Source organism: Bifidobacterium cebidarum (assembly GCF_009193305.1).
Classification (GTDB): Bacteria; Actinomycetota; Actinomycetes; order Actinomycetales; family Bifidobacteriaceae; genus Bifidobacterium; species Bifidobacterium cebidarum.
Genome location: NZ_WBVS01000010.1, coordinates 1 through 57,671, shown reverse-complemented (window position 1 = coordinate 57,671; position 57,671 = coordinate 1). Strand labels below are relative to the sequence as shown.

Annotated in this window: 39 protein-coding genes, 1 tRNA gene and 1 rRNA gene; 13 read left to right on the top strand and 28 right to left on the bottom strand. The window is 58.1% G+C overall.

What is annotated here, in order from left to right; translation table 11 throughout:
* Positions 1-36: 36 nt before the first annotated feature.
* From F7D08_RS08675 to F7D08_RS09905, 6 genes are all read right to left on the bottom strand, one after another.
* Positions 37-2,523: a KUP/HAK/KT family potassium transporter gene (locus F7D08_RS08675; protein WP_193316271.1), complete on the bottom strand. Its 2,487-nt coding sequence runs from the start codon at positions 2,521-2,523 to the stop codon at positions 37-39.
* Positions 2,524-2,701: 178 nt separating this feature from the next.
* Positions 2,702-3,658: a TatD family hydrolase gene (locus tag F7D08_RS08670; protein WP_152210241.1), complete on the bottom strand. Its 957-nt coding sequence runs from the start codon at positions 3,656-3,658 to the stop codon at positions 2,702-2,704.
* A 112-nt stretch (positions 3,659-3,770) separates the two neighbouring features.
* Complete coding sequence (locus F7D08_RS08660) at positions 3,771-5,387, bottom strand: MFS transporter (RefSeq protein WP_226803454.1); 1,617 nt, start codon at positions 5,385-5,387, stop codon at positions 3,771-3,773.
* A complete protein-coding gene (locus F7D08_RS09755) occupies positions 5,384-6,580 on the bottom strand; it encodes a LacI family DNA-binding transcriptional regulator (protein WP_193316269.1) in 1,197 nt (398 codons plus the stop codon). Before F7D08_RS09755 ends, F7D08_RS08660 begins: the two co-directional genes overlap by 4 nt.
* 76 nt (positions 6,581-6,656) lie before the next feature.
* Positions 6,657-8,063, bottom strand: coding sequence for an MFS transporter (locus F7D08_RS08650; RefSeq protein ID WP_152210239.1), 1,407 nt, complete (start codon positions 8,061-8,063; stop codon positions 6,657-6,659).
* A 126-nt stretch (positions 8,064-8,189) separates the two neighbouring features.
* Positions 8,190-12,254: a fibronectin type III domain-containing protein gene (locus F7D08_RS09905; protein ID WP_193316268.1), complete on the bottom strand. Its 4,065-nt coding sequence runs from the start codon at positions 12,252-12,254 to the stop codon at positions 8,190-8,192.
* Between the two features lie 345 nt (positions 12,255-12,599).
* On the opposite strand from F7D08_RS09905, the gene F7D08_RS08640 reads away from it, so the two are divergent.
* Positions 12,600-13,943 (top strand): ABC transporter substrate-binding protein, encoded by a 1,344-nt coding sequence (locus F7D08_RS08640; RefSeq protein WP_152210237.1) that lies wholly within the window; start codon positions 12,600-12,602, stop codon positions 13,941-13,943.
* A gap of 94 nt (positions 13,944-14,037) precedes the next feature.
* Here F7D08_RS08640 and F7D08_RS09750 read toward each other — a convergent pair whose 3' ends face one another.
* Both F7D08_RS09750 and metG read right to left on the bottom strand, forming a co-directional pair.
* On the bottom strand, positions 14,038-14,208 hold the full coding sequence (locus tag F7D08_RS09750) for a hypothetical protein (protein WP_193316267.1): 171 nt from the start codon (positions 14,206-14,208) through the stop codon (positions 14,038-14,040).
* Positions 14,209-15,099: 891 nt separating this feature from the next.
* Positions 15,100-16,974, bottom strand: coding sequence for a methionine--tRNA ligase (metG, locus tag F7D08_RS08635; RefSeq protein WP_152210236.1), 1,875 nt, complete (start codon positions 16,972-16,974; stop codon positions 15,100-15,102).
* A 189-nt stretch (positions 16,975-17,163) separates the two neighbouring features.
* Here metG and F7D08_RS08630 point away from each other — a divergent pair, with 189 nt between their 5' ends.
* Complete coding sequence (locus F7D08_RS08630) at positions 17,164-17,799, top strand: hypothetical protein (protein ID WP_152210235.1); 636 nt, start codon at positions 17,164-17,166, stop codon at positions 17,797-17,799.
* The gene (locus F7D08_RS08625) at positions 17,792-18,160 is read left to right on the top strand and encodes a variant leucine-rich repeat-containing protein (RefSeq protein WP_193316266.1); all 369 of its coding nucleotides are present in this window, start codon (positions 17,792-17,794) and stop codon (positions 18,158-18,160) included. The genes F7D08_RS08630 and F7D08_RS08625 overlap by 8 nt, the downstream gene beginning before the upstream one ends.
* Here the strand turns inward: F7D08_RS08625 and rsmI are convergent.
* The 3 genes from rsmI to F7D08_RS08610 form a co-directional block, all read right to left on the bottom strand.
* On the bottom strand, positions 18,157-19,113 hold the full coding sequence (rsmI, locus tag F7D08_RS08620; protein ID WP_404979669.1) for a 16S rRNA (cytidine(1402)-2'-O)-methyltransferase: 957 nt from the start codon (positions 19,111-19,113) through the stop codon (positions 18,157-18,159). The two genes, F7D08_RS08625 and rsmI, sit on opposite strands and share 4 nt — an antisense overlap.
* A gap of 134 nt (positions 19,114-19,247) precedes the next feature.
* Positions 19,248-19,320 (bottom strand) — tRNA-Ala (locus tag F7D08_RS08615).
* A gap of 118 nt (positions 19,321-19,438) precedes the next feature.
* On the bottom strand, positions 19,439-20,884 hold the full coding sequence (locus tag F7D08_RS08610) for an MFS transporter (RefSeq protein WP_226803453.1): 1,446 nt from the start codon (positions 20,882-20,884) through the stop codon (positions 19,439-19,441).
* Between the two features lie 222 nt (positions 20,885-21,106).
* Between F7D08_RS08610 and F7D08_RS08605 the strand changes: the two genes are divergently transcribed.
* Complete coding sequence (locus F7D08_RS08605; protein WP_152210233.1) at positions 21,107-22,150, top strand: FAD:protein FMN transferase; 1,044 nt, start codon at positions 21,107-21,109, stop codon at positions 22,148-22,150.
* 201 nt (positions 22,151-22,351) lie between these two features.
* On the opposite strand, the gene F7D08_RS08600 is transcribed toward F7D08_RS08605, so the two are convergent.
* The 3 genes from F7D08_RS08600 to F7D08_RS08590 all read right to left on the bottom strand — a co-directional run bounded on the left by F7D08_RS08600 (position 22,352) and on the right by F7D08_RS08590 (position 26,724).
* Positions 22,352-24,193, bottom strand: a complete 1,842-nt coding sequence (locus F7D08_RS08600; protein WP_152210232.1) for an ABC transporter ATP-binding protein — start codon at positions 24,191-24,193, stop codon at positions 22,352-22,354.
* Between the two features lie 28 nt (positions 24,194-24,221).
* Entirely contained in the window at positions 24,222-26,093 is a 1,872-nt protein-coding gene (locus tag F7D08_RS08595; protein WP_152210231.1) for an ABC transporter ATP-binding protein, read from the bottom strand.
* Between the two features lie 157 nt (positions 26,094-26,250).
* Positions 26,251-26,724, bottom strand: coding sequence for a MarR family winged helix-turn-helix transcriptional regulator (locus F7D08_RS08590; protein WP_152210230.1), 474 nt, complete (start codon positions 26,722-26,724; stop codon positions 26,251-26,253).
* Between the two features lie 418 nt (positions 26,725-27,142).
* Between F7D08_RS08590 and dinD the strand changes: the two genes are divergently transcribed.
* Positions 27,143-27,985, top strand: coding sequence for a DNA damage-inducible protein D (dinD, locus tag F7D08_RS08585; protein WP_152210229.1), 843 nt, complete (start codon positions 27,143-27,145; stop codon positions 27,983-27,985).
* Positions 27,986-28,124: 139 nt separating this feature from the next.
* Here dinD and F7D08_RS08580 read toward each other — a convergent pair whose 3' ends face one another.
* The 5 genes from F7D08_RS08580 to F7D08_RS08560 all read right to left on the bottom strand — a co-directional run bounded on the left by F7D08_RS08580 (position 28,125) and on the right by F7D08_RS08560 (position 36,490).
* Complete coding sequence (locus tag F7D08_RS08580) at positions 28,125-30,872, bottom strand: immunoglobulin-like domain-containing protein (RefSeq protein WP_193316265.1); 2,748 nt, start codon at positions 30,870-30,872, stop codon at positions 28,125-28,127.
* Between the two features lie 217 nt (positions 30,873-31,089).
* Positions 31,090-33,111, bottom strand: a complete 2,022-nt coding sequence (locus tag F7D08_RS08575) for a glycoside hydrolase family 127 protein (RefSeq protein WP_152210227.1) — start codon at positions 33,109-33,111, stop codon at positions 31,090-31,092.
* Between the two features lie 34 nt (positions 33,112-33,145).
* Positions 33,146-33,988 carry a carbohydrate ABC transporter permease gene (locus F7D08_RS08570; RefSeq protein ID WP_152210226.1) on the bottom strand — a complete coding sequence of 281 codons (843 nt, stop codon included), beginning with the start codon at positions 33,986-33,988 and terminating at the stop codon, positions 33,146-33,148.
* Positions 33,989-34,020: 32 nt separating this feature from the next.
* Complete coding sequence (locus F7D08_RS08565) at positions 34,021-34,938, bottom strand: carbohydrate ABC transporter permease (protein ID WP_226803452.1); 918 nt, start codon at positions 34,936-34,938, stop codon at positions 34,021-34,023.
* Between the two features lie 289 nt (positions 34,939-35,227).
* The gene (locus tag F7D08_RS08560) at positions 35,228-36,490 is read right to left on the bottom strand and encodes an ABC transporter substrate-binding protein (RefSeq protein WP_152210225.1); all 1,263 of its coding nucleotides are present in this window, start codon (positions 36,488-36,490) and stop codon (positions 35,228-35,230) included.
* A 150-nt stretch (positions 36,491-36,640) separates the two neighbouring features.
* Between F7D08_RS08560 and F7D08_RS08555 the strand changes: the two genes are divergently transcribed.
* A complete protein-coding gene (locus F7D08_RS08555; RefSeq protein ID WP_152210224.1) occupies positions 36,641-37,654 on the top strand; it encodes a LacI family DNA-binding transcriptional regulator in 1,014 nt (337 codons plus the stop codon).
* A gap of 9 nt (positions 37,655-37,663) precedes the next feature.
* Here the strand turns inward: F7D08_RS08555 and F7D08_RS08550 are convergent, their stop codons facing one another.
* The gene (locus tag F7D08_RS08550) at positions 37,664-39,784 is read right to left on the bottom strand and encodes an alpha-galactosidase (protein ID WP_152210223.1); all 2,121 of its coding nucleotides are present in this window, start codon (positions 39,782-39,784) and stop codon (positions 37,664-37,666) included.
* A 288-nt stretch (positions 39,785-40,072) separates the two neighbouring features.
* Here F7D08_RS08550 and F7D08_RS09745 point away from each other — a divergent pair, with 288 nt between their 5' ends.
* Entirely contained in the window at positions 40,073-40,228 is a 156-nt protein-coding gene (locus tag F7D08_RS09745; RefSeq protein WP_193316275.1) for a hypothetical protein, read from the top strand.
* Between the two features lie 102 nt (positions 40,229-40,330).
* On the opposite strand, the gene F7D08_RS08545 is transcribed toward F7D08_RS09745, so the two are convergent.
* Complete coding sequence (locus tag F7D08_RS08545; protein ID WP_152210222.1) at positions 40,331-41,875, bottom strand: amino acid permease; 1,545 nt, start codon at positions 41,873-41,875, stop codon at positions 40,331-40,333.
* 320 nt (positions 41,876-42,195) lie between these two features.
* Here F7D08_RS08545 and F7D08_RS08540 point away from each other — a divergent pair, with 320 nt between their 5' ends.
* Complete coding sequence (locus F7D08_RS08540; RefSeq protein ID WP_152210221.1) at positions 42,196-43,674, top strand: amino acid permease; 1,479 nt, start codon at positions 42,196-42,198, stop codon at positions 43,672-43,674.
* Between the two features lie 122 nt (positions 43,675-43,796).
* On the opposite strand, the gene F7D08_RS08535 is transcribed toward F7D08_RS08540, so the two are convergent.
* From F7D08_RS08535 to F7D08_RS08525, 3 genes are all read right to left on the bottom strand, one after another.
* Entirely contained in the window at positions 43,797-44,399 is a 603-nt protein-coding gene (locus F7D08_RS08535; protein WP_152210220.1) for a DUF624 domain-containing protein, read from the bottom strand.
* Positions 44,400-44,836: 437 nt separating this feature from the next.
* Positions 44,837-45,679 (bottom strand): carbohydrate ABC transporter permease, encoded by an 843-nt coding sequence (locus tag F7D08_RS08530; RefSeq protein ID WP_152210219.1) that lies wholly within the window; start codon positions 45,677-45,679, stop codon positions 44,837-44,839.
* On the bottom strand, positions 45,679-46,533 hold the full coding sequence (locus F7D08_RS08525) for a carbohydrate ABC transporter permease (RefSeq protein ID WP_152210218.1): 855 nt from the start codon (positions 46,531-46,533) through the stop codon (positions 45,679-45,681). Before F7D08_RS08525 ends, F7D08_RS08530 begins: the two co-directional genes overlap by 1 nt.
* 369 nt (positions 46,534-46,902) lie before the next feature.
* Between F7D08_RS08525 and F7D08_RS08520 the strand changes: the two genes are divergently transcribed.
* On the top strand, positions 46,903-47,919 hold the full coding sequence (locus tag F7D08_RS08520; RefSeq protein WP_152210217.1) for a LacI family DNA-binding transcriptional regulator: 1,017 nt from the start codon (positions 46,903-46,905) through the stop codon (positions 47,917-47,919).
* A gap of 384 nt (positions 47,920-48,303) precedes the next feature.
* On the opposite strand, the gene F7D08_RS08515 is transcribed toward F7D08_RS08520, so the two are convergent.
* Together F7D08_RS08515 and F7D08_RS08510 are read right to left on the bottom strand one after the other, a co-directional pair.
* Positions 48,304-49,650 (bottom strand): ABC transporter substrate-binding protein, encoded by a 1,347-nt coding sequence (locus F7D08_RS08515; protein ID WP_152210216.1) that lies wholly within the window; start codon positions 49,648-49,650, stop codon positions 48,304-48,306.
* A gap of 506 nt (positions 49,651-50,156) precedes the next feature.
* Positions 50,157-50,870, bottom strand: coding sequence for a histidine phosphatase family protein (locus tag F7D08_RS08510; protein ID WP_152210215.1), 714 nt, complete (start codon positions 50,868-50,870; stop codon positions 50,157-50,159).
* An 81-nt stretch (positions 50,871-50,951) separates the two neighbouring features.
* Here F7D08_RS08510 and F7D08_RS08505 point away from each other — a divergent pair, with 81 nt between their 5' ends.
* The 4 genes from F7D08_RS08505 to F7D08_RS08490 all read left to right on the top strand — a co-directional run bounded on the left by F7D08_RS08505 (position 50,952) and on the right by F7D08_RS08490 (position 57,201).
* Positions 50,952-51,335, top strand: coding sequence for a DUF4235 domain-containing protein (locus F7D08_RS08505; protein WP_152210214.1), 384 nt, complete (start codon positions 50,952-50,954; stop codon positions 51,333-51,335).
* A gap of 80 nt (positions 51,336-51,415) precedes the next feature.
* Positions 51,416-52,189, top strand: coding sequence for a nitroreductase family protein (locus F7D08_RS08500; protein ID WP_152210213.1), 774 nt, complete (start codon positions 51,416-51,418; stop codon positions 52,187-52,189).
* A 15-nt stretch (positions 52,190-52,204) separates the two neighbouring features.
* On the top strand, positions 52,205-54,880 hold the full coding sequence (locus F7D08_RS08495) for a YhgE/Pip domain-containing protein (RefSeq protein WP_152210212.1): 2,676 nt from the start codon (positions 52,205-52,207) through the stop codon (positions 54,878-54,880).
* The gene (locus F7D08_RS08490; RefSeq protein ID WP_152210211.1) at positions 54,877-57,201 is read left to right on the top strand and encodes a YhgE/Pip domain-containing protein; all 2,325 of its coding nucleotides are present in this window, start codon (positions 54,877-54,879) and stop codon (positions 57,199-57,201) included. Before F7D08_RS08495 ends, F7D08_RS08490 begins: the two co-directional genes overlap by 4 nt.
* Before the next feature lie 8 nt (positions 57,202-57,209).
* Here the strand turns inward: F7D08_RS08490 and F7D08_RS08485 are convergent, their stop codons facing one another.
* Positions 57,210-57,461, bottom strand: coding sequence for a hypothetical protein (locus tag F7D08_RS08485; protein ID WP_152210210.1), 252 nt, complete (start codon positions 57,459-57,461; stop codon positions 57,210-57,212).
* Between the two features lie 83 nt (positions 57,462-57,544).
* Positions 57,545-57,661: ribosomal RNA gene (rrf, locus tag F7D08_RS08480) — 5S ribosomal RNA — on the bottom strand.
* Between the last annotated feature and the right edge of the window lie 10 nt (positions 57,662-57,671).

Below are 57,671 nucleotides of genomic sequence, written 5' to 3'. Positions count from 1 at the left end.
GTGCGGTCTGGGTTATAGAGATTGTTTATAGAGCGCTTATTCGCGGCGCTTCTGGGTAAGATGCGCCACGGCAGTGGCATCGGCGCGCGTGAAATCGGATTTCGTTCTGGACTTTGGCACCGGTCGCTTTTCCGGGGAATCCATTGATGATTCCACCGCCTTCACCAATTCGCCGAGGCCGGTGGTGGTGTCCAATGGGTCCGGAATGGCTGCGGGGTCGGCTTTCTGGCGCGAAGGCATCGGCACTGGATGATTGCTTGCGTCCATGCGCTTCAGGCGCGGAGGCCGGCGTGTGGAAACGAAGAGCGGCTGCACTTCGACCAGCGGGTTATATGGCGCCAAACCAAACCATTTCACCGGAGAGCCGACCATATGGCGGATTGCGTACTTGGCTTGCAGCGAGAACGCGCCACGGGCGGAGACCTTGGATTCCGGCATCAGCGCCTTGTGTATCAGCACGTAGCGAATCGTGCCGATGTCCGGGTCCGCGTCGACTTTCGGATAAATTGACTTCTGCTTGGGCAGTTCGCCGGTTTTCGACAGATCATGCATGATTTGGTGGATGTACGCCGGAATGGATTGGGAGACTTTGAATCCCAAGCGGAAGCGCACGCGGAACAGGAAGTTGGTGCCGAAGTTCTCCACCGAGTATTCGCGGGTGAACGGTTCATCCGTGGTCTCCACGCTTACCGCCCACCAAGCGCGCGCACGCTTGGGGTGGTCGGCGAAGATGGAGAAGAAGATATCGGTATCGAGTCGCTTGGTTTCCGAATCGGAAGTCAGGTAGACGATGTTGTCCGCGAAATATGGGATGCGGAAGTCGCCGTGCAGCTTGTCAAGTGCGGGCAGGAAGTCAGCCGGCCGCATATGGCGGCGTTGCGCGCGCTCAAGCTTGGTGCCTTCGTTCCATGTGTACATCACGAAGAGGATGCCGAGCGTGAGCAGCATCGTGAACCAGCCGCCATGCAGGAATTTGGCCATCGATGCGATGAAGAACATGATTTGGATGGCCAGGAACACCACGGTGAACACCACTGCGCCCAAGCGGTGGCCATCATGCCAGATGTAGACGGCGAGCAGCACGGTGGTGGTGATCATCGTGATGGTGAGCGCCAAACCATAGGCTGCGGAGATGTGTTCGGAATCCTTGAAGATTGCTAGCACGATCAGCGTGGAGGCGCACAGCACACCGTTGACCACGGGGATGTACAGCTGGCCGCGCGTGCGGGCCGGGTACCGCACCTGCAGATGAGGCATCCAATTCAAGCGCGTGGCTTCGGAGACCATCGTGAACGCGCCGGTGATCAAGGCCTGGGATGCGATCACGCCTGCGGTGACGGAAAGTACCACGGCGATGTAGCGCACGTTCGGCGTCATCATTTGGAAGAACGGGTTGAGCGTTTTCAGCGTGGTGTATTCGGGGTTGCGGCTGTTGGCGAGCATCCATGCGCCTTGGCCGAAGTAGTTGCACACGAGCGCCACCTTGATGAACGGCCAGGTGAAGTAGATGTTGCCGCGGCCCACATGGCCCATATCGGAGTAGAGGGCTTCGGCGCCCGTGGTGGAGAGGAACACCGTGCCCATCAGCGCGATGCCGGCCTCATTGTGCGGGCTGAAGAGGAATTGCACACCATAGACCGGGTTCAGCGCCTCGAATACGGACCAGTCGGCGGAAAGGTTGAACAGCCCCACAATGGCGAGGAAGCTGAACCAGACCAGCACAATCGAGCCGAATACGCGGCCGATGGATTCCGTGCCGCGCGACTGCACCGAGAACAGCACCACGATGATGACCACGGTGATCATCAGGGTCAGACTGGGATTGTCGTCAAACAGCTGCTCAAGCGGCGGCAAGGTTTGCAGGCCTTCGACAGCGGAGCTGATGGAGACGGCCGGGGTGAGCACCGAATCGGCGAGGAACGCCGCGCCGCCGAGCATGGCCGGTATGGCGAGCCATGCGCCATACCGGCGAATCAGCGAATAGAGCGCGAAAATGCCGCCTTCACCGTTGTTGTCGATGCGCATGGCGATAAGCACGTATTTGACGGTGGTGATCAAGGTGATGGACCAGAACACGAGCGAAAGCATGCCGAGCACGGCGTCGCGCTGCACGTTGCCAAGCCCGCCTTGGCCGGAGAGGAAGGTCTGCGCGGTGTAGAGGGGCGAAGTGCCGATGTCGCCGTACACCACACCGAGCGCCACGATGGCCATGCTCCATGTGATTTTGTTCGGGCCGGACTGCAGGCGAGCCCACCATCGGCCTATGCGTCCTTTTGCCGCGGTGGAGGCAAGCTTCTCGGCTTCCTTGTTTTCGGCCTCGCGCTGTTTGGCGAGCGCTTCACGCTCCTCGCGGGTCAAGGTGCGGCGGGAGACCTTGGGGGCGTTGGTGTAGGTGTCGGCCCTGAGCAGTGCGGCCTCTTCCTTTTTGAGCGCTATGGCCGTCTGTTCAGCTTGGATCGCAGCCGCCCGCTTGGAATTATTCTGTTTTCGGGCGCGCGAAGATTGCCTGTCTGACTCAACCATACGTTCAGTCCTCCATGCGGGTCCCAACCACATCCCGCGAATCCAGATTCATCCCGTTCTCTATCGAATGATATCGTAGCCCCGTGACGAAACCTTCACAACTCGCAAAAACAAGGCAAATTGTCTAATTAATTTCGCGGCACCCCCAATGCGCCGCTTTTAGACAAACAGGAACGCTTCAGATGCCGTATACCTCGCGAGTGGTGGCTCTTGTGCCACGTGTCACCTCAGCTATCGGCTTATCCAACGCGTCAGCCATGGCCCGCAACGTATAGGGAATCATATAGGGCGCGTTGGTCCGTCCGCGATATGGCATCGGCGTCAGATACGGCGCATCGGTCTCCACCATCGCATGGTCGAGTCCCACAATGCGCAACGATCCGCGAATGCCGTCGTTGCCCTTGTAGCTCACCGTGCCGGAGAAGCTCAGGTACCAGCCTTGCTCGCGTGCGATTTGGGCCATTTCGGCGTCGCCGGAATATGAATGGAATACGGTCCGCTCCGGGGACCCATCCGCCAATAGAGTCTCGATGACTTCGCGATGCGAGTCACGGTCATGAATCTGCATCGGCAGTCCCAGCTCCTTGGCCAAGGCAATATGCGCGCGGAAGGCTTCGCGCTGCAGCTCCTTGGCCCCCTCGCCGGTGCGGAACAAGTCCATGCCGGTCTCGCCAATCGCCACTACCTGCTTCGGGTATTGCGCGGCCAGACGGTGCACTTCGGCGAGCGCATCCTCAAAGCTGGTGTCATGGTAGGGCTTGTATTTCAGTGGCAGTCCATCTGGGCCGGGGACCCCGCGATGCCCGTGGAGCACGGCCTCATTGGGATGTATTGCGAGCGCCGCGTGCACATTACCTGGATGATCGAGGGCCATCTGCACGGCGGTCATCAGGTGCGGCAGCTCGCAACCGCAGTCGATAATACCCCCAACGCCGACCTCCTGCGCCTGTACAAGCAACTGGTCCACATCGTAGACAGGTACGGGCGCCTGGCCTTTGGCTTGCGCCTCATGGTCCATGGCACGCGCGAATGGCACGACGGATGCCACATGCGTGTGGTCATCGATGACTTGAATACCTTCGGGCAACGGCTCAGGTGCGGGCGCCCAACTACGATCGCGATGATGCTTGCTCATGATGTTTCAGTGTATGCGCCCGTATTCCCTATGGGCCACCATCTGACTTTTCCCGAATTTCTTGCACTGAGTCATAGTCAGTGCAAGAAATTCGGGAAAGAGAGGCAGCAAGTTACCGCCAGCACTGCTCGTATGGCAAACCGGTCAGGCGTTCGACCACATGGCGGGTCTCCGCATCAACATCCGCTTTCGCGCCGCCGTTGCGCAGCCGCGTAATCTCGGCCAGCACCATCGAATCAGTACGCTTGTTGATCATCAGGTGCGCGGACACAATCCAACAGATAATCATCGCGAAGGCGAACCACCCGAGCAATACGGCGCCCAGACCGGCCTTGGCGGAGAAACTCTGATGCTGCAATGTGGCGTCAAAGCCGACCGCCCCCAGCACAAGACCAACGCAGATCGTGCCGAGTCCTGACCCAAGCTGGCGGAAGGAGGCTTGAATGCCGGCGAACGTGGCCGAACGGTAGCGACGAGTGACGACCTGATCGATGTCCGCGATATAGGGGAACACGGCCCATGGCAAGTATCCGCACAGGGATTTGAAGGCGAAGAACCAGAGCGCGCCGATGACGGCGAATGCAGTCCAAGCGGCCGGAGGCATCGAATCGGCCAACATCCATGCGGCAAACATCCATGCCACGCCAGTCAGGCAGCCGATGAAGTTGATGGCATAGAGGCGCTTGGGCCCGATGCGCGTCATCGCCCAGCCGAATACCGGCATCAGCGGCATGGAGACGGCCGTGCAGCCGAGCAGCAGCGAGGCGAACGCGGCGGTGCGATTCCAGTCGTAGACCACGAAGAACACGAACGTCTGGCCGAAGACATCCATCGAGACCTGCACAAGCAGGTAGATCGCCAAGTGCTTGCGGAATTCCTTGACCCGCAGCGTGGTGGCGTATTCGCGCATGACTTTCCCGGCACGCTTGAGCCAACCGGCCCAGCCGATACGCCCTTCATGCTTCTCTCCACGCGCATAGGCGCCGAAACCGGCTTCCTCAGGGCTCATCTCCCATGTGCTGCGCCAGCAGGCGAACACCGCCAGCGCGAACAACACGGTCGTGGCAATCGTAAATATCATGTATCCGGTCGGCGTACGTTCGCCGAAGATCGCGAGCACCGCACTGCCGGCGAGCGGAATCACCGTCGCCGCACTCGTGGAGATGAACATGCGCACGGTCGAGAGTTTGGTGCGACTATTGAAGTCGGGCGTCATTTCGCCGGGCAGTGGGTTGTACGCGGTCTGGAACAGCTGGGCGAGCACCACCCAGAACACATAGGCAGCGGCATACGCGGCGAGCGGCAGCCCTGGAATCCACAGGAAGACGCCGAGCAGCAGCAACGGGCCGATTATCATCAGCAGGAAACGACGCCGGCCGAAGCGGAGGCCGATGCTGTAACGGTAGAGATTATCGTCGAATACGCCGAACAGCAGGGCCGCAGCCGCGCTGATCAACGCGCTCAGACCAATCACCGACTGCGCGGTGGCGATGGACATGCCGCAGAACGTAGTCCAGAACAGGGAGAGATAGGCGGCGATGATGGTGAGCTGCCCGCCGCCGTAGAAGTCGCCGATGCCGAAACCGATGGCATTGCGCAGGGTGATCTTGCGCACGCCAGGGTCGCGCAGGGCTTGGTTCAACGCTTGGCTACCTGATTCCGATGCCGTTTCACGCGATGTTTCACGGCTGATTCTCCCGACCTCGGCTTCACGATCGCTCCCACTCATGCCGCACGCCTTTCCCCCACAGATCTGCGCACAATAATAGACGTGTCCACCAAAGTAACATTGGCCGACTGCTCATCTTCATTGCGTACGCCAAGTTCCTTGAGTTGATCCATCAGCTGAGCGTCCGCAGGGTTGCGCACTGCGCCGGATTCGCGCCCGAGCAGCAGTCGCACTGCGGCTTGACCAAGCAGGTCACGCGGAATGCGAATCGAAGTAATCGGCGGCGTGACCACCGGGGCGATCAGCGTATTGTCAAAGCCGATAACCGACACATCTTCCGGCACGCGCACACCGTCCGCAGTCAGGCGCAGCACAATGCCGGCCGCAATCAAATCGTTATAGGTGATGACGGCGGTGGGCTTGGAGTTTTCGAGGGCGAGCGCGGCCTGATAGCCTCCCTCCACGCTCGGGCGTACCGGACCGATGTGGTTCATGCGCAGCCCCATGCGCTGTCCGATGTCGTGCAGGCAGGACCAGCGGGATTGATTGGCCCATGATGTGGAGCCGGACACATAGGTGACGGCCGTGTGATGGTAGCGACGCAGCATGCTGAGCGCGCGGACTACGCCGATGCGCGGGTCAGGCACCACGCTGGGCACACTGTCCACCGGGCGATTGAGCACGACGAGCGGCACGCGCTTGGCATAGTCGCGAATAAAGTCGATGCCGGGCGAGTCGGTGGCTAGGATGACGCCGTCGACTTTGCCGATAAGATGCATGAGCAACTGCTGGGTTCGCTGCTGGGATTGGCCGGGTTCAATCAGGCCCACCGCGCTGCCGGATTCCATAGCGGTAATCTGCGCGCCTTTCAAGATCTGCGACGAGACGCCGTCGGTGGTGTCTTTGACCACGAGTGCGATGACCCCGCCGTTGGTGGTCACGCGGCTCTGGGCGGCTGGATCGGAAGCATACGTCGGTTGCAATGAATGTACCGGCTGCACCGATGGCGATGCAGCCACATCACGATGCACGAATTGATTAGGCTGCGACTGTGCGGTCTCTCCGCGGCGCTTTCGCGGATTCGGCCGGTAGCCAAGCCGCTCGGCGACTTCGCGCACCTGCTCCACGGTTTGGAAGTTCACGCGGTCAGGATTGCTGAACACGCGGGAGACGGTGGAGATGGCCACGCCGGCAGCGTCCGCCACGTCCGCCAGACGTACGCGATCGGTTGCCTTGCGCTGTTGTTCTGCCATCTCAACCCCCTGATGTATTGCCTTCCACTATATATAGAAAAAGGCTCCCTCTGGCGAGGGAGCCAATCAGCGTGAATCACGCCTCTGCAGCGGAACGACGCTCGGCGAGCTCGGCCTTGATCTGGGCGAACTTCTTCTCGGTGACCGGGTAGAAGAACATGATGGCGGCGGAGATCACGAAGCCGATCAACGGCACGAGGCCGGCGGCCAGACGCAGGTTCTCGGCGACGGTCGGATCCTGGGCCACGTTCATGCCGGACTTGTAACCGGTGAAGGCAAGGATGGCCGGGCCAAGCCAGGAGGTCAGGGCGCCGAACATCTGGCGGAAGAAGCTCAGGCCAGCCATGGCGGCACCATCGGTGCGCTTGCCGGTCTTCCACTCGTAGTACTCGACGGTGTCGCCTTCCATGCCCCACACGTAGTTGCCGCAGAACTGGGCACCGATGGCGTTCAGAGCCATGCCCACGAGGGACAGCCACACGTTGGAGACGAAGATGAACATCACACCACCGATGATGCCGAGTGCGCAGCCGAGGTACCAGCCGCCCTTCTTGCCGAGGTGGCGGGCGATGACCGGGCCGAACGGGGAGGCGACCACGCCGATGGAGGCGTTGATCAGGGTGACAATCGTGGTGATGAGGGCCAGCGTGCCGGCGTCAGCACCGTTGGCGAGCACTTCCTTGGCGATGATCGGTCCGATGGAGCCGACGCAGGTGGCGATCAGGTAGAAGCCGGTGGCGAAGCACAGGATGAGCAGGGCCGGGTTCATGACGATGGCCTTCAGGGTGTCGATGAAGGAGATCTTCGGCTGGGTCGGCACGTCGATCTGCTCGATGGTGGTCTTGTACAGGAAGACGTAGATCAGAGCGCCGACCAAGCAGAAGATGCACACGATCGGGAGCATCAGCTTGGCGAGAGCGGCCTGGTCCTTGACGGTGTTGATGGCCGGAGCCAGGGTGAAGGTGACGATGAGGCCGAACAGGGCGCCGCCGACCATACGGGCGGAGGAGAGGCGCTGGCGTTCGTTCTGGTCCTGGGTCATGGCGCCAAGCAGTGCGCCGTACGGCACGCCGCCCAGAGCGCCGAGCAGCTGGTAGAGCAGGTAGGTGACGATGGCCCATGCCACCTTGACGCTCATGTTCGCATCGGCAGGAATGGTGTACATCAGGGCGATGGCCACCATCATCGGCACACCGAACATCACGACTAGGCGACGGAACTTGCCGTTCTTGTTCGGCTTGACGCGGTCGGCGTAGTTGCCGGCGAGCAGGTACACAACAGCCTGGAAGAAGCGGGCGAACAGGAAGATGTTGGCGGTGGTCACCGGGTCGATGCCCATGTAGATGTAGTAGGTGGCCAGGAACATCGACATCATGCGCCAGCCGATGTTGTTGGCAAGATCGCCGGAACCATAGCCGACGATGTTCAGCCAAGTCAGCTTCTTTGGCGTCTTCTTGACTGACTGCGCTGTTGCAGTGCTCATATCTCAGAACTCCTTAGTTCTTTCTTTATGTTCCACGGTGCGGCGCAAGCCTTCTCTTACACCACACCGCTCGCCGCTGCCGAGGTAGCGGCAAATCTTTGATTATCGGTGCGCGATGCGCGCGGCCTACTTGATGAGGCAGGGCAAGGACGGGCTGGACTCGGCGGACATGCCGATCGCGTTGACCGCGATCACGGATGCCGTGTAGTTGCCGGCGGTGAGCCCGAACACGCTCTTGGCCTCTTCGCCGGCCTCGGCCTTGACCACCTTGACGGTGTTCTCGGTGAGGTTGCGCAAGGTCAGCACGTAGGAGGTGATGGCGGTGCCGCCATCGGCCGGAGCCTTCCAGGTCACGTTCATCGTGTCGGCGGTGGAGGTGACGCCCGGCTTGTTCGGCTTGGCGGGCACGGCTGCCACGATGATCGGTTCGCTGGGTTCGCTGGCCGGGGAGACCTTGTCTTCGCCACTGGTGGCTTCGATGGTCACCTGATAGGTGCCGCGGGCCACATCGGTGAAGGTGTAGGCGGTGGTGCCGGTCGGGGTCCAGGCCACGCGCTTGGGGGCGGAGTCGGTGGAGGCATCGACCGGGGTCAGGTGGATGTTGGTGCCGCCCTTGCCGAAGCCGGAGCGGGTGTCCACATCGTTCCAGGAGACGGCCACGGCACCGGATTCCACGAGCAGTTCGGCGACCGGAGCCTTGGGCTGCGGCAGCTGGCCGTCAACTTCGTTGGCGTTTTCGCGACCGACCTTGAAGGCTGCGCTCGTGGCGCTTTCGCCTTCGCCGATTTCGTTGCGGCCCTGCACGGTGACGGTCCATTCGCCGGCCGGTACGTCGCTGATGAGCGCGTAGGTGTCGGTTCCGGTGACTTCGGCCGGGATGATTTCGCCGGCCGCGTTGGTCAGGGTGAGCTTGGTGCCGAGAATCGGCGAGCGGCCGTCGGAAGCGAACTTCCAGCTGACCTGCACGTCGTGGGACTGCACGGAAGCGGTCACATCGGTGGACTCGGATGGGATGGCCGGCATGTGGGCGTCGGCGTAGACGGCGATTTCCACGAGCTGCAGCGCATACTCGTCATGCTCGTTCGGGTTGGCGCGCAGCTTGGAGGCTTCCACCTTGACGAAGCGAACATCGTCTACCGGAGCGAAGTCGAAAGCGCGCGGTTTGCCGTTGGCGGGCAGCGCGTAATCGTGCTTATCGACGACCTTGGTCCATGCGTTGCCGTCTGCGGACACGGAGATGGTGAAATCGACCGGGAAGCCTTGGCCCTGGTTCGGGTCGAAGGCGCGGTGGCCTGCGGCGAACTCCTGCACGCCGCCGACGCCTTCGCCTTCGCCATGGAAGGCTTCGGCAACGGTACCGCCGGGGTTTTCGCCACGGGGGGCGAGCACAACTTGGGCCACGGTGATCGGATGGGCGAGCTTCAGGGAGACCCATTCGCTGTGGTTCTCCTTGGTCGGTTCGCTGGACCAGCCGAAGTGGTTGTAGTCGGCGTTGAATTCACCGTCGACCAGGGAGGCTGCGGTCCAGCCGTAGCGCTCGGAGGAGGAGCTGACACGAACCGTGGCGCCCAGGGCCTTGTTGGCGGCCTGGCACTCGCATGGCATCGTGCCGGCCGTGAACTTTACGGTCACGGTGACGGTGTCGCCGTTTTCGCCGGTGTATTCGATTTGGCCGGTGTAGTCCTTGCCGGATTCGAGGCCGGCCACGTTCACGGTGTAGAACAGCTCCTGCTCGTGGCGCAGGTTGCCGGCGAGACGTTCGAAGCTGATGGAGCCGTTGGCGTCATCCACCACGCGGGCGGTCCACTTTTCGCTCAAGGCGCCGCCTTCCTGCTTCAGGTGCAGGCAGTGCTTGACGTTGCGGGACACCCAGTCCACAGTGCCAAGGTCGATGACTTCGCGGCTGGCGCCGATCTTGGCGGGAGCCGGGCGGCCGATCCAACCGAGGAAGTTGTCTTCGGTGAACTTGAGCTTGCCCTGCTTGACCACGCTCAGGGTTTCGATAAGCTTGGATTCGTAGGTCTCCACCTCGCCCGGCACATGGATGGTGATGGGCAGTTCGGTGAATTCACCGTGATCCACAGTGATGGTCTTGGAACCGGATTCGACTTCGCGAACCGTACCGTCCTGCGTATTCACGGCGGAAACGGTCCAGCGAACCTCGAGTTCGGTGCCATCGATTTCCTCGTCGTTGTAGACGAGCAGCGTGCGCTGGGAGGCTGTGCCGAGCTGGTAGATGTGGTGCGGCAGGCCGAGGCGCGGTTCCTTGTCGAAGTCCTTGTCAAATGCGGCGACATCGGCGTAGGAGTTGGCGAAGTAGCGGTAGCCGTCGCCTTCGATCCAGCGGGCGTCGCCTTCGGCGGTCGGGTCGAACTGCGGGCGCAGCAGGGCCTTCGGGTTGAGGCCATGCTTGGTGTGCTCCTGGTCGAGCTCGATGACCTTTTCGATGTTGTCGTAGATGAACATCGACAGGCAGAACGGCTTCCAGTTGGCCATGCGCGTGGTGCGCACGCCGCGGGTCACGCGGCCCACTTCGCGGCCGAAATCGGCGCGGGAGATGGTGTCCGGATTGCCATTCAAACGGCCATGGTAGATGTCCTTGATCGTGCCGTCTTCGGCGTACTGCGGAATGCCTGCGGTGGAGACGGAGAACTCTTCGCCTGCGCCGAGCGGCAAATCACCGTCGATCTGGTAGAGATCGTAGATGTCGGGCGCGGAGGTCATGCCGGAGGGGTAACCGCCGAAGTAGTGGCGGGAGTCCTCGTTGGTGATTGGCTTGTTGAAGCCGTCGTTCATCACCATACGGGTCGGATCCTCGCGGTTGGCGGCCGCTTCCAGCGGCGGGATGAGGATTTCGGCGTCGTTCGGGTTCCAGGCCTCGTTGGTGGTGGACCACAGCACGATGGACGGGTGGTTGCGGTATTCGCGCACCCAACGCTCAACCCACTCGGTGTAGTAGCCGATGGCCTCGTCGGAGTAGTTGAGGTAATACGGCGGGTCGAGGGAGACGTTGGAGGTGGAGCCCGGGTTCCAGAACGCGGTTTCCTCTTCGAGCAGCATGCCGGTTTCGTCCGCGTGGTCCATCAGCACGTGGGACGGTACGGAGCGAATGTGGTTACGGATGATGTTGCAGTTGGCGTGGCGGTAGGCGTCGAGCCAGGCCTTGGCCATTTCATCCATGGCGTGGTTGTCGTCCAAGATCACGCCGTAGGAGTCGCCGATCTCGTTGATCAGGTCACGATCGCCCTGGTTGAGCAGGCACAGGGAGTCGCCGCGCAGACGGATCTTGACACCGTTGATGATGTACTTATCGCCTTCGCGCCAGAACTGGCGGAAGCCGAAACGGTCGGAGAATTCGTGCACCGGCTTGGCATCGTCTGCGGCCTTGGCGTCCGCGATGGCGGCATCCACGGTGTAGAGGAACGGGTCGGTGCGGGACCAGTAATGGGCGTTCGGCCAGCCCTTGGCGAGCTTGACGACCGTGCTTTCGCCAGCGGCGACGTGCACGTCGGCAGGATCGAACGTGAGCGCGGCGATGTCGGTATCGCCCTTGAACGGGTGCACGGCGGCGGTGAGCTTCAGGTCGGCGTCGGCTGCGGTGTGGTTGATGATGGTCACATTGACGGCGAGCTCATCATCGGAAGGATCGGCGTTCTTCTTGAGGTCAGGCATGATCTGAAGGTCGTCGATGCGAAGCTTCGGCTTGGTGACGATTTCGACGTCCTCGCCGACGCCTACGCGGCCGACGATGTTTTCCACGCCGAACGGGAAGAGCAGACGGTCCGGGCCGCCTTCAGTGGCCAATGCGTCTTCCGGCAGAGCCTTGACGGACCAGACTTCAATGCGAATCTCGTTGGCGCCGGGCTTGACCACGTCGTTGATATCGAGGTCATACGGCAGCAGGGTCATCAGGTAGCCCTTGGTGCTGAGCGGTCCAACGGATTGGCCGTTGACGAACACCTTGCCGAGCGTGGCGAGCGCGCCGACGTGGAGGAACACGTCTTCATCGGTGATGTTCTCCGGCAGTTCCACGGTCTTGACGTACACACCGTGGTGCAGGCCCTTTTCCCAGTCAGCCGGGTAGCCGGTGGTGGCGGGCAACGAGTCCCACCAAGTCGGCACGACGATGTCAAAACGCTCCTGCCCACCATTCGGGTAGAAGTCCCACACACCATTGAGGTTGAGCCTCATTGCAATCCCTTTCGATTCCTCATCGATTCTTGCGTTCTTGCTCGGCCAGACACCTGAGCGAACCGGAACCTTCTTCGGTTGCATCGGAGCGCCGTGCCGAATCACGGGACTTACGATAGGGCCGGCACTTGGTTTGCCGTTTTTTGCCATGCGACATTTGCTTATCTTTGCCAATTTTTGCCATTTCTTGCCATTCGGCTTCCGGCGGTTTCCGCCCAGGAATTGCCGCCCTTTGCCATTTGCCGGCAAAATGCCTATTCCGGCCGCTTTCACGAATGCAACGTGGGTAAACTCTGCCTTCGGAAGTTCTGAATATTGTCCAGTTCAACATCGGAGTGTCTGCACATGTCTCGTCTGCTTTGCCGCGTTGCTCAATCATCGAGGATTCGCACGGCCGCCGCCGGCGCCGTAGCGCTCAGCCTGGTTGCCGTCACAGTCGGATGCGGAAGCACGTCGAGCGCGAACGGCGGGCAGAACAGTTCCGACACCACCGAAATCACGTTGTGGACCTGGCAGTCCACCATCAACGATTTCGTCACCGCATTCGAGAGGACCCACCCGAACATCACAGTCAAGGTGACCAACGCCGGCGCGAACGAGGACGAATACATGCAGTTGACCAATGCGATCAACGCGGGCCGGGGCATTCCGGATGTGGTCTACCTCGACTACAACGCCGTGCATCAGTTCGCCATCTCCGACCAGCTGCGCAACATGAACGACTACGGATTTGGCGAGATCCGCAACGACTTCACCAAGGCGGCGCAGAACAACGTTTCCGTAAGCGGTTCACCTTACGGACTGCCAATCTCCTCCGGCCCGATGGTGATGTTCTACAACCAGGACGTGCTCGCCAAAGCCGGTGTGGCCTCCGCGCCGACCACGTGGGATGAGTACCGCGCCGCCGCGGAAAAAGTCGCCGCAATGCCCGGCGACGCGCACATCACCAACGACACCGGCGACGGCGGCTTCATCACTTCGATGCTCTGGCAGGCCGGGGCGCAGCCGTTCAGCGTGGATGGCACCAACGTGAGCGTGAACTTCGACGGCAAGAACGTGAAGAAGTTCACCGGCATGTGGCAGTCGATGCTGGACGACAAGCTCATCGATACTTCGACCACCGGCTGGACCGATGAATGGTGGCGCAAACTGGATGACGGCTCCATCGCCACATTGTTGACCGGCGCATGGATGGTCTCTTCCATGCAGAAGAACCTCTCACAGACCAAGGGTTCATGGCGCGTGGCATCGATGCCGCAATACGCAGCCGGCGAACATGAGAACGGCGAGAACGGCGGCGGCGCGCTGGCACTGCCCAAGGGCACCGACGACGCCAAGGCGAAGGCGGCGTATGAATTTGCCGAATGGTTCGCGCACGGCGATGGCGTCAAGGTCAATCTTGCACAGGGCGGATTGCCACCGCTCAACTCCGTGCTCTCCGACAGCGATTGGCTGAACGAGAAAGATCCGTTCTTCGGCGGTCAGGCCACGCATCAGGTGATCGCCTCGGCCTCGAACAACGTGAGCACCAAGTTCGAATACCTGCCATACATGGCATATGCGAATTCCATCGCCGTCGATTCGATCGGCCAGGCATATCACGGCAAAATCACCTTGCAGAGCGCGTTGGCGCAGTGGGGCGAATCGCTCAAGACCTACGGCGAGCAGGAAGGCTTCACGGTTAAGTAGGCACTCAATCCTGCACCTATATCAATAAGCCCGCATCCAGCGCATATCTCATTGATTGCGCCAGACACGGGCTTTTATTGTACGCAATCGGCTATCACATAAAACGGTTCTTGATATAACGGGCCACGGCATCAATCACAGCGCCGCCAATGCCGACCACGACCATCACAATCGCAGCCTTGCCCAGCGTGCCGCCTGTGGAGACCAGCGCATTCTGCCAATCCACAGCTATGGTCGCGCCTGCCACAACAATCTGATCCACCATGATCATGTCCTTTCCACACGGCTTTGCCATGTTTTCGCAATATCAAAATCGCCGCCTCACTTGCGGTGTTCATGAATCGATTTTCAGCTTATTGCCGTGCGCAATTGCCAAAATTTGCCATGCGCCACCAATCCAGCCTTTGCCATTATTTGCCAAATGGCATACCTCAGTTATCCGCAGAAGCTCGAACCACATAGGCCGATTCCGGTGGCGCACAAATTCACTCTTCGCTAGCGTGGCATCATGAACAGCACGATGAGCATCAACAGTACCGATACTTCAGTGGCTCCAGGCATAACCTTCAGCAATGGCTCACCGATAACGTTGGATTGGGCTTGGCCTGAGTTCCACGTCGCAATCGAATACGACGGCGATCAGCATCCGATTAACGAGACAACCGGGACACTTGTTACTGTCCCGGTTCGCGATTACGGCCTTTTACGAGCAACCGAGACAACAAGCACGTATCTCAACAGACCGCCTATATCCATAAAACATGGGACCGCTTTTCCTGAAGGATATCGAGGACCATGCGGCGGGCTACGCGACAAACATCTTTTGCATAGCGGGGTGTTCACAGCGCAAAAAGAAACCCGGCGTTGGGGCGCCGGGTGAGAGAGAAGAGAGAAGAAGGGTTCAGTTATGGGGTTCGGAAAACCTCGCCATCGGTATGAACTTCATCCGTTGACATGTTCTAGTTAACCGCCTGTTCCTTGGCGATACGATGTGCTTTTCTGGGAGTTTTCTTGGCAAACTGTGTTGACTTTGTGACGCTAACCGTCACAGCAACGCCAATTGTCTAATCCCGGACCTGTCGCGTAGCGCAAATACGGCAGCAAAAATGCCGTGGAGCTTTATAGGCATCCACGGCATTCTCAATCCTCGGGGAGGTTACTCGGCCTTTTCGGCAGCCAGCTTGGCCTTCTCAGCAGCCAGACGCTCGGCTTCGGCGGCACGGCGAGCAGCCAGCGCCTCATCGAAGCGAGCCAGCTCCTCTTCCACGGCCTCGGTCGGAATCTTGGCGAAGATCGGCTTCGGCTTCGGCACTGCAGCGCCGACCTCAATCGGCTCGCTCTTCCACGGGTGCACGTTCACACCAAGCTTGTAGTCGCCGGTGATGATCGGGTACTTGAAACCGGGCTTGTCGAGATCCTCGACTTCGCGCAGCTCGGGCAGTGGCGAGAAGGTACCGGTGCCACCGAGCGCCTCCCACACCTTTTGTGCGGAATGCGGCAGGAACGGGGCGAGCAGATGGTTCGCATCGGAGACGGCCTGGGCGGCCACGTGCAGCACAGTGCCGAGGCGAGCCGAATCGTCCTTAATCTTCCACGGCTCGGTGGCGGAGATGTACTTGTTGATGTCGCCAACCACGCGCATGGCTTCCGCCAACGCATGCTTCTGGTGATGGGTCTCGATGGAGGAGCCGACAACGTCGAATGCGGCGGCGGTTTCTTCCAGAAGACCGCGATCCTCGTCGGTCATGGAATCCTCATCGAGCGCCGGAATCTCACCGAAGTTCTTGTTGATGAGGTTGGCCACACGGTTCACCAGATTGCCCCAGGAGGAGGCGAGTTCCTCGTTGTTGTGGCGCACGAATTCAGCCCAAGTGAAGTCGGAATCGGAGGATTCCGGGCCGGCCACGGAGATGTAGTAGCGTACGGCGTCCACAGGGTAGCGGGCAAGGATGTCCTTCACGTAGATCACGATGCCGCGGGAGGAGCTGAACTTCTTGCCTTCCATGGTCATGAACTCGGAGGCCACGACCTGCTCCGGCATGTTCAGCGGACCCATCGGGCCGGTTTCGCCGCCCTTGGAGCCCTGGCCGTTGTAGGCCAGCATTTCGGACGGCCAGATCTGGGAATGGAAGGTGATGTTGTCCTTACCCATGAAGTAGTAGGCCGGGCAGCTCGGGTCGTTCCACCATTCGCGCCACTTCTCCGGGTCGCCCTGGCGGCGGGCCCATTCGATGGACGCGGACAGGTAGCCGATCACGGCATCGAACCACACGTAGAGCTTCTTGTTCGGATTGTCGATCCAGTCCTTGACCGGCACCGGAATACCCCAGTCGATATCGCGGGTGATGGCACGCGGCTTGACTTCCTTGAACAGGCCGAGGGAGAAGTTGATGACGTTGGTACGCCAGCCCTTGCGGGTCTCCAGCCATGCCTTGTTGGCTTCGGCGAGCGCCGGCAGGTCGAGGAAGAAGTGCTCGGTCTGCTCGAAGCGCGGGGTTTCGCCGTTGATCTTGGAGACCGGGTTGATCAGCTCATCCGGATCGAGCTCGTTGCCGCAGGCATCGCACTGGTCACCGCGGGCGCCTTCGGCGTGGCAGATCGGGCATTCACCTTCGATGTAGCGGTCCGGCAGGGTACGGCCGGTGGACGGGGAGATGGCCACCTGCTGGGTGCCCTTGTAGATGTAACCGTTCTTCAGGCACTGCTTGAACATCTCCTGCACCACGTGCTCGTGGTTGCCGGTGGTGGTGCGGGTGAACAGGTCGTAGCTCAGGCCGAGATCGCACAGATCCTTGGCGATCACTCGGTTGTAGCGGTTGGCGAGCTCCTGCGCGGAGAGGCCTTCCTTCTCGGCTTCCACGAGGATCGGGGTGCCGTGCTCATCGGTACCGGAGACCATCAGCACATCATTGCCCTTCATGCGCTCGTAGCGTGCGTAAACGTCGGACGGCACACCAAAGCCGGCGACGTGGCCAATATGACGGGGGCCGTTTGCATACGGCCAAGCAACATTCACCAAAACATGACTCATAAACCCCGATTATCCGGCGGACATGGGACACGTTGGGCGTAAAGAACGCGCGAGCGTTCGCCCAACGTGTGCTCGACGATATCCACCGACTTATCCACAACCCCCACCTGCCAGCCAAAGTTATCCACTTATCCACCGTTTTCACAATTCGGGTGGCGGCGGCAACCGAATTGTGCCACGGTAAAAGCCATGAGCATCTCACACCGTTCAACGATGAACACCACCGACCGATCACGCCCCGTCGTACCCCCGCTGCTGCATACAGATGACCTTCCCGGACCGCTGAGCCTCAATAGACTGAGCGAATTCGGCACCGTCAGCAAACTCGACGAGTTTTCCGGTTATTGGTCCGAACATGCCACCACATTGTATGGCCGAGCATCAATCGTGGCCGCGATAGCGCCATTCGGCACAGTGGCCTGCACGCAGACCGCAGCCTGGGTATGGTTGGGAGGCCCTCATTTCCCCGCCACCATCGATGTTATTTCCACGTCTCACTTTCGATCGTCTTCCGCAGGGCGACGTATTCGCGTCTTCAAACGGCTGACATTACCCGAACAAATCATGAAACTCGGCACATTGGCCATCACCACGCCCGCCAGAACCGCCTGCGATTTGGTCATGACGCCTGACAATGGCGGAGACCCGTCCGCCATCAATAATCTGGTGTGCCAATTGATGTCCGCCTACGAATTCAGACCGAATGATTGCCTGCAAATCATCAAGGAACATCGGCATCATAAGTATGCAGCAAAGGCAAAGGACTTCTTCAATGCCGTACAGCGGGAAATCAACGAGGTCACATGGAGCAGCGGCGATGCGTAGCTGGAGACAACGTATCCGCGCTCTTGGCCGAGGCTCTTCCGCCCGCCGATTGCGGCATCTGAGGCGAACCCATAGACTGCCGGACACCGCGCAGCATCAGGCGCCCGAGGTAATTCAGGATCTTACGACTCCCCCGGCTCCACCAATCGCATTAACACCTCAGGTGGCCTGCTCACCGGACACTGACATGGACGTGCTCTGGCATATCGCACTGCATCTGCCCGAGCTGCGCAAGTGGATTGTGGCGAATCCCCAAGCCGATGCCGCCATCCTGGAATTCATCTCTCAGGCAGGAGGACCGGGCGTGAAGCCGGCGCTTGAAGTGCTGCTGGAGTCGTTGGAAACCGAAAAGTCGCGCTAGCCCTTGATCTCCAGCACAGCAGCATAGACCTGCTTGCGATTGGCCAACGAACCATCCGGCAGAGGGTGCTCCTGCACCACCTGAGCGATCGCGTCTTTGATACGCAGACCATCCTCAAGCGCACGGTCGATGGCGAGCACCGCCAAATCTTCAATGCTGAGCGAATTGGGTGCCGCCGCTTCGGCCTCCTCGCTGGAGGCGCCACCAATCACCAATACCATTTCACCGCGCGGCGGATCGTTGATCACGCTCTGGTGAATCTCGCCAATGGTGCCGCGTCGGATCTGCTCATAGTCCTTGGTGAGTTCTCGACATAGTGCCATTGCACGATTCGGGCCGAACGCGTCCAGCAAATCATCCATCGAATCGGCGATGCGATGCGGCGTCTCATAAAACACGATGGTGCGACGCTCGGGCAGCAGTGCGCGCAACGCCTGCACGCGCTCGGAATGCTTTCGCGGCAGGAATCCTTCATAGCAGAAACGGTCGGTGGGAAGTCCAGACAGGGCAAGCGCATCCAACACCGCAGAGGGGCCAGGCGCGCACGTCACCGGTAGGCCGCGCTCGATGGCGCGGCGCACGATGGCGAGGCCGGGATCGTTGATAGTCGGCATGCCGGCGTCAGATACCACGAGCACGGTTGCGCCGGTCTCCACTTGGTCAAGCAGACCGTCTGCCTTGCTGCGTTCATTGTGATCGTGATAAGCCACCACGCGGCCGGATACGTAGACACCGAGGCGGCGGGCCAGATCGTAGAGACGGCGGGTATCTTCCGCGGCAACGATATCCGCACGCTCCAGCAATGCGACCAGGCGCGCAGAGGCATCACCGATATTGCCAATCGGCGTGGCAGCGAGCACCACGGTGCCGGCCGGAATATCTACCGCCGCAGATCGGGCGTCGCTTCCCCTCAAAGTATTCGGCTCAGGCTGTCCAACAATATCGTCTGCCATATTCTCTGCGCTTGTCATATCTCCAGTATTCCCCATCCCACGGAGTTCGTCGCTATACCAGCAATCGCAATCGAGGAATCAAAACCAAAAAAGAAAAGGGCCGCTCGCGGTGGAATGAATGCAAGCGGCCCAAGTGGAGCTGACGGTAGTCGAAACCGCGACCTCTTCGATGCGAACGAAGCGCTCTACCAACTGAGCTACAGCCCCTTGGATTGTTGCCCTGCTTCGCAAAGCAACTCGCCTTAATATAGTACGAGGTGCCGTCAAACGCAATTCGGCTTAGTGCAGATCGACGCGGAACAGGGCAATGAACCGAAACGGGCCACTACCCCAGCACAGCCAATACCTTCTTCTCGTTGTAGAAAGCGAATACGATACCGCCCAAACCGCACAACACGGCGGCGCACACGGCGGCAATGCGGTAGCCAGCACCGGATGCCACGCCAATGGTGGAGACGCCGGTGAACAACAGCATGGCCACGGACTGGCCCATTTTCATCGCAAAGGTACGGGCCGCATAGAACATGCCCTGGCGGTCCTGGCCGGTGGTCTTCGAACTGGCATCCGCGATGTTCGCCACAATGGCTTGCGGCAGAATGCCGAATGCAGCCATCGGAATCGCGCCCACCACCGAGAGAATCAGGCCCTGCGTCATTGCCGGCAGGAAGCCAAGAGCGCCCGAGCCGAGCGCGCCGGCAAAGGCGAACGCGCACGTAAAGATCACGAACGCTACCAACAGCAGACGCTTCTTGCCCACACGATTGGCCAGAATATTGACCGGCACATAGAACAGCACGGAAACGCCGGTCATCAGCACGAAGTAGATGGTTGTGGTGGTTTCCGGCAGCTTCAGCAGACTCGTGACGAAGAACGGCAATCCGGTTTGGAAGGTGGTGATGGCCACCCAGTAGACCACATCGGAGCAGACGAATTTGCGGAATTCGCCGTCGCCAAAGGTCTGTTTCAGGGACTCGATGGTGGACTCTGACGTGGGCTGCGAGTTGACATAATCCTTTTCGCGGATGGCGAGCGGTGGCACCAGCATGCAGACAAACGCTACGGCTGCCATGATGGTGAAGGTCACGCGAATGGCGGTAATGCGGCCGAGGCCGGGCACCAAGCCGCCCCAAATCACTGGCGCGACGTAGGCGATGGCAGTGCCGGCGACCCAGGTGAACGAAATGGCGGTGGAGATGGTGAGCTGTTGTTTGGAGTCGTGACCGAGCTCGGCGATCAGCGCGTTGTATGGCGTGCAGTAGAACGTGAGCGCGATGTAGTAGCCGATCACGGTGACGAACAGGAAGGCTCCGTTGATCCAGCTCGTACCATTGATCGGACTCCAGAACACGAGCACGGTGATGATGGCCAGTGGCGCGGCGGCATATTTCAGGAATGGCATACGGCGGCCGGCTTTGGCGTTGCACCGGTCGGAAAGCGAGGCTACGGCCGGGTCCACGAATGCGTCGAAGAAGCGCGCGAATGCAGTGATGCCGCCCACTACGGTCACGATGCCGAGCACCACCAGGCCCTGCGGCACGAATACGGTTTGGCCTTGCGAAATGGTTTCCTGATCGGGCTGGTAGAAGTACACGAGCCAATTGGAAATGATGCCGGAAAGCAGTGCCCATCCGAACTGGCCTACGGCAAACGCCCCTACTTTGGCGAGCGGCAGGTCTTTGATAGCCAAGAGCGCCGATGCGCCGGATGCTTCAGCGTTTCCCGCGGCAGCGCCAGACTGCGTATCAATGGAAATCCGATCAGAACCGCTCATAGCCAAACCTCCTTGTTGACACTATGTCAATAGCAGTGTATCACCTCACACGCCGCACAGTGCCGCCACAGCGCCGTTCAATATTTGCATCTTCTTCTATCTCACCAAACGTACACCGACGACCAGTGAGCGCACGTTTGGCGAGGCAGGGGAGGTAAAACCGCGAAAAACGTACGCCGAGCGCGCCGAATGCAATAAACAGCACTGGAATAAGATAATCGCATGACCTCTCTCGCCGAACAGCTCCCGTACACGATGGCATTCCCGCACGCCCTCGGTACGGGGTTGATAGTGCAATCCACAGCTCCAGCGGAAACCCCCATCACGGTGCCTCCGCTGCTGTCCGGCGACAGCGATGTTTCCGCATCTTCCCCCCACACTCAAATCATCGCACTATACGATGCCATCGACGCTTTTATCGACGTCTACGAATCCACGCTCTCCCGCTTCCGCGCGAATTCACTGGTCTCTCAGATGCGCAGCGCCCAACATGGTGGCACATTCGATTTCCCTGTTTGGTGCGTTGGTCTATTCGATTTGTATGACCAATTATTTGAAGCCACAGCAGGAGCCATTGACCCATGCGTCGGCGAGGACCTGATCCGACTGGGTTATGACGCTACATATTCATTCAGTGTTGCGCCGGATGCGTTTGGGCATGCAGACGATGCGCAAGACCCAGGCCATCTCGGTGCGATTCACGGCCGGCCAACATGGCGCAATGATGTGGAGCGGCAAGGCGCCACATTGATTACGCACCTCCCCGTTTCCTTGGATTTTGGCGCATGCGGCAAAGGGTATTTGGTTGATTTGATTGCAAGGATGCTGGCACCACATACCGATGCGTTCGTGATTGACGCGGGCGGTGATTTGCTGATTCACACGACTGAGCCCGTCACCATCGCGCTTGAGGACCCGGAGGACACGAACCGTGCAGTGGGCACCGCGACCGTGAGCAACGGCGCATTCTGCGCGAGTGCGCCAAGCCGCCGTCATTGGGGTGAGGTGGCCGGCCATCAATTGCACCATCTGCTCAATGCCATTGACGGCTTGCCCGTTGATGATGTTGCGGCGACATGGGTTACGACGCCAAACACGAACGGAGTCAGCTACCTTGCCGCTCAGACTGATGGCCTTGCCACCGCGCTCTTCACCACGTCCGCCAATCAGCTGCACCGACATTTTGATTTCGATTGCGCAATCCTCAACACCGACCGCACCGCAGCCCAGTCCCCCAACTTCCCAGGACGGTTTTTCACGGCATAAATGCGGGACGCAATCGCAAATTCGGCAATAACGCGATTGCATCCCACTCGCCCACTGGCGCACACCCTGTGAAACCATTAAAAATGGCGTATTTTCGAGGGATGCAAATGCAAAAACTCGTGATTTGCAGTTATGTCCCGTAAGCCAGTGGGACGCAACCGCAAACCAACTCAATCAGCAGATCCGTCCCCTAAACACCTCTCACCCGGCGAGCGAGAACTGACTGTTATACAAACCGGCATAGAACCCGCCCGCTGCGAGCAGCTCGTCATGCGTGCCGCGCTCGATCACGTCGCCGTGGTCCATGACGAGAATCATGTCGGCGTCGCGAATGGTGGAGAGTCGGTGCGCGATCACGAACGACGTACGGCCTACGGTCAGGGCGTCCATCGCCTTCTGAATCAGCTCTTCGGTGCGGGTGTCCACGGAAGAAGTAGCCTCGTCGAGAATCAAGATCGGGGCGTCCTGCACCATGGCGCGGGCGATTGTGAGCAGCTGCTTCTGCCCCGCCGACAGTGAGGATTTGTCATCCAGAACCGTGTCATACCCCTGCGGCAGGGAGCGGATGAAATGATCCAATCCCACAGCCTTGCAAGCCGCGACAATCTGCTTATCGGTCACGCCAGGCTTCGCATAGGCGATGTTTTCACGCACTGTTCCACGGAACACCCAAGTGTCCTGCAACACCATCGAGAACTGGTCATGCACATTCCAGCGCGGCACGCTTGCCGTATCCACGCCGTCAATGGAAATCGAGCCGCCGGAGATCTCATAGAAGCGCATCAGCAGGTTCACCATCGTGGTCTTGCCGGCACCGGTCGGGCCCACGATGGCCACCTTCTGTCCGGCCTCCACGGAGGCGGAGAAATCATGGATGATCGGCTTGTCCGGCTCGTAACCGAATTGCACATGGCTGAATTCCACATCGCCGCGAACCTTATGCCCATCCGAGCCCAGCAGCGCCGGCTTGGCGGACTCATCTGCCATTTCCGGCTCCTCGAGGAAGCCGAACACGCGCTCGGCCGCCGCCGCGCAACGCTGCAGGTTCTGGAATGCCTGAGCGAACTGCGAGAGCGGCTGGGTGAACAAGCGGATGTACATCATGAACGCCACGATCACGCCGAATTCGATCTGCCCGTCCATGGCGAGCGCCGCGCCCACCACGCACACCACCACGTAGCCGAAGTTGCCCACGAAGTTCATCAACGGCATCATCAGGCCGGAGAGGAACTGCGACTTCCAGCCGGATTCGTACAGATCATTGTTGTACTGTTCGAAACGGCGAATCGAATCAGTCTCGCCGTTGTATGCCTTCACAATCACGTGCCCGGCGTACATCTCCTCCACGTGGCCATTCACATCGCCCAGCGCGGCCTGCTGCTGCGCGAAGTACTTCTGGGAGACTTTCATAATCGCCATCATCAGCACCATGCCGAGCAGGCTGGCTCCGATGGCGCACAGGGTCATGATCACGTTGTTGTAGAACATCATGACCAGCGCGCCCACGAACAGCGTCACCGAGGTGATCAGCGAGCCGAGGCTCTGCCCCAGCGTCTGGCCGATGGCGTCCACATCGTTGGTGATGCGGGAGAGCACGTCGCCGTAGCTGACTTTGTCGAAGTACTTAAGCGGCAGTTTGTTGATTTTGATGGAGATGGATTCGCGCAGGCGCTGGGCTGTGCGCTGGGTGACATTGGCCATCATCCAGCTTTGGACGTAGCTGAGCACGGCGTAACCCACGTACAGCGCGACCAGCAGCCAGGCGATGCGCCCGACTTCGCCCAGGTCGATGGCATTGATGACTGGGAGACCATGCACGACAGCCGGCAGACCAGCCACGATGGCGTTGGTCATGTCCTTGAGCTTGTCTGGGCCGATGATCTGGAAGATGGTGCCGGCTGCGCCCAGGATGAGCGCGATGATGATGACGGGAATATAGTTACGGCAGTAGGCAACGAGTTTGCCCATGACCTTGCCGAAATCGTTAGGCTTTTCGATCGTGCGCCCTGCGCCCGGCCCGTGCCCCATAGGTCCTCTTGGCATTGGTAAGTCCTTTCGTCAACGCTTTTGGTCAGGCCATCAGCTCGGCTTTGCTGAGCTGGGATTCGGCGATCTGCTGGTAAACCTCGCAGCTTTCCATCAGTTCTTTGTGGGTGCCTTGGCCGACGATCTTGCCGTCGTCCAGCACCACGATCAGATCGGCGTTCATGATGGTGCCAATGCGCTGCGCCACGATGAGCTTGGTAGAATCCTTGGCCTCGCGTGCAAGCGCCTCGCGCACTTCGCGGTCGGTTCTGAAGTCCAACGCGGAGAATGAATCATCGAAAATCAGGATTTCCGGATGACGATAGACCGCGCGCGCGATGGATAGACGCTGCTTTTGGCCACCGGACACATTGGAACCGCCCTGTGCGATGGCTGCTTCGAATCCGCCATCCATCCGGTTGACGAATTCGCTGGCCTGTGCCACGTCGGCTGCTGCCTTGACGCGACTCATCCGCGCTGCGGATATGCTGGCACTCGCTGCGGCTTTATCCGCAGCAAGCAGATCGGCTTCATGTTTGCGACCGGCCGCAGTCGAGGTATCAGCAAGCTCCACGACAGTCGAATCGCCCGGCTTATCGCCGTAGCTCACATTGGAGGCCACGGTACCTTTGAACAACACCGACTGCTGCGGCACGTAACCGATTTTGTCGCGCAGCGTGGTGAGGTCATAGTCGCGCACATCCACGCCGTCGACCAGCACCTGGCCTTGGGTGGCGTCATAGAAACGCGGCACCAGATTGATCAGCGAGGATTTGCCGGAACCGGTGGAGCCGATGAAGGCCACCGTCTGCCCGGCCTTGGCGCTGAAGCTGATGTTCTCCAGCATGGCTTCGCGCGAATCCGGGTAGGTGAAGCTCACGCTCTTGAATTCCACCGTGCCGCGTTCGCCAGTTTTGGCGATGTCGGCGGCGGTTTTGGTGCCATTCTCCACCATCGGCTCGGTGTCGAGCACTTCAAGCACGCGCTGGGCGGAGACGTCGGCGCGCGGCCAGAGCACGAACACCATGCTCATGAGCAGGAAGCTCATGATAACCTGCACGGAGTAGTTGGAGAAGACCACCATATTGGAGAACAGGGTGAGTTTGTCGGTGAGTTCGGCGGCATCGATGAGGTACGCGCCTATCCAGTAGACGGCGAGCATCAGGCCGTTCATGATGGTGTTCATCAGCGGCATCATGAACGCCATGGTCCGGTTGGTGAACAGCTGGGTTTCGGTGAGTTCCTTGTTCGCCTTGGTGAACTTGGACTCCTGATAGTCCTCGGCATTGTAGGCGCGCACGACTTTAAGGCCGGTGAGGTTCTCTCGGGCAACCAGGTTGATGTTGTCGGTGAGCTGCTGCATGGCCTTGAACTTGGGCATGACCATGGTCATCATCACGGCGATGGCAGCCAGCAGAATCACGACGGCGACGCCGGTGGCCAGCGTCCATTCGAAGCCTTCGCCGGCGATTTTGGCCACGGCCCAGACCGCCATAATCGGCGACTTGACAATGAGCTGCAGACCGGTGGTGATGAACATCTGGATCTGCGTGATGTCGTTGGTGGAGCGGGTGATGAGGCTGGCGGTGGAGAATCGGTTCATTTCCGCCGGGCCGAACGATTCGACTTGGCGGAATTCCAGAGAGCGCAAGCGCTGGGTGAACGAGGAACCGACACGTGCGGCGAGATAGCCGGTGATAACCGCGCAGGCCACGGAACCGAGGGATATGAGCAGCATCTTGCCGCCGGCGATCCAGATGTCCTGCATGGCGCTGCCCGGCGTTTCGACCAGCGTGGTGATGTCGGACATGTAGTCCGGCAGTTTCAGGTCGAAGAAGACCTGGCCCACGATGGTCACCAGTGCGAGCAGCATCTGCCCTATCTCCGCTTTGGAGAGATATTTCATGATGCGAAGCATGGTTTCCCCTTGTATGTGATTGTTGAGATTGCGTATCGGACTAAGCAATCAAAAGTACTTAATTATTTCTAGTGTTTATTACTTACACTGTAAGATATTAGGCGCAATGCTGTGCGTTTCCTGAGAGCGAACATGCGATGAGCTGAAAAACGACCCGTCAGGATTGCTCAAAAGCCTTGCGAACCTCCTCAGCCGTAGGCCGCGGCTTTCCAGGCTTGCAAATCGACATATAGGTGGAGAACTCGCGGACCAACTCCACGAATTCGCGCGTGCGCCGCTCCCCCATTTGCGAGAAAATCCAGCACACGGCATCCCGTATCTCCTGCATATCCTTGCGACCGCGTTCCCGACCGGCATCGGTAAGCTCCACGCGTACCGCACGGCGGTCTTCAGGGTCTGCGGACCGCACAATCTGGCCTTTTTTCTCCAGCGCGGAGAGCACTGCGGAAATACGCCCGGTGGTTACGTGCATGGCATCGGCAAGCTGCGAGGGAGACATCGTGCCCTGATGGGCCAGCATGCGAATCACAAACGATTCGCCTGCGCCATGGTTGAGATCACGCTGCACTTGTGACCGATGGCACCACACATCGCGCCACAGCTCGTCCACCGCTTCTTCCTCGTACCCCACGGCACGCCTCCTTTGCCATTCCTAATCTGCGATACATGACTTCGCAGATCGCAACTTGGCGCACAAGCACAACCGACATTGTCCTCCGTGCAGCATCACCCGCGCAACCGTCGCTAATAATACCTCACACTATTAACAATTTAATGCCATGGCATATCAGCTTTCGACTTCACTCGGTACGGTTTGCTATCCTGAACAACTACCACATAGATTCCACTGTGGAGCGTCGTCCAAAAAGAGATAGTTAGCTAATCAGCAACAATCGTTGATATTCGTGCTCCATGAGGTATCTGGTCGAAAAGGCGGACGAAGGTAGACCAGAACAGCAAAGCATGCTTGTGCCTCAAACCTCTTACAATCATTGGCTTTGATCATTTTTCCGAAGCCGGAAAAATGATCATCGGGAAGGACTTATATCATGGACCGCACGACTATCGAACGATATGCCTCCGAACTCGACTCTCACTCACAAAAAGCCGGAGACACTGAGTACTGGTACGCACGCGACATCATGCCATACCTCGGATACCAACAATGGAAGAACTTCATCAAAGTTGTTGACAAAGCACGATTGGCCTGTCGAAACTCCGACGTGCCTGTCGAAGCTCATTTCCGCGATACCAGTCGTGAAGTTCCCCTCGCAAAAGGAGCCATCCGTTCCATCGCCGATGTCAAGCTCACTCGATACGCCTGCTATCTCATCGCACAAAATGGTGACCCAAAGAAGGAAGAAGTCGCTCTTCTACAGAGCTACTTCGCAGTTCAGACCCGTAAGACGGAAATCATCGAGCAACGTATGGGTGAAATCAGCCGGCTCGCCGGCCGAGAAGCTCTTGCCACAGCAGAGAAAAAGCTCTCGCAGAATCTCTATGAGCGAGGAGTCGATGACGCCGGCTTTGCCCGCATCCGGTCAAAAGGTGACACGGCTTTATTCGGCACCACCACTAGAGCCATGAAAGAAAAGCTGGGTCAAAAGCCCAACAAGCCGCTCGCTGACGTACTACACCCGGTCAATGTAGCCGCTAAGCAGCTCGCTACCGAAATGACCAATCTTGGCGTTGAGACTAAAGATCTGCACGGCGAATCACCTATCACCGAGGAGCACATTGGCAATAATTCCCGTGTACGAGGCATGCTGATCGAAAGCAGTATCATCCCCGAAGAATTGCCCGCAGCCGAAGACATTAAGAAAGTCCAGCGACGAGCTCGCACTGACGAACGTCGCATAGAGCGCAGAGGTTTTGCCGACAATAACTCATGACAGTAAGCGATCCAGTTCGGATTAGCTCAGCTAGCAATTAATGGCATAACAACAGTGGCTCTGCATGATTGTTGCAACCATGCAGAGCCACTGTTCTAGGAGCAGTCAACTCGACTAACGACTCACCAATCTCTAGCGATCAGCGATTGGAATGACGGGCACCACCCTTGCGCTGCGCGGTAATCAGGGTACCGACCGCGGCCAGCACAATCGCCGCTATAGCAATCGCACTTACTGCAACACCCGTATTGCCGAGCACATTGCCGGAACCCTTGCCTTCCGCAGTGGCGTTGTCGTCCTTGCCTGCACCGGGCTGACCAATCTGACCACCCTGGTTCTGATTGGCGTCCTTGGTCTTCACAGTGACCGTGCGTTTCACCGTGGCCTTGGCACCTGCGGAATCAGTAACCGTGTAGGTCAGCTCATACGAGCCAGCCTTCTTGACATCCACGGCACCTTCAACCTGAATCTTATCGGTCAGATCGCCATCCTCAGCGTCAGAAGCGGTCACTCCGGTCTTGGCGTCAAACGCATCACCTTCGTTGATGGTCACGTCGTCAGCGCCCTTGATTTGAGGAGCAGCATTCATGGACTGCTGCGGCACAGACGTCTGCACGGCAGTACGACCCACCTGCAAGTAGTCGAAGTTCGGCGCCCAACCTTGCTTGGCCGAAGCAGTGGTCACAGTCACCGTGTTGCTGCCCTTCTTCAGATTGGCGCGAATCGATGTGGTCCAATAGTTATGCCAGTTGCGGGTGTTGGCGAACACTACCTGCTGCGTGGAGGAGGCATCGCCATTGACGGTGACATCAGCCCAACGGTTCACGATCTGGAACGGCGTATTATCCGTGTATTCCCACTGCGCGTAGGAGAACGTCAGCGTATAGTCGCCATCTTCCGGCACGTCAGTCACCGTGAAGGCCACAGTACCGTTCTTGGAACCGCCAACATTGTTGATTGCCTTGCCGCCGGAAGCAGTGGAATCATCAAAGACTCCAACGCCATTGGAGACTTCGCCCGATTCGGCTTCGCTCTTCTGTGCAGCAGTATCGGTGTCATCAGTGAGCTTAATATCATCAAGCTTCACGCCAGCGGCATCGGCCGCATTGTCGGGAGCGGTGAAATCAAGCTCGTTGATGCCCAACGGTAGGTATGTGCGCACGGTAGTCTCAGCCCATTTGCCATTGGTGGCGGGCAAGGTCAGCGTGATGGCATTGCCACGGTTTACCTTCAAAGCAAGCTTGCTGTCCTTATCCGCCTGGTAGCGTACCGCGATGTTGGCATAGCCATCCTTTTCGGATGTGACGAAGAACTTGTTGGCATCACCCGCCTCAGCACTTGCCTTGTCGAAACCAGTCACGTAACCGGCACCGTTCGCGCCTTCGCCATAACCAGTGGTCAGATTTGCGGAAACATTGTTGTTCGCATCAGCAACATGAGTGTATTCAGCCTCATACGCACCATCGGACTGGTTGCCGGTCTGGCCGTCAACAGCTCCAGGAGTGATGACCGCGAAGTATGCAGAATCCGGGTTGAGCCCCGCCAGCGTCAGGCCATCCGCCAATTGCCGCGCAGTAGCGTTGCCCTGCCACTGCACATACGTGCCCTTGGATGCTTCAGGAACCTTAAGTGTCTTGTCTCCCGGAGCTGTGGCGTCCACACCGAACACAGTCACATGGGCACCATTCGGATACTTATCTGCTGCACCGGCAATCTTCAGGGAGTCGGTAGCCGAAGTAGCACCATTTTCAGCACCGCCAAAGAGAATCTTGGTCTGATTCGTCTTCTGATCGTAGGATGCCACGGCCTGTGTACGCTGGTTCTCGTCTTGCAGACCGATTTTGACGGTATTGCCAGACAGCTGACCATACCAGTTGTACAGCCACCAACCACTGGTGGCTTGATTGTTATGCGTGGCCAACCAATCGAGATCGCCGGCCGGATACCAGTATGCCAGCGCACCGGAGACCTTGTGGTTTTCGAATTGGCTGATGTACTGCACCAGATTGCCCGGACGCGTCTGCTGTTTCAGATCAGCGCTGACATATTCGTTGATGGAGACCGGAATGTTCGAATCAGCACCAAGATACTTGGTCTCAATGCTCCTCCAATGCTCATAATGAGGCAAGAAGGAAGTCGCTTCCACGCCCTTATTTTGCAATTCGTGCCAAGTTACCACATCCGGCACCGTCTGCTGCTCGGCAACATGTTTGAGGAAAGCATCATAGGCGTCCGGATAGTATGCGGTGTAATTCGGACCACCCACCTTGAACTTGGTGCTATTGGCGGTGTTGTAATCCTGAATGTACCGGTACACCAAATCCCAATCGTTCACTAAGGTGTTGAAACCATCGGTACCCGGTTTTTCCGACTGACGGTAATTGGCATCACCGTTGCTCGGCTCGTTGAACGGAATGAGTACAACTTTGCTGGTATCGAGACCAGCTGCCTTGGCGGTGTCCATTTCCTTTTTGATCTTCGGAAGGAAATCTTCTGTGATGTTCGGATCATACTTACGGTATGGCCATGGCAGCTCATAGGCGTCCTTCAGATAAACCTGAATATATTGGCCACCGTTGCGGAACCACTGATTGGAAGTCTGAATGGAATCACCATTCGGATGCTGTTTGCCATCAGTAGGACGGCCCACTTGCGTATGCAGATGGCCAAGGCCCTGCAGCATGGTGTCAGTCGGGACACCATCATCGGCAAGACCATAGAGAAAACCGGTTGCACCGTATTCCACGGGGCCGGTGGATTGATTCAAATCGATGGTGATGTCAGTAGACCGTATATCGTCCGCATTGGCAGTTGCCGAGATGGTCACCGCGCCTGCACCGAGAGTCGCCACCGCAAGCAGTGACGCCAGAGATTTTCGTAACCTCATTATTCTCCTTCTGGTTGATGAATGCATATGCCATCAACTGAAGGGAGCAAGTCAGCAAAGCCGCTAAGCCGGCTCCCTTGCCGACACATATGCTGTTGTTTCCCGTCTTCACTACCATCAGGAGACGGGACGCCTTCGCAGCATGCGAGCCTTCATTCAAGCCTGCTGCGAAGGAGTGTCCTTTTTTTATTCGGCGAACCGGAACATTCCGGGCACGTCAGCGCACGGTTTCGCGCACCCAGACCTGCATTTGGCCTTCAGTGCGGTTGCACCAGGCGTAATACGGGATCATCGTGAGTTCCGCGGCACGGCGCTCAACAGGCTTATCCACGGCTATATACAGGCCTGTGTTCTCCTGTACATCGCGCACACCGCCGAATTTCAACACCTCGACACCATCCAGCAATTTGGCATCGTAGTGTTCGCTCACCTGCGCATTCACCGGCATGCTGTATGTCCACAAATCATGTGGATTGTCCACTTCTTCCATGCAGTAGACGATCGGCCCGCGAGCGACAGCGAGTTTGCCGGCATCCGCCTTGACATTCAGCGAAGCGCGCAAACACCGTACCGACATGTCGAGCACCAGCTTGATGTGCGTTTCCGGCTTGGAAACATCAATAGCAATAAACCCATCACGCGGTTGCACATATGTGCGGCGTCCGTCAATATCCAGCGTCCACTTGGCGCTCCATGCAGGGATGCGCACGGCAAGGCTGCGCTGCAGTCCTTCAGGATTGGAGATCTGGAATTCAATGTCGCCGCTCCACGGGTATCCCTCGCCTGGCTGCGACTGTTCAATCACCAAACCATTGCCGAAATCAGTTTTGTTGGCAATGTACTGATGTGCATAGATGGTATTGCCCTTGACGGTATACAGGTAGCGATCCAGCGATGCAATCAGTCGCACGATGTTCGCCGGGCAACAGGCGCAGTCGAACCAACCTGCGCGGCGAGTCAGCACGTGCGCTTTGGTGGGGTTGCCGTTGGACGCGGCCGGATCAGCCTCCAACGGATTCACGTAGAAGTACCGCGTACCATCAAGCTGAATACCGGCAAGCATGCCGTTGAATAATTCCAGCTCCATCACATCGGCCACGGCACCAGTCGGATGAGTCTCCATCAGCGCTTTGCCGAAGAACAGCATGGCCACCGAAGCACAAGTTTCACCATAGCCAAGATCATTGGGAAGATCGTCGTCATAGCTGAACGATTCACCGATCTGGCAGGAGCCGACATTGCCGGTCACATACATGCGATGACGCACGATGTTCGTCCACAACCGCTCGGCTGCGGCCAGCATACGCGCATCATCGAGCAGCTGCCCGACTTCCGCGATGGCCGTGGCCATGTAGAGCAGCCGAACCGCGTGTCCCTCGGCTTTGTCGAGGTCCAGCACCGGCTTCTGCATAATGAAGTAGCTCAGCGGCATATGCAGGTCTTTGTAGAACTGTGGCCCGCCGGCATGATCCTGCTCGTCGAAGAATTCCGGATCCATGCCGCGCACGCGAATAAACCATGCAGCCAGGTCAAGCCAACGACGTTCGCCGGTCGCCTTATACAGGCGGGCCAGTGCGAGCTCGATTTCAGGATGGCCGTCCGGTCCATGCACTTTGCCTTCGCCATCGCCGAAATGCTGATCGATGCATGACGCCGCGCGTCGCGCCACGTTCAACGCCTTGGTACTGCCAGTGGATTCCCAGTTGGCCACGGCCGCTTCAATGAGGTGGCCCATCGTATAGAGTTCGTGACTCCAACGCAGTCCGCGGAATCGTTGATCAGCCGGCAGATCGATCTCGAATTTGGTGTCGATATAGCCGTCCTTGTCTTGAGCATCAGCGAACAAATCGACTACCTCATTGACCTGTTGTTCGAGTTCGTCAATGTTGATATCCGGATTCTCTCCGGCGAAGCCCAAGGCATAGCTGGCCGCTTCCAACCATTTGGACACATCCGTGTCTTGGAACGGTTGCCCACTGAATGAGCCCGGCTCTCGCCCTGCCGCAATGCGCAGGTTACGCATCGAATGGCTGAATTGGCTGCCATTCTCGCCCCAGGCTGTGCCATCCGGCACGTCAACAGGCACCTCATCGTTCAATGCGCGCCACTGATACGGCAGGGCATTGTTCACCGTCATCGAGCGGTAGCGCCCCCAGAATTTCGAGGTGATGGATACCTGAGGTTCGGCCGGCTTGCGAGTGCCCGCAATATGCGCAGACTTCGATGCTTTGCCAGTCATAAGTCATTCCTTCCTTCCCGCATCTAGCGGAATATCAATCCTTCATACCGCTGGTCTTGATGCCTTCGGTGATGTACTTCGAGCAGAAGATGTACAAGATTGCCGGAGGAATAATCATCAGCATGGAGAAAGCCATCTGCAGAGGCCAGTTGGTCTGGTTGCCGCCGCCGGCGAGCTGGAAGGAAGTCAGCGCACCCACGGTCAAAGGCTTCAGATTATCGGAGTCGATAAAGATCAGCGGAGTGAACAGTTCGTTCCACCAGAAGCTGGCGGACATGATGCCAACCGTGATAAAGATCGGCTTGCCGAGCGGCACGATGACCCTCCAGAAGGCCTGCCAACGGTTGCAGCCGTCCAACATGGCGGCCTCATCGATGGATTCCGGGATGGATACGAAGAACTGGCGGAACAGGAACACGTTGTACGGCTGGGCGAAGAAGGCCGGCAGAATCAGCGGCCAGAAGGAGTCCAGCATGCCGAAGGCGCGGAACAGCAGGTACTGCGGAATCACCAGGGTGGCGGTCGGCACCATCATCGTGGCGATGATGATGGCGAAGATCACGCTGCGGCCCTTGAAGTGCATACGGGCCAGCGGGTAGGCCACGATGGAGCTGGAGAGCAGGGTACCGATTGTGTTGCCGATGCACAGAATCAATGTGTTACGCAGATACAGCAGCGTGGATGGGTTGCTCAGCACCGTAGCGTAGTTGCTCCATTGCGGATTGCTGGGGAACAACTGCGGCGGGAATGCGGAGATGCCGGTCAGGGTCTTCAGCGAGTTGCAGAAGATCCAGTAGATCGGGAAGAACATGAACAGTGCGACGATGATCATCACCACGTACTGCAGTACGGTGAACCACTTAGGAGCTTTAAACATGATTGTCTCTTTTCGTCTTTACCAGCGTGGAATCACTTGCGGTCCATGAGCTTGAATTGCAGGGCGCCGATGATGGCCACGATGATGAACAGCACTACGGCGAGTGCGGAAGCCTGGCCCATGTTGAAGCTCTTGAATGCCTTGTCGTAAATGAGCAGACCAAGCACCTTGGTGGCGTCGCCCGGGCCGCCGCCGGTCAATGGGTAGAGCAGGGTGAATGCGCCGTTGAAGGAGTTCACGGTGCAGCTGACCACGTTGAACAGCATCATCGGAGCGATGCCTGGAATGGTCACGTGGCAGAACTTCTGCCATCCGTTGGCACCGTCCAAGGAGGCGGCCTCATACAGTTCGGTGGGCACATCCTTCAGGGCTGCAGAGAAGACGAGCATCTGCTGGCCGGTGGCGAAGGTGAACACGGAGGCATAGGCGACAACCACCCACACCAAAGAATTGCTGCCGGTCCAGTTCGGCGGATTGGTGACGCCGATAAGCTTCAGCACATAGTTGACGATGCCGAGCTGCGGATTGAACATCAGCGTCATGCAGCCGGCCATAACCACGGACGGCATGATGGTGGGCACGTAGTAGAAGAACTGGAACAGCCCTTTGAAACGAACCTTGCTGTTGAGCAGCATGGCAAGAATCAGGGAAAACAGGATGGAAACACCCACATTGATGATCGTGAACACGAACGTGACCAGCAAGGTCTTGCCCAGCTCGGAATCACCGGACATCAGGTCGACGTAGTTCTGCAGCCCTACAAATTGCGGCTTACCCAGCAGATTCCATTTGGTGAGGCTCAGGTAGAAGCTAAAAAGAATCGGGAAGCCGCTGAACAGCAGGAAACCGATGATCCAAGGGCTCAGGAAGCCCCAACCCGCAGCGGCATCCGAACGCCGCTTGGGCTTCTTCGCATCCTTGCGCGATGCGGACACAGCAGCGGTAGACATGGTGCATTTTCCTTTCCGATAGACGCTGGGGATTGATGACGCAGCGTGTAAGGAACTTGGTGGTGTGGAGTGCGGACTTCCGGCGGAAGCCGCATGGTAATCAGAACAGTCAGTAAACCCTGTGCCGCCCGCCGACCTTGATCGGCTGGCGGCACAGGTAGGAGAAGGAGGAAGAAGAAGAAAGAAGCGAGGAGCAACGCGGGCAGTGCGCCCTGGCTTCAGGCGCGTTTCACGCACCGCCCGTATAGGTTTGTTCAGATATTCAGATCAGGCTCGAATCACACCCCAATCACTGGGCGGATTCGATGTCCTTATTGGCCTTGTCCACAGCGGTCTTGAGCACATCGTTCTCAGAGGTCTGGCCGAGGATGTAGGCGTTGATCTGGTTGTACAGGTCGAAGGTCGGGGTGGAGGCCACCGTGGTGTAGCCGAACTTGCCCTGCTCGGCGGCTTCGGTGAAGGCATCCCAGTTGCTCGGGCCATGCTTGCCCTGGATCTGGTAGTCACCCTTGTCGCCAACAGACTTGAACGGGGAAATGTTGGCGTTGGCCTTCTCGAGGGCGACCTGGCCCTTCTCGCTCATCATCCACTTGAGGAACTTGTAGGCAGCGGTCTTGTGCTTGGAAGAAGAGGAAATGGCGAAGAAGGAGGTGTGCAGGGAGTCGTAGTCCTGGCCATTCGGAGCGGCCGGCATCGGGGCAATATCCCAGTTGAAGTCGACATCCTTGTAGGTGTTGGCGATTAGCCAGCTGCCGCCGAGGGTCATGGCGGCCTGTCCTGCGGCGAACAGGTCGGAGACCTTGGATCCGGAGGAAGGAGCCGGCTGCACCTTGAGTTCATTGGTCATCTTGTTCTGGTACTCAAGAGCGGCCTTCAGACCCTTGCCCAAGGAAAGTTTTCCGTCCTTGACCACAGCGTCACCGCCCTGGCCTGCCAGCGAATACCACACGCCGTTGAAGCTCGGCGCGTCAGAACCCCACTGCGTGGTCTGGCCGCCTTCGGTCTTCGTGAGCTTTTGCGCTGCGGCCGCGTAATCATCCCACGTCCAATCGGAAGTCGGGTAAGCCACGCCAGCGGCATCGAACATATCCTTGTTGTAGTACATGATCTCGGTGGCCATACCTTGGGAGAGGCCGTAGTAACCGTCTACGTCATCGGCGATGCCCTTGATGGCAGGCAGGAAGTCATCGGTCTTGACGCCCATATCGGCCAGCTTGTCATCCAGCTTGTCAATCACGCCGTTCTTGGCGTAGCGCACGTAATCGGCTTCCTGCAGCAGCATCACATCAGGGGCGTTGTTGCCAAGGATCATCTGGTTGATCTTGGTGTTGTAGGAGTCGCCAGGGACCTTGACTTCCTTGAGCTGGATGTCCGGATTGTCCTTCTTGAACTCCGAAAGCACCGGGAAGGTGTCCCAGTAGGAGAAGGTCAGGGTATTGTCGTCCGACTGAGAAGCCGTGCTGCTACCGCATGCCGCCATTGCACCAAGGGAGGCGATTGCGGCCACCGCGGCCACGATCTTCTTGGCACCATTGCGCAAACGAACGTTCATGATGTTTCCTTTCTGTGTTCGGCCCGCTCTCTCGACCTTGAGTTTCACTCTGCGTTGAGGGTTTGGAAAGCAAGTACCTTCAGCATAAAAATGCGGTTTTTGGATTTGACCTGATTTGCACGGTTAGGAAAGTTTTCCTACAATGGCCGCGTGACAACCCGTGTTACTTTGCAAGATGTGGCCGATGCCGCCCACGTTTCTCTGGCTTCGGCCTCGAAAGCGCTCAATGGCACCGGGCATATTTCAGCCCACACCAGACGATTAGTGCAGACCACCGCCCAAGAGCTGGGCTATAAGCAGAGAACAGCTGCGGAAAAACGAACCGCGCACCAACAATCAGGACTTATCGGTCTGGTATCCGCCGATCTGGAGGGTCGTTTCTCCATGCCGGCCCTTGCCGGAGCGGAAGATACGCTCGGGGTGGCGAATCACGCGGTATTGCTGACGAATTCACGCGGCGACCCGCAAATCGAGCGAGACCATATCGATCAAATGGCCGCACGTGGCGTCGACGGTTTGCTGATTCTCGGCGGAGAAACCGATGCCCGCCCACCGATTAAGCCCAATACGGCATTGGGCATTCCCATCGTGTATGTATATGCGCCTTCCACAAATCCCAATGACAGCTCAATCACCGTGGATAATGTGCAGGCCGGGCAGGCCGCCATCAATCATTTACTTGGCCAAGGCCGCACGCATATCGCCATACTGGCCGGACCTGAATATTATGCGGCGACAAAAGATCGTGTCAACGGCGCCGAACAGGCGATGGCTGCGGCAGGCTTGCGATTCTCGGCACCCACACGATACGGCAACTGGCACGAATCATGGGGACGTGTGGCCACCAACCTGCTCATTGAGTCCGGGGAACAGGTGGATGGCCTCTACTGTTTGAACGATATGCTGGCCCGTGGCGCAATCGAATCATTCTTGGAACATGGCATTCGGGTGCCTGAGGATGTGGCGGTCATTGGCCACGATAATTGGTCCGTCACCGCTACGGAATGCCGTATTCCCATCACCACATTCGACAACAACATGCGCGAAATGGGGCGTAAGGCCGCGCGCATGCTGTTGTCAGCCATCAAAGGTCATCCGCAGCGCGGTATGACCTTGATGGATTGTTCACTGATTATCCGCGAATCAAGCGTTTCCAAGCGGTAAGGCAAGCGGTCAGCGAGCGCTTACCGCGAACGTGCGGGAGGCATATTTGCCGACCGGCACATCGACGAGCAATGTGCCATCCGTAGCGTTCCATACGGTCGCCCAATCCTCGAATCCGTCCGCTTGGGTCGGGAATACTGGGGTCACGGATACGTCATGCCCCTGGAATTGCGGCAATTGCAGCGTGCTGTGCGAGCAGGACGAGCCACGATCCCAGAGGGTGACCAACGCGCTGCCCTGCGCCGTCTTGAGGCCCAATGACACAATCTCGTCATTCCACTCCGGCAATCCAAGTGGCCAGAACGGCGTGGATTCACCGATTACCGGCTGCACATGCTCCTTGTAGGCCGTGATGCCGGATTCCACCAACGTATGCTGCGCCTCGCCCATGCGGTTCAAATAGCCGGATAGGAAGAAGCGTCCCAGGAACGTGGTGTTGATGTTGAACGCGGTGGTTTCCGCATCCATATCGGATTGCGGATATGCCCAGCTGGCCGCCTGTTCGGGCAGCATCATCATGGGGGCGGCCGCGGCTATGGCCGGGTAGAGCTTCCAATCCTGCTGGTCCGAGGTGGATTGCACTTGGAAGCGGCTCAACTGAGCAAAGTCCTCGCGCATGCCGCCGGACGAGCAGTTCTCGATGATGAGGTCCGGGTAGCGCCGGTACAACGAGTCAATCCAAGCACTGTAGGCGCGATTATGGCCGAGCAAGCCATCGCCGTCGCTGTCCGCCTGATAATCGGTGCCGGCACCTGGGGACACGTTGTAATCGAACTTGAAATAGCCAATGCCATATTCGTTGACCAGGCGGTCGACTACCGAATCAAGGTGCGCGCGGGCGGCATCGTCGCGCAGATCGAGCAGGTAGCGGTCCTGTTCCACCACGCGCTGCCCATGGCGCTGGAAGAACGCGGAATCCGGCAGCCTGTCAGCCATTGGGCTCTGCACACCAATGACTTCCGGCTCGATCCAGATGCCTGGAATCATGCCTTCAGCGCGAATAGCGTCTATGACTTCGGTAATGCCGTTCGGGAAGCGCTTCTTCGAGGGCAGCCACTCGCCCACCGAAGGCCACCAATTGCCGGTATCGTCGTACCAGCCGCAATCAATCACAAAGATTTGGATGCCCACTTCGGCGGCCGCCTTGATCAGCGGCAGTTCCTTTGCCGTGGTCGGGTCACCGTAAATTGTGTTCATGTAGTCGTTGAACACCACGCTCGGGCGCGCATTGTCCCTGTGCGGCAATCGGAAAGCTCGACGATATTTGGTCAGAGCGCCAACTGCCTCCTCGAATGTACCGGCGAGCGCGAAGGAAGCGGGAACCGATGTGAACGTCTCGCCCGGCTGCAGTACTTTCTCCCAACCATGATTCTCGCTGGTCGGTCCGGAGAGGGCCACGCCACCGTCCGCGGTGTCATCGTGGATTTCCCAACGCCATGCGCCGTTATGTTCGATTTGGAACAGCCAGGTCAGACCCAATCGCTGCGATTCCAATATGCCGAGCGGCGCGGCCATGCCCGTGGACCATGTGCCGGTGGAAATCTTCGCGTATTCCTGGCGGGAATCGACCGCGGTGATCTCCTGACTGAATTTTGGCAGCAAATCGCGTACCGTATTGCTGTGCCAGCGCCCTTCGGCGAGCCAGTCGAAGCGGCTTTCCCGCAGCTGCCATGCGCCCAGATCGGATTGTTGCCCGGCCGGCGTACCGAATTCGCTGGTCCAGCTGGTTACCGAATCGAGGATTACCGGCTGCTCATGGCCGCTGTTGGTCACGTCCGCCCAAGTGCGCACCATCGGGGCGGAATCGGCGACCTGGTAGTGCACAACGACATCAAGATGATGCGTGGAATCGGTAAGTGCGATAGTCAGCGTATGCCACCCGTGCTCATCAGTCGTTGCGGTATGTGCACGGTACCGCAGCGCCGATCCAATGACCGTATGCGTCAACTTGTTGCAGGCTATGCGATGGCCGGTGCCTGCGGTCAGTACATCCACAATCGGAATGCGCTGTTCGAATACGGCTTCCGACTGCCCCATACGAGCGGATCGCATCGCTACGAAATCGTTATCGTCATAATCAAACACCAGCGTCACATCGCCGGCGTTCCAAGTCACTGTTTGAGACATCATTGTGCTCCTGTTGTCGGTTGATTATCGCGCATTGACATTGCACACCTCACATGCACACAGGCTATCCGCCCAACCGCGGACGCAATCATTTCTACCACTGGTAGGAAAACTTTCCTCATAGCCCGGGTATCGCTTCATCGCCATCGCCGCATATACGCATATGAATCATCGGCAGCAACAACCATGCACTCAGAGCAGAAACGCCTTATTTTCTAGCGTTTGTAACGAATTACGTCTATGCTGAAAGCTACACGATGGCGCTGAAGCCATCTCCAATGAAGGGGGAACATGATGAATCGTACTCATAAGGTGCTGCTCTGCAGCATAGCGGGATGTACACATGAGGCAGAAGAAGCGGGCATGTGCAATATGCATTTCACATCTGCACTGGTGCATGGCGCATTGAATTACGCAGCAATCAGCGCACGTCCGGTACATAGCTGAATAATCGCATAACCATAACAAAATCGACCCCACGAATGAACGTGAGGTCGATTTTTTATGTATGCAACGCTATGCTCAGCGAGCCGTTCAGATCGGTTACGTCTATCGGCCCAGCGCTTCCTTCAAATCGCGGTTCTGGAAGCGGTCATGCAGCAGGCAGTAGCCGCCAAACACCGCCAGCCAAATCAGGCCGGCAATGGCGGAGCCACGCGTATCGTCCGCGAGGAACAGCGTGCAGTAGACGAATACGAAGAACACAATCGCCAGAGTATTGAGCACCTTCCACACCGGCATCACGAAACCGTCGGCAATGAAGTCGGCGGAGCGACGGTACTTGCGGTGCGCCACCATCGTGAGCACGTAAATGAACACGATCACCGCGCTGGAGGCGGAAGCGAACAGCACGAACGCACTGGAGATGCCAGGAATCGAATTAATCACCGGAGACAGCAGAATCAGTGCGGCGGACACCAAAATCGCGCGGGCCGGAACCTGGCGCTTGGAGACCACGCCGATCTTCTGGAACGTCGGCGATTCGGAGTCGGCGGCCAGCTGGTACAGGTGGCGGCCGGCGGAGTAGAGCAGCGAGTTCAAAGCGGACGACGCCGCGGTGATCACCACGAAGAACACGAGCGCGGCAGCCCACTTCAGGCCGGCGTACTGGAACACCATGATGAACGGGGACGCGAAGGAGCCGTCCTTGTTCGGCTTGAACGTGGTCCACGGCACGATCGCCATAATGGCCAGCAATGCACCCACATAGAAGATGAGCACGCGGATGATGATCTCGTTCACGGCCTTCGGCAAAACCTTGCGTGGGTTCTGCGTCTCGGAGACGGTCACGCCCACGAATTCGATCATTTCGTAGGCGTAGAACACCATCTGGAAGCTCATCAGGAAGCTCAGCCAGCCGTTCGGTGCGATCGAGAAGTTATTGGTGATGTTGTCGATTCCGGCATGGCCCGCGGGCGAGACGCCATCCTGCCCGGTGATTTGCACGGCATCGTAATGGTAGCCAATCACCACCATCACCACGGCGGTGGCGATCATCGCGCAAATCAGTGTGATCTTGATCATCGAGAACCAGAATTCCGCCTCACCGAACGCTTTGACGGCAATGAGGTTGATGGTCACAAGAGCCGCAAGGAAGCATAACTCGATCAGCCATTTCCAATGGCTGAGGTCCATACCGAACGTGTCGAAGAATGTGATGAAATACGTGGAGACAGCCGTGATCTCGCTCATGCCGATGAGTACGAGCACGATCCAGTACGACCAGCCGGCGAACTTGCCCCACCCGTTGCCGAGGTAGCGGGTGATGAAGTTGATAAACGTGTGCTGGCTGGGGTCGCGGTACATGAGTTCGCCGATGGCTCGCATCAGCAGGAACATGATGATGCCCACGCCGATGTACACGAACACGATGCTCGGGCCGGTCAATGCGATGGACTTGCCGGAACCCAGGAACAGGCCTGTGCCGATGGTGCCGCCGATGGCGATGAATTGTACGTGGCGATTGTTCAGGCCACGAGCCATCTCATTGTTGTGGTCCAAGCTCTCCACAGACTTGAGCTCACCAGAACCGCTGCCCGGAGCGTTTGCCGCGCTAGTACTACCGCTGCTGGCGGCTGTTTTCGATTCGACCATGCCGTTCATTTCTCTTCCTGGCGTCTGGCCCTACGGCCTCGCCCGCTTGTTCAATGCAAGTTCAAACTGTAGCACCAGGCTGTTTACTCAGGCGATACACGAGTTCAAACAGCGATATTGACACTTATCGGCGATTCATAAAAAGTTCAATTTCCAACTTCGCAAATTGAACTTTTGGCATCAACAACGTCTCCGTTGTCCACAACGAACTGTGATGGCGCGCAATCGTAATCAAACCGGCTTACAATGGCCCGCATTGTGTATTTTGGCGTAACAACCGAGTACGCGAATATGAGAACTGAGAGAAACAGAGAATCATCATGAGTACGAATGAAGCGCCCAGCACCAAGCCGCGCGAAACCGACGATGTGCCAGTGCCGGCCACGTTGCGCAAATCCTTGAAAAACCGCCATATTCAGCTGATTGCCCTCGGCGGCGCAATCGGCACGGGCCTGTTCTATGGATCCAGCGAATCCATCGCACTGGCTGGACCGTCCATCCTGCTGGCCTACCTAATCGGCGGTCTCGCAATCTTCATGATCGTGCGCGCACTTTCCGAAATGTCCGTGGAGGACCCGAAGGCCGGCGCTTTCAGCTACTACGCCACCCGCTACTGGTCCAAGCGTGCCGGCTTCATCTCTGGCTGGAACTACTGGTTCAACTACATCCTGGTTTCCATGGTGGAGCTCGCGGTGGTGGGCAGCTTTGTGAATTACTGGTTCCCGGCTATTCCGACGTGGGTGTCGGCAGCCGTGTTCCTCGTGCTCATCACCGCCGCGAACCTGTTGGGCGTCTCCAAGTTCGGTGAATTTGAGTTCTGGTTCGCCATCATCAAAATCGTTGCTGTGATTGCGATGATTATCGGCGGTTTGGCTGTGATTGTGTTCGCACTGCCTACCGCTTCCGGCATCAAGGCCAGCTTCGCCAATTGGTTCACCGTAGGCGGCGGCTTCTTCCCGAACGGTTTGATGGGCCGCGCTTCCGACGGCTCCTGGACCGGTCTGCTGATGGCTCTGGTCGTGGTGATGTTCAGCTTCGGCGGCACCGAGCTCATCGGCATCACCGCAGGCGAGACCGAGGACCCGCGCACCACGATTCCGCGCGCCACCAATGACATCATCTGGCGAATCCTCGTCTTCTACATCGGTGCTCTGGGCGTAATCATGGCCGTGGTGCCGTGGAACACCATCGACGGCGAGTCCAGCCCGTTCGTGCAGATCTTCGACTCCGTGGGCATTCACGCAGCCGCCGGCATTCTGAACTTCGTGTGCCTCACCGCTGTGATGAGCGTCTACAATTCCGGCCTGTATGCCAACTCCCGCATGTTGTATTCGCTGGCCAAGCAGGGCAATGCTCCGGCGTATCTGGGCCGCTTGAACTCCAAGGGCGTGCCGGTCTCTGGCGTGCTGACTTCCGCCGTGATCACCGCTATTGCCGTGGTCGTGGTGTTCGTCTGGCCTGAGTTCGCGTTCAATTATTTGATGTCAATTGCTACCATCGCCGGCATTATCAACTGGACGATGATCATGTTCACCGAAATGAAGTTCCGCAAGGTGGTTGCGGCCGGAGACTCTCCCGAAGATTCCGCTCTGGCCGGTCTTTCCGGACAGCAGGCATTGGACGCCATTCATTTCAAGCTGCCGTTCGCCAAGGTGACCCCGTGGGTGGTGTTGGCGTTCCTGGCGCTGGTAGTAGTGCTGATGTGCTTCTCCGCCAGCTACCGTGTGGCTGTGATCGCCGGCGTGATTTGGTTGGCCATCCTGTTCGTGGCCTATCAGCTGACGCAGGCTAAGAAGTAACGGCTCAACGCGTTACTTTTCCTGGATAAGGCTGTACTTCGTGAAAAAGTCACACTGAGTGGCAGTGAACGTTACCTTTTCACGAAGTACGACCTTATTTCGTGAAAAGGTAACGAGAAGGCTTACCGCAGATACGGCTTGAACACGCGTTCGGTGATGGGCACATGAATCATCAGCATTGAACCGTAGCCCAGCACCACCAGCAGGAACAGTCCGCCAGGCATATAGAACCAGCTGGCGATAAGCAACGCCACGAATATCGCGTCTATCGACACAAGAATCAGCGTGGCGATGATATGGGAGATACCGAAAATAAACGCATTCTTCAACGTGCCGCCCACAGTGTTTTCGAATCGGGCTTGAAGTGCGAACACCCATTCAAAACCGATAATCCATAGGATGCTCAGCGCGAATTTGGGAATCAGTAGCGGTGTGATCTGCAATACGACCCACGAATAGGCAAGGCCGATAAGCATCACAAGAAACGGCAGCCATAGCACCGTGGCCTTGGTAAAGTTCGATTTGAACGCTTTGCAGTAATTGACGGCAACGCCTTTGCCTTCGCCTTCCAACGCTTTACGACCTGCATCCTGCCCGGCGGCGAGCGCCGCGCCAATGGTGACAACCGGGATGGAGGTAATCAGCATCAGGAGATTGATGAGCACGCCATCAACCAGATTGCCCCACGCACGCATGAATTTGGAGTCAGGCGCAAGCCAGTTCATCTGAGCCTCCTTGTGGCCGTTATGAGATACGTACCTTTTTGCATTATGACGCTACACGCCAGCGCTGCATCATCAACGCGCAAGAAATTCCGGAAACTATCGGCTTACACCCGAATTTCTTGCACTGACTGCTGCTCACTGCAAGGAATTCGGGAAAGAAACCTTGTTCTCCCGAATTCCTTGCATTTACGAGTCCCCAGTGCAAGAAATTTGGGCCGATGCCTCTCTTTACCCGAATTCCTTGCGCCAGACAATGCGAAATGAGAGCGAGACGGCTCGTCTCCTATACGGGACAATAAGAAGTCCCTCGGGGATTACCGAGGGACTTCGCACTTTTACTTAACGCCAGTCGCCATACCTTTACGGCGCCAGTCCTGCAATTACGGACTCACCTACGGCGAGGCTCAACATTACCTTCGCTCGGCTACCGCCCTTGCTCAGCCCTTGACCGCGCCCGCCATAACCCCGCTCACGATGTACTTTTGGCAGACGAGGTAGAAGACGATGATCGGGATGATGGCGAGCACCAGGCAGGCCATCATGGCGCCCATATCCACGGAGCCGTAGCCGCCCTTCAGGTACTGCACGGCCACGGAGATGGTCTTGTACTTGCCGAGGTCGAGGGTCAGATATGGCAGCAGGTAGTCGTTCCAGATCCACATGGCTTCGAGGATGGCCACGGATACGATCGACGGCTTCATAATCGGCACCACGATCTGGAAGAAGATACGTGGCACGGAAGCGCCATCGATCATGGCGGATTCCTCAAGTTCGGCCGGGATGCCCTTGATCACACCGGTGAAGATGAACACAGCCAAACCGGCGCCAAAGCCGAGGTAGACGACGCACAGGCCCCACGGGGTGTTGAGCTTCAGCATGTCGGCGATCTTGGAGAGGGTGAACATCACCATCTGGAACGGCACGATCATGTTGAACAGGAACAGGGTGTAGAGCAGCTTGGCGGCCCAGTTGTTCACACGTACGATCCACCATGCGCACATCGAGGTGCACACCAGAATCAGCACTACGGAACCCACGGTGATCAGCAAGGTCCAACCGAAGGATGCGAAGAACTGCGTGGTCTCGACACCGCGTGTATAGTTCTCGAATCCCACGAACGCCTTGCCGGTCGGTAGGGAGAACGCGTTCTTGGAGATATATGCCTTCTGCTTGAAGGAGTTGATCAACACCAAAACGATTGGGAAGATCCAGAAGAGGGAGACGATGGCGAACAGCGCAGTCCAGACCGGACCGTGCTTCACGGGCTTGTTCTCGTTCATCAGGCTGCCACCTCCTTGCTCGTGGTGAGCTTGTTCTGAATAAGTGCGATGATCGCCACCAGGATGAAGAACAGCACGGCCTTTGCCTGGCCGACGCCTTCCCAACCCATGCGGCCGTAGAAGGTACGGGTGATGTTCAACGCCAAGCCTTCGGACATGTTGCTTGGCGCGCCGTTGGTCAAAGCGAGGTTCTGATCGTAGAGCTTGAAGCCATTGGTCACGGTCAGGAAGGAGCACACGGTGATGGACGGCATCATCAGCGGGATGATGATGCGGAACATGGTCTGAGTGCCGTTCGCGCCGTCCACTGCAGCGGCCTCCAGCACGTCGGTCGGCAGCGCCTGCAGGCCGGCGATGTAGATGATCATCATGTAGCCGATTTGCTGCCAGCACACCAGGATGACCAAGCCCCAGAAGCCATATGCGGCCTTGTAGGTCAGGGCACGGCCCCAGTGGGCAAGCACGCCGTTCAGGAGCAGCAGCCAGATGTAGCCCAGAATGATGCCGCCGATGAGGTTCGGCATGAAGAACACCGAGCGGAAGAGCGTGGAGCCCTTGATGGCTTTGGTCAGCATGTAGGCGATGGCGAATGCGACCACGTTAATCACGATGGTGGTCACGATGGTGAACGCGGTGGAGAACCCAAGCGCATGCAGGAATTCCGGATCCTTCAGCGCTTTGGTATAGTTCTTCAGCCCTACAAATTCGCCATCGGTCACCGTGGTGAACTCGCAGAAGCTCAGGTACACGCCCATGATGAACGGCACCAAAAACCCGATGATGAATGCGGCGAACGTCGGCAGCGCGAACAGCGCCCACCATCTGCGTATCGCCTTACCAGCCATGCTAATCATGACTTTTCCTCCTCCTTGAGCCCGCTGCACTACGTCGTGCGTCGATGCGGCACTTTTCTCAATACCAGCCCGTTGACCGAGACGAGGACCACTTTCGCACCCTTGCCTTGTTCAAGCCTATGAACATAGTAAAGGCCATTCGCCCACATGTCAAACGTTGTCATTTACAGCGTTTCCTTACATTATCAACCATCACCAACAGCCTGCTTTTCAATCTTTAAATTGGCTTATTTCCGCCATTTTGTGCATCAGTACACAGTATTGCAAACGTTTGTAATACAATCGTTGTCATCTTCGCTCCTCATTGCAATCGCATGTACACTGGAAATCATCGATTCACACCAAGCCGCATTACGCAAAGGGGCCCACATGTCCACGAGCATTCAAGACGTCGCGCGCAAAGCCGGAGTTTCCATCTCCACCGTCTCCCGCTCGTTTACCAGGCCCGATCTGGTCTCGGCCAAAACCCGCGAGCGCGTGCTCGCCATCGCCGGCGAACTCAACTTCTCCCTGTCACGCTCCGCAGCGGCGCTCAAGTCCGGCCGTTCGCTGCGTATCGCCGTGCTGATGAGCGGCCATATCCGCCTATGGTTCACCGCTTCGGTCATCGAGGGGCTGAACGAAGTGCTGCACGCCGAGGGCTATGATATTTCGATCTTCCAGATCTCCAGCATCGAGGAGCGCAAGGAATTCTTCGACATGCTGCCCGTGCGCCGCAATGCCGACGCCGTCATCGTGGTGTCGTTCGACATCGACAACAACGAGATCGCGCAGCTGGCCTCGGTAGATGTACCGATTGTGGGCATCAACTCGGTCGAGGCACAGGCCCGCGGATTCACCGCCGCGGTCAATATCGACGACGCGCAGGGCTCCACGCTGGCCGCACGCCATCTGATCAATCTCGGACATCGCCGCATCGCCTATATCAGCACCGACCGTGAGATCTCGCTGAGCTTCTCGGTGCAGAGTCGATTCGACGCTTTCACCGAACATTGCCGCAAGGAAGGTGTGGAACCGCAGGTCATCGTCTGCAAGGTCAATGCCGACGGCCGCTACGAAATCAGCGATGTGGTCACACAGCTGATGAGCCTGGACGAAATGCCCACCGCCATCGCCTGTCAGGAGGACGGCATAGCCCTGCCGCTGCTGTTCCAGCTGGAGCGCAACGGATTCTCCGTGCCCGGCGACGTGTCGCTGATCGGCTATGACGACAGCTTCTACACCGATGATATTGGACTGACTACCATCCGCCAGGATCCGGTGGCCATGGCGCGCAAGGCCGCACACATGACGCTCGACCTTATCGAGGAAAAGCCCATCGAGCAGCCGTTCGTCATCTGTCCGGCGCATCTTATAGTCCGCGCGTCGACGTCACGCGTTAAGTGAGCGCACAAGACGAGAACCGCCATCTCTACGACTGACGGTTTTGAACACTGGCTGTAGGACTTTCAACACTGACTGTAGGATTCCTAACGTTGACTGTAGGTTTTTGGACAAAAAACGTTGAAAAACCTACAGTCAGTGTTCAAAAACCTACAGTCAGTGTTAGGAATCCTACAGTCTTCTGTCTGACTTCTCCGTCTGGCAACGCCAACAACACCAACGCGTGTGGGCCCGCCGTTCATTATCGAGCGACGGGCCCACACGCGTTAAGGAGAAGGAGACACATGAAGTGGAGTAAGAGAATGGCGCGGCACCCTATGCGAAGGAGGGAAAGCATCAGGTGCCGCACCTGTTCAGTTATGGATGTTCAGTTATGGATTGAGCGACTCAGTGGGAGGCTGCGTACTCGGAAGCCCAACCGTCCACGAAGGCGGTCTTCACAGCATCCCAGTTGCCGGTGCCCTGAGCGTACTCGAGCAGGGCCTGGCCGACCTTGTTCTTCCACTCTTCGGAAGGCATCATCGTGAAGTTCCAGGAGACCTGGGTCTTGCCGGACTTCTGATCCTCGACGGCGGCCTCGGTCAGCGGGTTGTCGGACTTGACGTCATCGAAGGTCTTGAACGGGGTGGTGAAGCCCATGTCCTGAGAGAGGGCCTTCTTGCCGGCGTCGGAGGTAATCACCCAGGAGAGGAAGTCCTCGGTGGCCTTCTTGTCGGCGTCGGAAGCCTTGTCGTTGATGCACCAGTAGTTCTCGGAACCGGTGGCGAGCCCCTGCTTCTCTTCGCCCTTGACGCCGATGTAGATCGGCATCATGCCTACGGATTCGGCCTTCATGCCGGCCTTCTGCAGGTCGGTCCACGCCCAAGTGCCGTTCTGGTAGAAGGCGGCCTCGCCGAGCGCGAACTCGGAGTTGGCGTCATCGCCGGTCTTGGCGCTCAGCTGCGTGCGGTCGGTGGTGGAATCGGTGATGTACAGGTCGAAGATCTTCTTGTAGTTCGGCAGATAGGTGCCCTTGATGGTGGCCGGCTGCTCGGTGACCTTGTCCTTCTGGAACTCGTAGTAGAGCGGCAGGTTGGCCAGGTGGGTCTTGAAGCGCCAGTCGGAGCTGGAGTCGAAGCCGGCGGAGGTGAATGCACCTTGGATGCCGAGCTCGTCCTTACGGGCCTGCATATCGTCGGCCACAGCCTTCAGCGTATCGAAGTTGTCGATCTCGTCAATGGACTTGGCCTTGGCACCGTCCAGCGCGAAGTACTTGTTGAGGATGTCCTTGTTGTAAATCAGGCCGTAGGTCTCCATCACATACGGCACGCCGACCACCTTGTCGCCATCCTTCAGGGCGACATTCTGGTTAGTCAGTTCCTTGTAGATGTCGGTGTTCGAAAGATCAGCGGTGTAGCGCTTCCAGTTCTGGTAGCCAACCGGACCATTGACCTGGAACAGGGTCGGAGCCTCAGTCTTGGCGATCTCAGACTTCAGGGTCTGCTCATAGGTGCCGGACGCTGCGGTCTGCACCTTGACCTCGACGCCCTTTTCCTTGGTGTATTCCTTGGCCAGGGCGACCCACTGATCGGCGGCCTCCGGCTTGAAGTTCAGATAGTAGACCTTGCCTTTGGCGTCATCGCCGGAAGTGGAGCTTCCGCAGGCGGCCAGAGTACCCAGAGACATTGCAGCAATAGCCGCCACTGCAACCGCAGACTTGATAGTGCGATTCATCTTCGAACCTTTCTCTTTCATCGTGACCTCCAATCGGTTCCCGATTGGAGGCAATGCCGTTAGCAGCACCTTCACAACTATCGACATGCACTATTGTGCAACGGTTTGCCCCTTTTTGCAAACGATGGCATTACCGGCGCGCCTCAATCAACGTTACCGACAAAAATAATCGCCCAATTACCACAAAATACTAATTTTCCAAGGGTTTGCCACAAAGCTCGGTAATGCAAGCGTTCGCAATAGATGGGAGCGCAAACATAGACAAATCAGCTAAAACTGACTACAGAAACGAACGATTCACGCCTCCATCGCCATCGTTTGCAATTCGCCGGGCGATAAGCCTCGCCAAACCGCCCCCCATGCCATATGCCCGCCACGCCCTCCTTCTGCATAGACAGGGGCATACAACAAGAGCCCGCCTTGACGACGGGCTCCGAGCTCACACTCCTACACTACGAGCACGCTATGCACGCAGCGCATGCAACAGCCGCGACTCATCAGCCAGCGACCAGCTGATGCCAACACAATCAGGCATTCCACCGTTCAATCACATGGTCGCCCTTGTAGACGCTCAAAATCGAATAATGAGCGGTGTCGAGGCGCAGCAGACGCGCGAAGTGCGGGTCCACGCCCAGCCATTGCGAGGTCAGGATGCGCAGAATATGCGCGTGCGCCACCAGCAGCACGTTGTTCCCGGAACGCAACAGCGGCAGCACCTCATCGATGGCGCCTTTCGCTCGGGTGGCCGCCTCCTCCAAGGTCTCACCCTCACCGTTGTGCACAGGCACCTTCTCGCCGGAGGGCAACGTCTCCACCCAGTCGCCCTCCAGATCGGTACTCAGCGAACGCGGGCCGTCACGCCAGATGTCCCAGTCGAATCCGCTGGCCTTGCTCACCTGCTGGCGGGTGCGGCCCTCGGCGCGACCATAATCCCATTCGGCAATGCCGTTCAGCACGCCGCAGTGTTCGAATCCAGCCAGTTCGGCCGTCTGACGCGCACGCTTCAACGGGCTGGAAAACACACAATCCGGCGCGAATCCCGCCGGGAAGATCTCACGCAGACGTCGGCCGGCATCAACCGCCTGTTGACGGCCCGTTTCAGTCAAAGGAATGTCCGTACGACCGGTATGCTGACCGGATTCGCTCCAAACGGTCTGCCCATGGCGAAGCAATACCAGAAAACCTGCCCCACCACGAGACGAATCAACAGCGACTGTGCTATTTCCATTGTGTTCGCTCATGCCTCCACTGTAGTCTGCGAAAGGCTCAGACTCCACCCACGCCACACGCCTTTTATGATTCTGTGATTTAGACTGATAGTCATGAGCGATGAAACGAACTCCGCATTGTCCGGCGAAGCCGATCAGATGATTGAGGGACTGCATCATATCGATGATGCGGTCAACGCCGCACGCGAACGCAGGCTGAACGATCCGGATTCCCTGGGTGACAAGGTGATCAAGTCGGCGGTACCGGCGCTCACCGGTCTGATTGCGGGCAGGGTATTCCAAACCGTATGGAATCGCGGTGTGGCACATCGCAATCTTCGCAAAGGGCTGGCCGCCGATGCACCACAGGGATTGCTCCTGAGCTTGGCTTTTGCGGCTGTTTCCGCGGCGTTCGGCGCCGTAGTCTCCCAACTGTCCGACCGCGGATCCCAGGCGTTCGTCGAACGCAGGCATCGCAGCAAAGCCAAGAATAAGTAGCCGACCCGGCACGGTCAGGCCAGTTCGCCCTGAGAACACCGGCATTCTGCCTGCAGCGATGTCATGCAAGACATACAGGTATGGCTACTAACTCCACTATTGAAACGCTGCTGAACCGCCGCTCCATCCGCAAGTTCAAGGATGAGGCCATCGATGCCGATACCATCGCCACTCTTGAAACCGTCGCCCAGCATGCCGCATCCAGCCAGTTCCTGAACGACTGGTCCGCCCTTCGCATCACCGATCCGGCCATCAAGGCCAAGATGGCTGAATTCGGCCATCAGCCGTATATCGCCACCGCTCCGCTGCTGTATGTGTTCATCATCGACGAGCACCGCAACGCGCGCATCGCCCAGCGCAAGGGCATCGACCCCGATTCCGAGGAATTCCACCTGAAATACAGCTATCGCTATACCCAGGCGCAGAATGATGCCGTGCTGGCATTGCATGCCATGGAGACCGCGGCATATTCGCTGGGTCTCGGTTGCGTGATTCTCGGTTCGATTTTGAACGATATTCCGGGTGTGATTGATGCGCTGAAGCTGCCGAAGTACACATATCCGGTACTTGGCTTGGCTATCGGCAAGCCTGATCAGAAGCCGGCGCTGAAGCCTCGCATGCCGCGTGAGATGCAGTTCTTCGAGAACACCTATCCCGCGGATGATGCAGCCGCCGACACCCTCACCGCGCTCGATGATTTTGACGCCGAAGTGCATCAGTACTATGACCTGCGGAACACCGATCGCCCGGTAGACGCGTTCAGCGACCAGATCGCCACGGTCAGCGGTCAGGATGTCAGCAATAAGACGCTGCTCGACAAGGCCGCCGCCCAAGGATTCGAACTGGATAAGTAAAGCGAACCAACGCGCATGAGGACGGTTTGGCGCATATTCCTGCGCGATGCAATGCGCATCCTGCGCAACCCCGTGGCCGTCGTGGTCACATTGGGCGTCGCCATCATCCCCTCACTGTATGCCTGGTTCAACATCCTGGCCAATTGGGATCCGTATTCCGCCACCGGCAATCTGCAGGTGGCGGTGGCCAATGAGGATCGCGGCACCTCCAGCGAATTCGTCGGCAAGCTCAATGCCGGCAAACAGGTAGTGGCCAAACTGAAGACCAACCATCAGCTTGGCTGGCGCTTCGTCGGCAATGAGGACGAAGCCATACGCGGTGTGGAAACCGGTCAGTATTATGCGGCCATCGTACTGCCCAAGGACTTCAGCGAGAGCCTGGTCGATTCCATCACCGGAGCCAGCAAACGTCCACAATTGCGCTACTACGTGAACGAGAAGAAAAACGCAATCGCCCCGAAAATCACCGATACCGGCGCCACCACCATCGACGAGCAGATCAATGCCACATTCGTGACCACTGTGGGCAATACCGTGGCAGCTGCCGTTTCCAAAGCAGGCAGCGAACTGGGCACCGCCACCAACGCCACCCAGCAGGACACCATCGGCGATTTGAACACCGTGCTCAGCACACTCGACGGCGTCAACCATGCGCTCACCGATCTTGCGTCCACGCTTGACCAGGCGGATGGCACCATCGCCGACGCCACACAGACCGCAGCCTCCCTCAAGAGCGCCATCGCCAGCGCGCGCAAGGCCTCGCAGCAGTCGGGCACGCTGCTCGGCGAAGCGCAAAACGGTTCCCAAGCCTTTTCCACCACGCTGGTGGGGGCGCTTGACACCAGTTCAGCGCAGCTTTCCGGGCTGGCCGTCGATGTGAACACGGCGTCCGGCACCATCATCGGCTCGTTCAACTCCGCCCAGAATTCCGTGGATTCCGTCACCAACGCGTTGAACGCGCCGCTTGACCGCACACAAACCTCATTGGACAACGTCAAAGACGCGCTGCGCCAGGCCGGCCTCGACGAACACACCACCGATCCGCTCGGGCAGCGCATCTGGCAACAAATCAACACGTTGGATGGGGTCATCGGTCATCAGCAGTCGCAAATCAAGGATTTCCACACCAACGCGTCGAAATTCATCGGCTCCGGCAAAGACGCGGCCGGGCAGCTTTCCGGCGCAATGGGCACCGCGGCCACCGGAGGCCTTGCCGCATTAAGCCAAGCGCGGCAGTCCCTGACCGGCACCATCATGCCGAATCTCAACACGTCGCTGAATAATTTCGCCGCGTTGAACGGCACATTGGATGGCACACTGGTCTCGCTCACCGGCACCCTGAATCAGGCGGACGGCCTGTTTGATCAGCTCTCCAGCACCATCGACCAGACCAAAACCACCATCGATGGCACCAAGCAATCGTTGACGCAGCTTACCGAGGATGTGCGCACCGTGCGCACGGATATCGGAGCGTTGGATAGTTCCGCCGCCTACCGCAAAATCGCGGACACCCTGCATCTGGACGACAAGGAATTCGGCAAATTCATGGGGCAGCCGGTCAATCTCGTGACCAAAGTGGTGTATCCAACCGATAATTACGGTTCGGCCGTGACCCCGTTCTACACGAACCTGGCGTTATGGGTGGGCGGATTCGTGCTCATCGCCATTTACAAACTCGAGGTGGACCGCGAATCCATCAAACATCTGACCACGACGAAAGCGTATCTTGGCCGTTGGCTGCTGCTGATCGCCGTCGGTTTCCTGCAGGCGATCATCGCCACCATCGGCGATCTGGTGTTGGGCATCCAATGCGAACATCCGCTGCTCTTCGTGCTGGCGGGCGTGTTCTGTTCGTTCGTCTACATCAACATCATCTATGCGCTGGCCGTGGCCTTCCGCCATATCGGCAAGGCGGTCGCCGTGATTCTGGTCATCGTGCAGATTCCGGGCGCATCAGGCCTGTATCCGATTGAAATGATGCCTGAGTTCTTCCGCGACCTGCACCCCTGGTTGCCGTTCACCTATGGCATCAATGCCATGCGAGGGCCGATCGCCGGCACGTATGCGAATCATTATTGGCTCGATATGATGCATCTGTCCTGGTATGTGCCCGTCGCATTGTTCGTCGGCATTGTCGTGCGCCGGTACGTCATCAATCTCAACGCATTGTTCGATCGACGCTTGGGAGACACGGATCTGATGATCACCGAGCGCAACAGCATGGTCAACGAACATGTGAGTCTGACCGCCATGTTCCACACGGCATCGGACAGCAAGGAACTGCGCGCATTCATCACTCGGCGAGCGCATCGGTTCTTCGCCCGTTACCCGCTGATGATCATGGCCGGCCTGGTCCTGCTCACCATACTGCCATTCGTATTCCTGATTCTGCTGTTCGTCACGCGCGCGAAAATCGCGATGCTGACCTGCTGGATTCTGTCGATCATTCTCATCGACGCGTATCTGATCGTGGTGGAATACACGCGCGAAAGCTTTGCGATGCAGATTGGCGTCAGCGCGATGAGCGCCGACGAATTCCGCGATGTGATGCTGAATGGATATGTCTGGCGGCGTTTCCGCGAGCACGGCAAGCATGCGCAAACCGATTCCAATCAGGACCTCGCCGAAACCACGCAGCAGCTTACGCCTCTCTCGGCTCCTGACCGCGATGGCGAAAGGAGCGCACGATGAAACTGATTTGGAGGCTCTTCACCCGCGATCTGCGCCAAGCCACACGCAATGTGATCGCAGTCGTGGTGACTGTGGGCCTGGTGATCGTGCCGGCGCTCTACGCGTGGTACAACATCGCTGCCAGCTGGAACCCATACGGCAATACCAAAGCGTTGAAGGTGGCTGTGGCCAACACGGATAAGGGATACAAGTCCGACCTTGTTCCGCTGCCGATCAATGTGGGCGAGACGGTGACCAACGCGCTTCGGGCCAATCATGACCTGGATTGGCAGTTCGTGGACCGCAGCAGAGCCATCGATGGCGTGAATTCCGGCGAATACTATGCCGCGCTGGTGATCCCGACAAGCTTCAGCGCGGACATGATGACACTGTTCTCACCAAAGATCACCCATGCGAAGCTGGAATACTATCTCAACGAGAAAATCAATCCGATCGCCCCGCATATCACGGATGAAGGTGCCAGCACCGTGGCCACCACCATCGACCACACCTTCGTGAAAACGCTGTCGAGCGTGGCGTTGAACATGGCCTCCAATATGGCCAAATACGCGCAAAGTCCAGAGATGGCACAGTACGTCGGCAATGCCACCACACATCTGACGGCCATGTCGTCCAAGCTCAATAGTGCGGCCTCGCAAATCGACTCGTATTCCGGCCTGCTGGGGGCAGCGGACGGCATCATCGTATCGACCGATCAACTGTTAGGCTCCACCGGTTCGGCCGCCGCTGCCGCCAAGAAAGCCATGAAACAGGCCGAATCCGGCGTCAGCAGTCTCAGCGATGCCTTATCCGGTACGGCAACCGGGGTAAGCGCCGCATTGAAGCAAGCCGATGCGGCATACGGTTCGATAAGCACACGCATCGATACCTCGTTCCAGGACGCCAATGCGCAGTCCTCGCAAGTGGCAGCGACCCTGACCGACATGCAATCGCATGTGCAAAGCCAAGCCGACGCATTCGGCAAGTATGCGGACGCATTGCAATCATTAGCGGATTCCAGCAGCCTCCAGGCGGTCAAGAACGCGCTGACCAAGGCGGCAGCACAAGCCCGGCAGACGCAAGACAAATTGCAGACCGCGGCCAACGACCTTGGCACTGCCGCGAACGCCATTACTGATGGCACCGCTTCCGTCACCGATACGAAAAACAGGCTCAATGACGAAATCGATCAGGCCCGCCAATCCATTGCCCAAGCTTCCGAGACCTACCAGCGCACACTACAGCCTCAACTCAATTCACTGACCGCGTCCATCGATGATGTGGCCTCGCAAACCGGTACGGTCATCGACGGGCTCACGACTACCGTGCACAGCGTTTCCGGTCTATCCGGCGGCATATCCGGCAGTATCACGGACATTCGCACGTCCCTGGGCACTGCTTCAGCCGCGCTCAAGCATTCGGCGGCAAAATTGGACGCGCTCACGGACAAGCTCAATTCCCTGGCCAAGGATGGCGCCACCGACCTCTCCGGTCTGGTTTCGGCAAATCCAGACACCATCGCTTCGATGCTGTCCGCGCCGGTGTCGGTCGAGCGCATTCCGCTGTATCCGATGGCCAACTATGGCTCGGCGATGGCACTGTTCTATACGATTCTGTCCATTTGGGTGGGCGCGATCATTTTGGTGGCCATGCTGAAGGTTTCCATTTCCGATCATGAGAAGGCCAAAATTCTCGGCCTTGGCAATGACTTGCCGCTGGGCACGGCCGTGGGCATCCGCGAGGCGGTCATCGCCGGCCGCGAAGCCGGGCCGGGTGCCGCTTTGGATGTGCTGAAGAAGCCTCGCGCTGAATCCCCCGGCAATGCCCGGCAATTCGGCATGCGTCTACATCATGAGTATTTCGGCCGCTATATGATCTTCTGCTTCCTCGCACTGCTACAGGGCACGTTGGTATGCTTGGGCGACCTGTTCTATCTTGGTGTGCAATGCGAGCATCCAATCCAGTTCCTGATGGTCGGATGGCTGTCTGCGCTTGTGTTCTCGAATATCGTGTATACGCTGACCGTTTCCTTTGGGGATATCGGCAAGGCCATCGCCGTGGTGCTGTTGGTGATGCAGGTGGCCGGCTCGGGCGGCACGTTCCCCATTGAGACGTTGCCTCCATTCTTCCAAGTGGTGTCACGCTGGCTGCTGTTCCCCTATGGTGTGGACGCTATGCATTCGGCTATGGCTGGTTCCTACGGCTGGGAATACTGGGTTGATATGATCAAGCTTGCGCTGTTCCTGATTCCGTCGCTGTTGCTTGGTCTGATGCTGCGCAAGCCGGTGATTCGGCTCAATGATTGGATCATTCGCAATCTGGAAAGCACGAAGGTGATGTGAGGCGGCAACTAGCGACGACGAGGCTTATAGCCGCGTTTGCGACTATGCGGTTTTAATTCCTGGTTGAGCGGCACATGCCGATAACTGAGCTGTGGATCGCGATGCGTCAGATGCCAGCAATTGCAGTATTCACAGCGATACACCCAAAGCTCAGCCCCACGCTCGATGAAGCTCTGATCGGCGGCACGCTGAGCCTGTACCTTGTCGTGGTACATGATTTTGTTCGAGGTCGCACAGCGCTTAGGTGTGAAGTAATGCATAGCAATCTCTTAGTGTAAAGAACGCGTTGACATATGAAAAGAGCCTTCATGGATTACTCCATGAAGGCTCTTTGTAAGTGTGGATGCGGCGGTGTGCTACTCTCCCACACCCTGTCGGGTGCAGTACCATCGCCGTGCCAGGCCTTAGCTTCCGGGTTCGGAATGGGACCGGGCGTCTCCCCTGGGCCATGACCGCCGCAAATCTTCAAT

What these genes read in the sequence shown, in the direction of transcription:
- F7D08_RS08510 (WP_152210215.1), bottom strand. Translation starts at nt 50,870, where the DNA reads ATGAGCGAACACAATGGAAATAGCACAGTCGCTGTTGATTCGTCTCGT.
- F7D08_RS08550 (WP_152210223.1), bottom strand. Translation starts at nt 39,784, where the DNA reads ATGATGTCTCAAACAGTGACTTGGAACGCCGGCGATGTGACGCTGGTG.
- F7D08_RS08630 (WP_152210235.1), top strand. Translation starts at nt 17,164, where the DNA reads ATGAGCATCTCACACCGTTCAACGATGAACACCACCGACCGATCACGC.
- F7D08_RS08580 (WP_193316265.1), bottom strand. Translation starts at nt 30,872, where the DNA reads ATGAGGTTACGAAAATCTCTGGCGTCACTGCTTGCGGTGGCGACTCTC.
- F7D08_RS08575 (WP_152210227.1), bottom strand. Translation starts at nt 33,111, where the DNA reads ATGACTGGCAAAGCATCGAAGTCTGCGCATATTGCGGGCACTCGCAAG.
- F7D08_RS08485 (WP_152210210.1), bottom strand. Translation starts at nt 57,461, where the DNA reads ATGCATTACTTCACACCTAAGCGCTGTGCGACCTCGAACAAAATCATG.
- rsmI (WP_404979669.1), bottom strand. Translation starts at nt 19,113, where the DNA reads ATGGCAGACGATATTGTTGGACAGCCTGAGCCGAATACTTTGAGGGGA.
- F7D08_RS09755 (WP_193316269.1), bottom strand. Translation starts at nt 6,580, where the DNA reads ATGGCAGAACAACAGCGCAAGGCAACCGATCGCGTACGTCTGGCGGAC.
- F7D08_RS08660 (WP_226803454.1), bottom strand. Translation starts at nt 5,387, where the DNA reads ATGAGTGGGAGCGATCGTGAAGCCGAGGTCGGGAGAATCAGCCGTGAA.
- F7D08_RS08605 (WP_152210233.1), top strand. Translation starts at nt 21,107, where the DNA reads ATGACCTCTCTCGCCGAACAGCTCCCGTACACGATGGCATTCCCGCAC.
- F7D08_RS08600 (WP_152210232.1), bottom strand. Translation starts at nt 24,193, where the DNA reads ATGCCAAGAGGACCTATGGGGCACGGGCCGGGCGCAGGGCGCACGATC.
- metG (WP_152210236.1), bottom strand. Translation starts at nt 16,974, where the DNA reads ATGAGTCATGTTTTGGTGAATGTTGCTTGGCCGTATGCAAACGGCCCC.
- F7D08_RS08490 (WP_152210211.1), top strand. Translation starts at nt 54,877, where the DNA reads ATGAAACTGATTTGGAGGCTCTTCACCCGCGATCTGCGCCAAGCCACA.
- dinD (WP_152210229.1), top strand. Translation starts at nt 27,143, where the DNA reads ATGGACCGCACGACTATCGAACGATATGCCTCCGAACTCGACTCTCAC.
- F7D08_RS08675 (WP_193316271.1), bottom strand. Translation starts at nt 2,523, where the DNA reads ATGGTTGAGTCAGACAGGCAATCTTCGCGCGCCCGAAAACAGAATAAT.
- F7D08_RS08515 (WP_152210216.1), bottom strand. Translation starts at nt 49,650, where the DNA reads ATGAAAGAGAAAGGTTCGAAGATGAATCGCACTATCAAGTCTGCGGTT.
- F7D08_RS08505 (WP_152210214.1), top strand. Translation starts at nt 50,952, where the DNA reads ATGAGCGATGAAACGAACTCCGCATTGTCCGGCGAAGCCGATCAGATG.
- F7D08_RS08495 (WP_152210212.1), top strand. Translation starts at nt 52,205, where the DNA reads ATGAGGACGGTTTGGCGCATATTCCTGCGCGATGCAATGCGCATCCTG.
- F7D08_RS08560 (WP_152210225.1), bottom strand. Translation starts at nt 36,490, where the DNA reads ATGAACGTTCGTTTGCGCAATGGTGCCAAGAAGATCGTGGCCGCGGTG.
- F7D08_RS08500 (WP_152210213.1), top strand. Translation starts at nt 51,416, where the DNA reads ATGGCTACTAACTCCACTATTGAAACGCTGCTGAACCGCCGCTCCATC.
- F7D08_RS08565 (WP_226803452.1), bottom strand. Translation starts at nt 34,938, where the DNA reads ATGTCTACCGCTGCTGTGTCCGCATCGCGCAAGGATGCGAAGAAGCCC.
- F7D08_RS08540 (WP_152210221.1), top strand. Translation starts at nt 42,196, where the DNA reads ATGAGTACGAATGAAGCGCCCAGCACCAAGCCGCGCGAAACCGACGAT.
- F7D08_RS08520 (WP_152210217.1), top strand. Translation starts at nt 46,903, where the DNA reads ATGTCCACGAGCATTCAAGACGTCGCGCGCAAAGCCGGAGTTTCCATC.
- F7D08_RS08530 (WP_152210219.1), bottom strand. Translation starts at nt 45,679, where the DNA reads ATGAACGAGAACAAGCCCGTGAAGCACGGTCCGGTCTGGACTGCGCTG.
- F7D08_RS08640 (WP_152210237.1), top strand. Translation starts at nt 12,600, where the DNA reads ATGTCTCGTCTGCTTTGCCGCGTTGCTCAATCATCGAGGATTCGCACG.
- F7D08_RS08535 (WP_152210220.1), bottom strand. Translation starts at nt 44,399, where the DNA reads ATGAACTGGCTTGCGCCTGACTCCAAATTCATGCGTGCGTGGGGCAAT.
- F7D08_RS08650 (WP_152210239.1), bottom strand. Translation starts at nt 8,063, where the DNA reads ATGAGCACTGCAACAGCGCAGTCAGTCAAGAAGACGCCAAAGAAGCTG.
- F7D08_RS08545 (WP_152210222.1), bottom strand. Translation starts at nt 41,875, where the DNA reads ATGGTCGAATCGAAAACAGCCGCCAGCAGCGGTAGTACTAGCGCGGCA.
- F7D08_RS09745 (WP_193316275.1), top strand. Translation starts at nt 40,073, where the DNA reads ATGATGAATCGTACTCATAAGGTGCTGCTCTGCAGCATAGCGGGATGT.
- F7D08_RS09750 (WP_193316267.1), bottom strand. Translation starts at nt 14,208, where the DNA reads ATGGTGGATCAGATTGTTGTGGCAGGCGCGACCATAGCTGTGGATTGG.
- F7D08_RS08670 (WP_152210241.1), bottom strand. Translation starts at nt 3,658, where the DNA reads ATGAGCAAGCATCATCGCGATCGTAGTTGGGCGCCCGCACCTGAGCCG.
- F7D08_RS08570 (WP_152210226.1), bottom strand. Translation starts at nt 33,988, where the DNA reads ATGTTTAAAGCTCCTAAGTGGTTCACCGTACTGCAGTACGTGGTGATG.
- F7D08_RS08610 (WP_226803453.1), bottom strand. Translation starts at nt 20,884, where the DNA reads ATGAGCGGTTCTGATCGGATTTCCATTGATACGCAGTCTGGCGCTGCC.
- F7D08_RS08525 (WP_152210218.1), bottom strand. Translation starts at nt 46,533, where the DNA reads ATGATTAGCATGGCTGGTAAGGCGATACGCAGATGGTGGGCGCTGTTC.
- F7D08_RS09905 (WP_193316268.1), bottom strand. Translation starts at nt 12,254, where the DNA reads ATGAGGCTCAACCTCAATGGTGTGTGGGACTTCTACCCGAATGGTGGG.
- F7D08_RS08625 (WP_193316266.1), top strand. Translation starts at nt 17,792, where the DNA reads ATGCGTAGCTGGAGACAACGTATCCGCGCTCTTGGCCGAGGCTCTTCC.
- F7D08_RS08595 (WP_152210231.1), bottom strand. Translation starts at nt 26,093, where the DNA reads ATGCTTCGCATCATGAAATATCTCTCCAAAGCGGAGATAGGGCAGATG.